Source organism: Cellulomonas xiejunii, assembly GCF_024508315.1.
Taxonomy (GTDB): Bacteria; Actinomycetota; Actinomycetes; order Actinomycetales; family Cellulomonadaceae; genus Cellulomonas; species Cellulomonas xiejunii.
In genome coordinates this window covers 3,656,892-3,713,116 of the sequence record NZ_CP101987.1, presented here as the reverse complement: position 1 = coordinate 3,713,116, position 56,225 = coordinate 3,656,892, and the positions used below count along the sequence as shown (strand labels likewise).

The window sequence follows — 56,225 nt, the reverse complement described above, 5'->3', positions numbered from 1 at the left end:
GCACGGTGCTCCTCCTCGGCGGCGCGCGCCGCGGCGACCTCCGCGAGGTCGGCGGCCCGGAGCCGGGCGGTGCGCACGAGGGTGCCGAACGCGATGCCGAACAGCGCGAGCACGACCACGGGCAGGGCGGTGATGACCCACGAGGGCGGCAGCACGTCCGCGAGGATCCAGGGCAGCCGGAACCGCGAGACCGCGTCGACCTCGCCGGGTGCGCCGCCCGCGGCGAGGGACCCGACGAGCCCCACGCGCGGCGCGAGCCGTGCGGCGACGAGCACCGGCGCCAGGACGGCCAGGGCCACGAGCCACGTCGTGCGGGGCGGGCGGGCGGCCGCGACGGCGAACAGCGCGGCCGCGAGCGCCAGCTCGTACCCGTTGGTCGCGCCGGCGACGACGAGCGTCGCGATCGCGAGCGCCGCCAGGACGGCCGCGACCAGCTCCGGCCAGCGGTGCCGCGCGAGCAGCACGCCCGCGCCCACCAGGGTGAGCAGCGCCGACCCGTAGGCCATGGTGTCGGTCTGCTGCTGGCCGACGTACCGGCTGAGCGTGTACATCGACTCGGCGCCGACCGCCATCATGGCGCCCCACGCGACGAACGCGGCGACGAGCACCATGGACGCCAGCGCCCGCCACCACGTCCGTGCCGAGGCGCTGGTCATCGCCCGCAGCCGGGCCCGGACGCGCCCGACGGGGCGCGGCGAGCGATCGTCCGCGGCGGCCGTGGCCGACCCGCGAGGGCCGAGCCCTGCGGCCCGGCCCTCGGGGGGCGTCGCGTCAGTCACCTGCGCATCCTCCCAGGTCACGGCTCAGGCGTCCCGACGGCGCAGCAGCACGGCCGCGACGACGACCGCGGCGACGGCCCAGGCGACAAGCACGCCGTAGCCCTCCCAGGGGCCCAGCGCCGTGCTCTGCGAGCCCGAGATCACGGAGCCGGTGACGTCGTTGGTGATGAGCCGACCACCCGCGGCCGACGGCAGGAGCGACGCGAGGTCCTGGACGGGCTTCCACGGGATGTAGGAGATCGTGGGCTCGATGACGAAGACGAGGCCCAGGACCGTCGCGATGCCGGCCGCGGAGCTGCGCAGGACCGCGCCGATCCCGTACGCGAGGGCCGCCATGGCGGCTAGGTACAGCGGCACGCCCAGCATGATCCGCAGGTGCTCGGGGTCGGTGAGGTCGACCGTCATCTGCAGCTTCTCGAACCACGGCACGACGGACGCCCACCCGGCGAGGGACCCGACGAGGCCCGTGGCGAGCACGAGCCCGACGACGACGACGAGCTTGGCGAGCAGCACCGGCACGCGGGCCGGTGCGGCCGCGAGGGTCGAGCGGATCTGCCCCGTGCGGTACTCGGCGGTGATGACGACGACCGCGAGCCCGGACAGCACCAGCTGCGCGAGCGTGAGCCCGGAGATCGCGTACACGGGCCCGACGAACCAGTCGTCCGGGGCGTCCTCCGCGATGCCGGAGACGCTCGAGGCGCGCATGGCTCCCATCAGGGGGAAGAACGCGACGGCGAGCAGGGCCGTCCACCACGTCGAGCGCAGCGAGCGGATCTTGACCCACTCGGACGCGACGAGGCGGCCGAAGGTCACGGGCTGCACGACGGTGCGGGGCCGCGTGCGGCTGGCGGGCAGGGACGTGGAGGGCGTGGCGGTGGTCATCGGTGGGCTCCTGCGACGGGGCGGGTGGTGGCGTCGGCGGCCGTCGAGCGGTACTCGACGGAGTCGCCGGTGAGCTGCAGGTACGCGTCCTCGAGGGAGGCCTGCACGGGGGCGAGCTCGTGGAGGACGATCCCGGCGCTCGCGGCGAGCGCGGCGACCTCCGGGGCAGTGGTGCCGGTGACGTCGAGGACGTCCGGGCCGGTGGACGCGAGCTCGATGCCGGGCTGCGTGGCGAGCAGCGCGGCGAGGCGGCGGACGTCGGGCGTGCGGACGCGCACGGCGGGCTTGCCGGCCAGCGCGACGACGTCGGCGACGGGGGCGTCCGCGACGATCCGACCCCGCCCGATGACGATGAGGTGGTCGGCCGTGAGCGCCATCTCCGACATCAGGTGCGACGACAGGAAGACGGTGCGTCCCTCGGTGGCCAGGCCGCGCAGCAGCGTGCGCACCCACAGGACGCCCTCGGGGTCCAGCCCGTTGACCGGCTCGTCGAGGATCAGCGTCTGCGGGTCGCCCAGCAGCGCCGCGGCGATGCCCAGGCGCTGCCCCATGCCGAGCGAGAAGCGTCCGGCGCGCTGGCGGGCGACCGACGTGAGGCCCGTGAGCTCCATGACCTCCTCGACGCGGCGCTTGCCGATGCCGTGCGTCGTGGCCTGCGCCAGCAGGTGCTCGCGCGCCGACCGCCCGCCGTGCACGGCCTTGGCGTCGAGCAGCATGCCCACCTCGCCGAGCGGCGCGCGGTGCTGCGCGTAGGGCTTGCCGTTGACGGTGACGCTGCCGGCGCTGGGCCGGTCGAGCCCGACGACCATGCGCATCGTCGTCGACTTGCCGGCGCCGTTGGGGCCCAGGAAGCCCGTGACCTTGCCCGGCTGGACCGTGAAGTCCATGTGGTCGACGACCGTCTTGTCGCCGTACCGCTTGGTCAGACCGTTGGCCTCGATCATGCGTCCTCCTCGTTCGGGTGTGACTCGAACGTACGGAGGGACCGGGTGCCACCGGGACGCCCGTGAGACGCATCTGTGCAGGCCGGTGGCATACGCCGCAGGGATGACCCCCGTCCCCCTCTGGCTCACGAGCCAGAGGATTCGGGGCCTGCGAACACCGGATCACTCGGTGTCGCGAGGCAGTGGAAGGTGGGTGTGGGACTGCCGGATTCCTCGGTCGCGTGGGGCAGAGGGGTTCCGCGCGACAGGGGGAGTGCGGTGTGTGACGCTCGTGGGCACCAACGAGAGGGAGGTCTCCGATGTCGGTCCCCGACGACAGCACCACCCCGACGCCCGACGACACCGCGGTTCCCACGCCCGACGACACAGCCGTCCCGACACCGGACGGGGTCCCCGACCCCGTCACGAGCACGGCGCCTCAGGCGGAGCCCGCACCGGACGAGGACCAGGACGCGACCCGGCAGCCCGCTGACCAGGGGACGATCCTGCCCGTCCCCGGCAACCGAGCCAGCACCGGGGTCGCCTGACGACTCCGGCCTGGACGACTCCGGCCTGACGGCACCGGCTCGCAGCTCCGGCTCGACGGCTCGGGCTCGACGGCTCGGGCTCGACGGTGGCGCCCGCCTGGGCGCCACCGTCGTCGGTGTCAGGCGCGGCGCCGCAGGGCGATCGCAGCGCCCGCGAGCGAGGCGGCGGCCCACACGAGCAGCACGACGAGCGAGCGGGTCGGCATCGCGAACGTGTGCTGCGCGAGTCCTGCGCGCACGAGCTGGGCCATCGGCTCGATCGGCAGCCACTCGTGGGCGGTCTGCAGCCACGCGGGCATGCGCTCGGCGGGGTAGGACACGGGGGAGAACAGCAGGACGATGAAGACGAGGGCCTGCGTGAGCAGCATCGCGAGCTGCGGTGGCAGGACCGTCGCCATCGCGTAGCCGACGGCCGAGGCCGTGAGCGAGACGAGCACGGTCGCGGGCAGGAACCACGGCGCGATCGACAGGTCGACGTCGAACCGCAGCACCCCCGCGAGCACGCCGAGGGCCATGCCGGGCAGAGCGATGAGCGTCCACACCAGCAAGTCGGACAGCAGGAACGCGATGCGCGGCACGGGCAGGGTCCGCATCCAGTCGAGGGACCCCTCGATGCGCGACTGCCCGACCATCTGCGGCACCATCACGAGCCCGACGGTGATGAGCGTGATGGTCGGCGCGCCCGTGGCCAGGAACAGCGCGGTGACGGGGTCGGGGTCGCCGACGAGCAGCCCGTAGCCGACGACGGTGGCGACGGCCATGAAGACCTGGACGACGACCATGAGCGGCAGGTACTGCGACTGCCGACGCAGCTGCCACTGCGCGAGCAGCAGGGTCTGCCGCAGGCCGTCGGTGCGCGTCGGCGCGGGTGCGGTGAGCGTCGTCATGCTGCCGGGACCTCCTCGGTGACGTCGACGGGCTCGCCGACGAGCTGCACGTACACGTCCTCGAGGGACGCGGGGGTCAGCGCGTAGCGCTCGAGCCGTCCGGCCTCGACCTCGTCCTGCGCCCAGCGCACGACGTCGGCGGCCGCGTCGGACGGGACGCTCGCTGTCGCGCGCAGGTGGCCGGAGGCGGCGTCACGGGCGGCGGCGTGCCAGCGCACGGGCACGCCGGGCACGGTGTCGACCTCGAGGGTGAGGGTGCCGCGCAGGCGCGCGGTGAGGCCGCTCGGGGTGTCGGCGGCCAGGACGACACCGCGGTCGAGGATCGCGAGGTGGTCGACGACGCGCTCCGCCTCGCGGACGTTGTGCGTGACGAGCAGGACGCCGTGACCGGCGTCGGCCAGGCCGCGGATCTGCTGCCAGAGCAGCCGGCGCCGCACCGGGTCGACGTCGTTGGTGGGCTCGTCGAGGACGACCAGCCGCCCGGGGACCACCGTGGTCATGGCGAACGCGGTGAGCCGCGCGACGCCGCCCGACACCTTCTCGGCCGGGGTGTCGGCCCAGGCGCCGAGGTCGAGGGCGTCGAGCAGGTCCGTGGCGCGGCGGCGCACGTCGGCGGGCGACGCGCCGCGGATCCGGCCGACGAGCTCGATGGCGCGCCGTGGCGTCAGGCCGCTGATCGGCACGTTGGCCTGCGCCTGGATGGAGACGAGGCGACGCGCGTGCTCGGGGTGGGCCACCGCGTCGAGGCCGGTGACGGTGATGGTGCCCTCGTCCGGCCGCACGAGCCCGACGACCTGGTGCACGAGCGTCGTCTTGCCCGCGCCGTTGTGGCCGAGCAGCCCCACCACCTGACCGGCGGACACGTCCAGGTCGATGCCGTCGTTCGCCTGCACACCGCGGCGCCCGCGGTACCGCTTGCGCAGCCCGCGGACCGTCAGCACGTCTTGCCCGGTCATCTCGTCCTCCAGTCAGATACCGATCGGTACATGCTGAACAGTACGCAGATATACCCGTCGGTATCAACCCTTCGGTATGGGCTCCGCGTATCGTGAGGGGATGGCCGACGACCGTGACCGCATCAGCGCCGCGAGCCGCGCCCTCGCCGACGCGGCAGCGCAGCTCACGCGTGCCCTCGGCACGCAGGCGGAACGTCTGCTGCCGGAGGTGACCGACGCCGTCGCCGAGGGGCTGCGCGAGGCCGCCCGGGAGCTGGCGGACGCCACCGGGTCGATCGCCGACGACGCCCGCACGCGGGAGCAGCGCCGGCGGCGCAAGGTCGACCGCACGCGGGCCGACCTGCTCGACGCCGCGGCGCGCGTGTTCGCGGCCCGCGGCTTCGAGGGCGCGTCCGTCGACGATGTCGCCGCCGAGGCCGGGTACACCAAGGGCGCGGTCTACGCGCACTTCGGGTCCAAGCGCGAGCTCTTCCTCGCCGTCGCCCGGGCCCGCCTCGGTGAGGAGGGTGACCCGTCGCAGCACACGGTGCCCGGCGTCGGCCCCGCCGGCGTCGACGTCGGCGCCCTCACCGACGCGCTCGCGCTGTCCTCCGACGACCCGCGCCTGCTGCTCGCCGTCGAGCTGCTCGCGTACGCATTGCGCCACCCCGAGGACGCCGACGAGCTCGGCGGGTTCTACGCGCGCGCCTTCGACGCGCTCGTCGAGCACGTCGCCGACCTGCGCCGTGCCCGCGACGCCCGCGAGGGACGCGAGTCGGCCCCCGGCACCACGCAGGACGACCGCGACACGACGCTCGGTGTCGTCGCGCTGCTGAACGTCGCCCCGCTCGGGGCCCGGCTCCTGGGGCCGGAGCACATCACGCCCGCGGCGGGAGCCCGTGTGATCGCGCGCCTGCTCGCCTGACGACGGGCAGTGGTCGGCCGCTCGCGGGCACCGGTCGCCCGGCGCGCGGGCGCAGGCGCGTCGTGCCACCATCGAGCCTACCGATGACAGGGAGGCCACCGATGTCCGTCCCCGACGACACCGTCACCCCGACCCCCGACGAGGTCCCGGACCCCGTCACCGCGACCGCGCCGCACGCCCCGCCCGCACCGGAGGACGCGGTCGGCGACGACCAGGAGGACGCCTCCGGCGCCGCGGACCGCAAGGGCGAGCTGCCCGGGGTCCCCGCACGGCCCTTCAACGGCGAGATCTGACCGTCCGGCACGGGGCAGGACCTTCCGCGCTGGCCCCACGGCCCGACGCACGCCACCATCGGCTCGTCGACACGGGCAGGGGGCTCCGATGGGACGGTTCGTCCAGTGGCAGGCGGCGCGTCTGCGGCGCCACTACGCAGGCGGACGCGGTGACGCGTTCGCGCGTCGGGCCGCGCGCCTCTACGCCGCGCTGCACGGCACGTGGCTCACGCCGCGTCGCTGGGTGACGCTCGAGGTCCCCGGACGACGTACCGGCAACATCGCGCGGTTCCCGCTCGGCATGGCCGACGTGGACGGGCGCTGGTACCTGGTGTCGATGCTCGGCGAGTGCGCGTGGGTGTGGAACGTGCGCGCCGCCGGCGGTCGCGCGGTGCTGCGTCACGGCCGGGCGCGGGAGGTCCTGCTGGTCGAGGTTCCGGTCGAGGAGCGCGCCCCCGTCATCCGCCGGATCGTCCAGGTGGCGCCGGGCACCCGCCCGCACGTGCGGGTCGACTGGCGCGAGCCCGTCGAGGCCTTCGAGGCCGTCTCCGGGGACCACCCCGTCTTCCGGGTGGAGCCGGCGGGCGCGTCGTAGGGGACGAGGCGCGGGACGCGGGCGACCCGCGGCACGCCGGAACGCGAGGGCCCTGCGGGCGCGGGAGAAGCTCGGGACGCGGGCGACGCGGCCTGCGGACGCGCGGGACACGGGCGGTGCGCAGGGCGCGGGTGTGGCCCGTTGTGCCCTGGCGGACCGGGCCGCGGTGGGCGACGATGCGCAGCGGTGCGACGACGACGCCGCCCGGCACCGCGGTCGCCATCGACCGCTCCCAGCGGCACCCAGGAGAGCCCGTGACCACCTCGGACGTCCCCCGCGACCCGGACGCTCCCACCCCGGCCGACGCCGCCGGGCAAACCGCGACCGACCCGGCGCAACGCCTCGACGCCCTGCCCGTCACGCGCCGCCACGTCCGGCTGCTCGTCGGGTCGGGGGTCGGGTGGACGTTCGACGCGATGGACGTCGGGCTCATCTCGTTCGTCATCGCGCAGCTCGCGGTCGTGTGGGGCACCGACGCGACGACCCTCGGGTGGGTCGCGTCGGCCGGGTTCGCGGGCATGGCGGTCGGTGCCGCGGTCGGCGGGCTGCTCGCCGACCGGATCGGGCGCCGGCAGGTGTTCGCCCTGACGCTGCTGATCTACGGCGTCGCGACGGGCGCGTCGGCGCTCGCCGGCGGGGTGGCCGTGCTGATGGTGCTGCGGTTCGTCGTGGGGCTCGGGCTCGGGGCCGAGCTGCCCGTCGCCTCGACGCTGGTCAGCGAGTTCGCGCCGCCGCGCATCCGCGGCCGGGCCGTCGTGGTGCTCGAGTCCTTCTGGGCCGTGGGGTGGATCCTCGCCGCCCTCATCGGCTACCTCGTCGTGCCCTCCGGCGACGACGGCTGGCGGTGGGCGCTCGCCCTGGGCGCGCTGCCCGCGATCTACTCCGTCGTGGTGCGCCGCGGGCTCCCGGAGTCCGTGCGCTTCCTGCAGGCGCGCGGCAGGCACGCCGAGGCGGAGCAGGTCGTCGCGGACCTCGAGGCGTCGCCGGCCGTGGGGCACCGGGGGATGACGGGCGCGCAGGTGCGCGACGCGTCGGCAGCGTCGTCGGCCGTCGACCGGTCCGGGGCCGACGGGCCGGGAATCGACGGGTCGGGAATCGACGGGTCGGCCGCCGACGGAGAGGGGCGCGACGGGACTGCCGCCGACGCGTCCCGGGTCGACGGGTCCGCGGTCGACGGGCTGGCGCCGCGGCTCGCGGCGCTCTGGGTGCCGTCGCTACGCCGCCGCACGACCGCGCTGTGGGTCGTCTGGTTCGCCGTGAACTTCTCCTACTACGGCGCGTTCATCTGGCTGCCGTCGCTGCTCGCGGCGGACGGGCACACGCTCGTGCGGTCGTTCGGGTACACGCTGATCATCACCCTCGGCCAGCTGCCCGGGTACGCCGCGGCGGCCGTCCTCGTCGAGAGGTGGGGGCGGCGACAGACGCTCGCAGCCTTCCTCGTCGGGTCCGCCGTCGCAGCCGGGGCGTTCGCCGCCGCGTCGGGCGACGCGCAGATCATCGGCGCAGGGCTGCTGCTGTCGTTCTTCAACCTCGGCGCGTGGGGCGCGTTGTACGCGGTGACCCCGGAGCTGTACCCGACCCGCGTACGGACCACCGGCGCCGGGTGGGCTGCCGGCGTCGGGCGCACCGCCTCGATCCTGGCGCCGCTCGCCGTGCCGCAGCTGCGCGAGGTGGGTGGCACCGGTCTGCTGTTCACGGTCTTCGCCGCGGTCTTCGTCGTCGCGGCACTGGGCGCGCTCGCCCTGCCGGACCACACGGGCGAGTCCCTGACCTGACGCACGCCCGCCTCCCGTCGAGCGCGGCACATCGCACGCGAGCGCGGCACATCCCACGCGAGCGCGGCACATCGCACGCGAGCGCGGCACCAACGAGTGCCGCGCTCGGCGGTTGAGTGCCGCGCTCGGCGGTGGGGTGCCACGCTCGGCGGTTGAGTGCCGCGCCCGGCGGTTGAGTGCCGCGCTCGGCGGTTGAGTGTCGCGCTCGGCGGTGGGTTGCCGCGCTCGGCGGGTGGTGCGGGTCAGGCCTTCTTCTGCTTGTCCAGCTGGTCCTTCGCGGCGTCGACGACCTTGTCGATCGTCGCGTCCGTACCCGTGTCCGTGCGCGCCTTGATCGCGTCGGCCGCCTTGTCGAGTGCGTCCTTGGCCTGCTCCTCGCGGCCGTCGAGCGCGCCCTTCGCCTTCTTCACGAGGTCGTCGAGACCCATGGGTCCTCCATCCGTGTCGCGGAGCCGAGGGTCGGCGCCCCGGCCATTCTGCGCTCCTGGCACCCGCCCGCCGCGCCCCGACGGTCTGTGTCACGGCGTCACGGCGTCGCGGCGACGTGCTGCCCGTCGACCGGCCACCTGTGGATGACGCCTGCGCGTGCCCGACGCCGGTCCCTACGCTCGGCACCGCTGCGCGATCCGGTGGTTTCGTCCTGGTCTGACCCACCGCGACCGCGCGTACCGCCGACCCCGGAAGGACCCGATGTCCCCGACGCTGCCCGTCCCCGATGGTCCCGCCGTGACGGAACCTGCCTCGGCTGCCGGGCCGGCGGCCTCACCGCCCGTCACCCCGCGCATCGTCTTCGGGTCACCGGTGAGCGAGGCGCTCGAGGAGATCCGACGCCGGCCCTGGCTCCTGCTGCCCGTGGCCCTCACCTTCGTGCTGACCGCGCTGGGGTCGGCAGCCGTGACCCTGGTGCACGCGTGGTCGGTGCCGACGATGCTGCACGAGAGCGGCTTCGTCTTCACGGCGGAGGCGCCCGCGGCGGACGTCACCGCGGTGGTCGGCGCCGTCCTGAGCTCCGTGGCGGGCGTGGCGTTGCAGGCGGTCGTCGTCCTGCTCGCCGGTGCCCAGGTGCTGGACGTGCGGGCCGGCGCTGCGGCGACGCTGAGAGAGGTCGGCCGCAGGTGGGCGCTGGTGCTCGCGTCGCTCGTCGGGCTGCTGCTGGCCGGCGTGGTGCCGTACGTGCTGCTGTACACCCTGGCGCTCGTCGTCGGAGGGCTCGCGGCCAGCCTCATGACCCTGCTCCTCACGGCGTTCCTGGTGGCGGGTGCCGTCGCCGTGGCACAGCTCTTCGTCTGCGCGCTGCTGCACGGGTTCGGGCTGCGTGCGGCCCGGCGCCGAGTCGCCGACCTGCGCCGCTGGCCGGTGGCGAGGGAGGAGCTGCGACGGGCGCCGATGCTGGTGCTGGGTGTCGTCGTGCTCGCCGTCGGGATCATGGTCGTGCTCCAGCGCATCGCGCGGGCCGAGGCGTGGCGGATCGACTCCGCGTGGGCACGGGGTGCGCCGGAGCCGCGGCTGTGGGTGGAGGTGGTGCTGCAGGGCGCGCAGGCGGTGGCCGGCTCCCTGGTGCTCACGGTGTCGGTCGTCGCCCTGACGTGGCTGCACGTGCGCGCCACCTCCGCCGCCGAGCGCCTGGGGGAGGAGCCGCTCGCCTGGGTCGGCGTGCGGCGTGCCATGCGACCGGTCGCTGTCGAGGAACCGGCCGCCGGGCACGCGCGCCCCGCACGACGCACCGCCCTGACGGGGTGGACCGCGGTCGTCGGGACGTGGCTGCTGGTGCCCCTGGTCGCCTGGGGCCCCGCCGCTCTGAACCCGACACCTGCGCTCGCGCCCTCGACCGAGACCTTGACGGACGTGGCCGCACCGACGGTCGTCGGCGGGCCGGACGGTGCCAGGATCGTGCCGGGCTGGTCCGCCGGCCCCCTGATCGCCTGGTCCGACGACGGCCTCGTGCGTCACGCGTTCTCGGTCGCGATCTGCGGCCCGCGCGGATCGTGCGTGGTCGACCAGCGCGACGAGGGCGCATTCTCCTCCGTCGCGGTCGCTGTGGACCCCGGCACGTCCGCGATGGTGGTCCTCGCAGCGGTGGGGACGACCGACGAGCACCCGGTCCGCTACGAGGTCGTCAGGTGCGAGACCGACTGCACCGACCCGGCGCGCCGGGCGTCTGCCCAGCTGGGGCCCTGGGTGCCCGAGGAGTGGTGGTGGTCCAGCGACCCCCGGCCGATGCACGCCGTGGCCGCCCGTGACGGCGCGTTCGCTGCGGTGTACCCCGTGATGGGGGCAGACACGACGTCGCTCGTAGCGGCCGTGTGCTGGACGGCGTCGTGCACCGACCCGGCGCCGCTCGCACTCGGGCCGGTATGGGGCGACGACATCGTGCACGCGGGGTTCGCTGCGGACGGCGTCCTGTGGGTGGCGCGTCTCGAGGACGGGATCCTGCGTCTGGCTCGGGCCGAGCCCGGTGCGACCCAGGTGACCGACGTGCAGGTGCTCGTGCTCGGGGAGGACCGCGACGCACTCACGTACCGCACGGACGAGATGCGGTACGGACCGCTCCTGGACCTCGCGGTGCCGGACGACGGCCGTCCTGTCGTGCTCTACCGCGCGCCCGAGGACGGAGGGCTGCGGGTGCTGGCGTGCGCCGACGACCGGTGCGTGGGCACCACCACGTCGACCGTGCCCGGGGGCCTGCACGACGACGCGGAGATCGCCGTCGACAGCACCGGACGTCCGCTGGTGGCCACCGTGAGCGCCGGTGTGCAGCTGCACGCGTGTGACGACCACGCGTGCACGACGATGCGCACCGGCCTCATGACGGGTCAGCGTCCGGCGTCACCCTGGGACGACGGGCGGGTCGGCCCGTTCTTCGCGGTCGACGGCGACGCTCGGCCGTACGTCGTCGTGAACCAGCGCGACGACAGCATGCTCGTGCGCTGCGACGAGCCGCGGTGTGGCCTGTGACGTCGGGACCGCCGCGTCAGGACACGCTGTGGTCAGTCGCCGCGCTCCACGTCGCCGATCCGCTCGTCCGGCTCGTCGCCGCCTGGGGTGACCTGGTCGACGCTCGTGCCGTCCGGCTGCTGGAGCGAGTGAGGGTCGCCGGTCGGGTCCTGCTCGTGCGTCGGGTCCTGCTCGTGCGTCGGGTCCTGCTCGTGCGTCAGGTCCTGCTCGTGCGTCGGGTCCTGCTCGTGCGCGGGCTCGGTCTCGTCCGTCGCGGGCGGCCCGGGCAGGTCCTCCCCGTCGCCCTCGACCTCCGCGCGGAGCTCCTCGCTGTGGGCCGCGACCTCCTCGCGCTGCTGCGCGATCGCCTCGCGGATGCGGTCGGCCTGCGTCGCGAGCTGCTCGCGCACGTGCGCGACGCTCGCGTCCACGGCGGCCCGCGCCTCCGCGTCGATCTGCTCGAACTCCCGCGCGAGCGCCTGCTCCTCGACGCGCAGCGCCGTGCGCACCCGCTCGAACTCCTCGTCCACGCCCATGGTTCCTCCGAGTCCCGTGCGTACCTCTACCGTGCATGCCTCTGCCGCGCGCCGACCTGCTCGCGCACCGCCCGGGCCCGACGTTACGGCCCCGCGGGCGGCTCCACGACCGAGCGGGTGGTCAGGCCGACGAACGCGCCCAGCCGCTCGAGCGACTCCGGCCGGCGTGGCAGGGTCCGCGTCAGGTGCGCCGAGCGGACCACGAACGCCGCCCACTGCCCGCGGGACACCGCGACATTGAGCCGGTTGCGGTCGAGCAGGAAGTCCAGGCCCCGGGGGACCTGGTCGGGGGACGACGCCGCCGTGGTCACGAGCACCACGGGCGCCTCCTGACCCTGGAACCGGTCGACCGTCCCCACGCGCGTGCCGGTGAACCCGGCGGCGTCGAGAGCCCGGCGCACGGTCCACACCTGGGCGTTGTACGCGGCGACGACCAGCACGTCCTCGGGCGTCAGCGGACGCTCGGCCGGTGCGGCGTGCGGGTCGCGCCAGGTGCGTCCGACGAGGTCCCTGACGAACCGCACGACCACCTCGGCCTCCTCGGGGGACGACACGGCGTTGCCGTGGTGGTCGACGAGCACGCCGTGGACCCCGGGCGGCACACCGTCCAGCGAGCGTGCCGCCGCGCGGGGCGCCGAGACCAGGCGGTCCTCGTAGGCGAGCGTCGAGACCGCGCCGCACAGCGCGGGGTGCATGCGGTGGCTCACGGGCAGGAAGTAGCCGAGGTCCGCGGGCAGGGTGTCGTGCCCGTCGGTCAGCCACCCCAGCGCGCTGCGGTCGACCGGCTCGGGGTGCGTGCCCTGGCTGACCTGCGGCAGCTGCTGCGGGTCGCCCAGGAGCAGCAGGTTGCGGGCCGAGCCCGCCACGGCGAACGTGTTCGCGAGCGCGAACTGCCCTGCCTCGTCGACGACCAGCAGGTCGAGCGGCGCGGACGGCAGCCGCTTGGCGTTGACCAGGTCCCACGCCGTGCCGCCCAGCACCGCGCCCGTGCCCGACGACCCGCCGGGGTGCGCAGCCCAGAACGCCCCGAACCCCGCGTCGGGGACCCACGTCCACGGCGCGGCAGGGTCGGCGGAGCGGCCGTCGGACGAGCCCGGAGCCTTCTTCGCGATCATCTCGGACGGCACGCCCGCGCTCGCGACGCCACGCAGCATGTTCTCGACCACGGCGTGCGACTGCGCGACGACGCCGACCCGCCAGCCGCGCGCCACGAGCGCCGCGATCACCCGCGCACCCGTGTAGGTCTTGCCCGTCCCGGGCGGCCCCTGGACCGCGAGGTAGGAGTCGTCGAGGTCGAGCACCGCGCGTGTGAGCACGTCCACGAGGTCGTCGCCCGTCGGCAGCGGCCGGCCCGAGCGGGTACGCGGCGGGCGGCGCAGGGCCAGGTCGAGTACGGCGGCGCGCGGCAGCACGACGTCGGGCGCGTCCGTCGACGCCGCGTCTCGTGACACCCCGTCCCTCGACCCACCGTCTCGTGACACCCCGTCCCGCGACACCCCGTCCCGCGACACCGCATCGAGCACTCGCTCCGCGAGCCCGCGGATCGCGGTGCGCAGGGGACCGGTGGCGATCGGCCCGGCGGGTGCGAGGGCCATCGGCACCTCGCCGAAGGACGCCGACCCCCGCGGGCGGGTCTCCTCGACCAGCAGCACGTCGCGCGGCCTGGCACCGTCGAGCTCGGCCGTCACGTCGAGCACCGTCATGCGCTCGCACCAGCCGCGCGGGCCGTCCACGGACGTCTTCACGCACTCGGGCAGGGGCGGGTCGTACAGGCCGACCGCCTGCGCCCCGGCCCGCAGGTCGCTGCCGGGCTCGAGACGCCCGGTCATGCGCAGCACCCGCCGCTCGACCTTCTTGCCGGGCGGGACGTGCCAGTCCGTCACGACCTCGACCGCGCCCGGCCGGTCGACGAGCAGCACGTTGCGCCGCTCGGTCCAGTCCGAGGGGTGCGCGGCGAGCCGGTCGAAGTGGCCCCACCAGTACGGCTTGTCCTCGCGCTGGTGGTAGCGCAGTGCCGCGCCCACGAGCGCGACGGCCTGCCGCGCTGGGGTCCGCACGACGCCCTCACCGGGTCCCGGCCCGGCGATCGCGAGCAGCTCGTCCTCGAGCGGGTCGGGTGCACCGAGCTCGGCTGCCCGGGCCTCGGCCTCGGGGTCGAGCACGACGGGCCGGGAGGGCGACACGCCGACCTCGGCGAGCCGCGCGAGCAGCCAGTCGCGCAGCCCTCGCGTGGAGTCGCAGTCGTAGTGGTTGTAGACCTCGATGGCCTTGATGCGCTCGTTCCAGTCGTCGAGCCGGCCGGCGTCGCGGGCCGCGACGGCCTCGGCGTACTCGACGATCGAGTCGGCGGCGTTCGTCACGCCGTCGCCGCGGCCGGTGGCCATGTACAGCGGCTCGAGCTTCTTCAGCGAGTACGACCGCTGCCCGGTGCGCACGCCCGCCTTGACCGCGGCGTACAGGTCGACGAGCAGACCCTCGCGCAGCAGCGCGTCGACCTGCGTCTCGCCCTCGCCGTGCCGCCCGGCGAGCCGCCGCAGCGTCGACTTCTCGTACGCGGCGTAGTGGTAGACGTGCATGGCGGGGAACCGCTCGCGGCGCTCGGCGAGGTAGGCGAGGAAGTCGCGCAGGGCGACGCGCTCGGCGGCGCGGTCGTGCGCCCAGAACGCGACGAACGGCGCCTCGGCGTCGGGCGACGGCGGGTTCTCGACCACGCCGAACAGGTACTCCAGCCCCCAGGCGTCGGGCTCACCGGCCAGCGCGGCGTCGTACCACAGGGGGTCGCCCTCGAAGTCGAAGAAGATGTCCCCGGGGTCGGCCGGCGGCAGCAGCTCGGCGATCCGCTCGGGGTGCGTCACGGCCCACGGGACGTCCGTCGGGTGCGTGGGGTCGGGGTTGCGGGCCTCCTGCTCGACCTGCAGCCGTGCCTGGAGCCGGGCCTTCTCGACGACTGCGGGGCTCAGGCCCTCGACCTCGAGACCGTCGGGTGCGGCCGCGAGCGCGTCGATCGTCGTGATGCCGGCGGCCACGAGTGCCGCCCGCTGCCGCTCGTAGACGCCGGCGACGAGTGTGACGTCACGCCGCGCCTCGAGCTCGGCCGTGCACACCGAGCAGCGGCCGCACGCCGACCACCGCTCGTCGCCCCAGGTGACCGGGCCGTCCTGCGCGCGGTGCGTGTCGAGCACGTGCTGCAGCCGTGCGCGCCGGTCCAGGTACACGGGGACGAGGTCGGCCACGGCGTGCCGCGTGACCACGCCGTCACCCAGGACGAGCTGCACCTCCCGGGCCACCGGCAGCCCGGCGCGATCGAGCTGGTCCGCGTACGCGGCCACCTGCAGCAGCGCCGTCGGCTGGGCGTTGCGCGCGAGCTTGGCGTCACGGACGGACCACGTGCCGTCGTCCTCGCGCACCACGAAGTCGGCACGCCCCACGAAGCGTCCGTCGAAGAACGCGGCCTGGTGCACGACCTGCGCCGACGCGAGCCGGTCGAGCGTGGCCGCGTGCGCGGCCTCGAGGTGCGCACGTGACGCGGGGTCCCGCGTCCCCGGCACCTGCGCGAGGCCGCCGTGCGCGCCCGGCTGCCAGACCCCGTAGCGCGCGACCATCGCGCGCAGCACGCGCTGCTCGTGCTCGTCACCGAGGTGCGACACGCGCGCGAGGACGACGTCGGCGTCCGGCTCCACCGCGGGGCCCCGTCCGAGTCGCGCGTCGAGCGCGCGCAGGACCGCGTGCTCGCACTGTGCCGCGGACGTCAGGTCGCTCGCGGAGTAGGTCAGGGTGCCGTCGTCGAGCAGGATCACACCGGCAGGTTACGGCGGCCCACCGACACCCCTGACGAGCCGCGACCAGCGGCGCGTCCTCTGCCGGGGCGAGCCGTCCTCGAGATGCGGGTGGGCGCCCGGTGACGGACCGTGGACGCCGGGCGGCGCCCCCGCCACCCGCGGGAGGCCCCCGCCGACCGCACACCCAGCACGAGGAGGACGGACATGACCCGCACGGTCTCCGAGCTCATGACGCCCCACCCGACGGTCGTCGAGGTCACCGACACGCTGCGCTCCGTCGCGCAGACGATGGCGGCGCAGGACCTCGGCTCGCTCGTCGTCGCCAAGGACGGCACGGTCGTCGGCATCGTCACCGACCGCGACCTGGTCGTGCGAGGCCTCGCCGAGGGCATCGGCCTCGACGCCCCCGTCGGCCAGCTGGCGACCGACGAGCTGGTGACGGTCGGGCCCGACGACGACGTCGCCGACGTCGTGCGCATCATGCGCGAGCAGGCGGTGCGCCGCGTGCCGGTCGTCGAGGGCGGTCTGGCGGTCGGCGTCCTCAGCATCGGCGACCTCGCCGCCGAGCTCGACCCGCGGTCCGCTCTGGCGGAGATCTCCGAGGCACCGGCGCAGGACTGACGTGCCCGTCCGCCCCGGCGCGGCGGGCGCCGCGCCGGGCGGGCGTCTCGGGATGCCGGGCGGGTCCTCCCCGACGACGATGGACCGATGGCAGACCAGACGACACCCCAGGACCCCACGACCCAGCACCCGAAGCCCGAGGCGCAGTCCGCCGAGCAGATCGCGCACCCGGGGCACACCGAGGACATGCAGCAGGAGCCGGACCACGGCGAGGAGTCGTACCGCGGCTCCGGGCGCCTCGACGGCCGGCGCGCGCTCGTCACGGGCGGCGACTCCGGCATCGGCCGCGCGGTCGCGATCGCGTTCGCCCGCGAGGGCGCCGACGTGGCCATCTCCTACCTGCCGGAGGAGGAGGACGACGCGCGCGAGACCCTCGCGTGGATCGAGCGGGCGGGCCGGCGCGGCCTGCTGCTGCCCGGCGACATCCGCGACGAGGAGCACGCGCGCTCGCTGCCCGGCAAGGTCGTCGATGCGTTCGGCGGTCTCGACGTCCTCGTCAACAACGCCGCCTACCAGATGGCGCAGACCGGCGGGCTGGCGGACATCACGACCGAGCAGCTCGACCGCGTCCTCAAGACCAACATCTACGCGATGTTCTGGATCACGCAGGCCGCGCTGCCGCACCTCGGGAAGGGTGCGTCGATCATCAACACCTCCTCGATCCAGGCGTTCGACCCGAGCCCGCCGCTGCTGGACTACGCGTCGACGAAGGCCGCGATCTACAACTTCTCGAAGGGCCTCGCGCAGCAGCTCGCCGAGGACGGCATCCGCGTCAACGCGGTCTGCCCCGGGCCGATCTGGACGCCGCTGATCCCCGCGACGATGAACGCCGAGAAGGTCGAGGACTTCGGCTCCGACACTCCGCTCGGCCGCGCGGGGCAGCCCGCCGAGCTCGCACCGGCGTACGTGTTCCTCGCGTCGCAGGAGTCGTCGTACGTCACCGGCGACCGCATCCTGGTCACCGGCGGGCGGTCCTGATGCGCGTCGTCGTCGTGGGCGGCCATGGCAAGGTCGCGCGGCTGCTGGCACCGTTGCTGGTCGCCCGCGGCGACGAGGTTGTGCCGCTGGTCCGGCGGCCCGAGCACGCCGACGAGCTGGCGGCGCTCGGCACGCAGCCCGTGCTGCTGGACATCGAGGAGTCCGACGAGCAGGACTTCGCGACCGCCTTCGCGGGAGCCGACGCCGTCGTGTTCGCGGCCGGCGCCGGCCCCGACGGCAACGCGGGGCGCAAGCGCAGCGTCGACCTCGAGGGGTCGCTGAAGTCGCAGGAGGGGGCGCGTCTCGCGGGGGTCCGCCGGTTCGTGCAGGTGTCCGCGATCGGGGTCGACGCGCCGATCACGGACGACATGCCGGCGGTGTGGGCCGCGTACGTCGTCGCCAAGCGCGACGCCGACGAGGCGCTGCGCGGCACGGACCTGGACTGGACGATCCTGCGCCCCGGCGGGCTGACTGACGACGAGGGCACCGGGCGCGTGACGCTGGGCGAGCACGTCGAGCGTGGCCAGGTCCCGCGCGCCGACGTCGCGGCGGTCGTCGCCGCCGTCCTGCTCGAGGACGCGACGATCGGCCGTCAGTGGGAGCTGGTCTCCGGTGACGTGCCGATCGCGGAGGCCCTCACGCGCGCCGGCGCCTGACGACCGCCGTCGCCAGGGCGGTCACCAGGGCGAGCACGGCCACACCCACCAGGACGCCGGCCCACGGTCCTGCGGGCACGTGCGCGGAGAGCCGTCGCAGGGACCCGAGGTACCAGTCGACGTCGTACTCCAGCACCCGGTCGAGCCACGGCGACCCGTCGAGCCGCCCGTCCAGCCGGTTCCGGGTGCGCACCAGCAGCAGGCCGACCATCGTCGCCGCCACCACCAGACCGGTGAGGACACCCGCGATCGCCCACCCGGACGGCGCGCCGCCGCGCGCATCGGCGTCCTCGGCCGCCGCCCGCCTCGTCGTGACCGCCCCCACCTGTCCCCCTGCCGTCGTGGCCGGGCGTGCCCGGCCGGCGGACGTGCCCCTGTGAGAGAAAGACGTCCCAGGGCGCCGGAAGGTTGTGCCCCGATCGTGTGACGTGCGTCAGTCCACGACCTGCCGGGCGCGGCGCAGCACGGCGTCGAGCATCGCGGGGGTCAGCCGCCCGGTGAAGGTGTTCTGCTGGCTCACGTGGTAGCAGCCGAGCAGCGTCAGCTCGCGCGGGGTCGTGGCGTGCCGCAGCGTGACCTCCGCGCCGTGGCCGAACACCGGCCGCGGCCGCGGCACCACCCAGCCCTGCTCGACCAACGTCGTCAGCAGCGCCTGCCACCCGAACCCGCCGAGCACCACGGCGACGCGCGGCTCGACGAGCTCGAGCTCGCGCGCCAGCCACGGGCCGCACGTGCGGCGCTCCGCGGGCGTCGGCGCGTTGGCCGGGGGAGCGCACCGCACCGGGGCCGTCACGCGTACGTCGTGCAGCGTCAGGCCGTCGTCCGCGGACGTCGACGTGGGCTGAGACGCCATGCCGACGCGGTGCATCGCCGCGAACAGGAAGTCCCCGGACCGGTCACCCGTGAACATGCGTCCGGTGCGGTTCGCGCCGTGCGCCGCGGGCGCCAGGCCCACGACGACGACGCGCGCGTCCGGGTCGCCGAACCCCGGGACGGGGGCGGCCCAGTACGCCTGCCCGCGGTACCGCGCCGGCGGGTCCGCCGCCGTGGCCTCGCGCCACGCGACGAGGCGGGGGCATGCGCGGCAGGTCGTGGACACGGCGGCGAGAGCGGCGAGATCCGGCGCGGCGGCGGCCGCGCGCACCACGTCCGCGGGCGACGTGGGGACGTCGGGGGGCGGCGGCGCGTCGACGGCCACCGGGTCCACGACGTGCCCGCTCAGAACCGCGACGCGTCGCCCGCGCCCTCGCGGACGACCTCCGGCGCACCGGACGTCCAGTCGACGACCGTGGTCGGCTCGCTGCCGCGGTCACCGGCGTCGACGACCGCGTCGAGCACGTCGTCGAGCTCCTCCTTGATCTGCCAGCCCTCGGTCATCGGCCAGTCGTGCCCCGGCATCAGCAGGGACGACGAGAGCAGCGGCTCGCCCAGCTCCCGCAGGATCGCCAGGGCCACCGGGTCGTCCGGGATGCGCACGCCGACCGACCGCTTCTTGGCGTGCGCGAGGCGCCGCGGCACCTCCGGCGTCGCGAGCAGGATGAACGTGTACGGGCCGGGCGTCGCCGACTTGATCGCACGGAACGCGCTGTTGTCCAGGTGCACCAGCTGCCCCAGCTGCGCGAAGTCGGAGCACACCAGCGTGAAGTGGTGCCGGTCGTCGAGGTGGCGGATGCGGCGGATCCGGTCCGCGCCGTCGTGGTTGCCCAGGCGGGTGCCCAGCGCGTACATGGAGTCCGTCGGGTAGGCGATGACGGCGTCGTCGCGCAGCATCGCGACGACCTGCGAGATCGCGCGAGGCTGCGGGTCCGTCGGGTGGACGTCGAAGTACCGGGCCATGCGACCAGCGTAGGCCGGGCTCAACCGCCGGTCCCGAGCACCGCGGCGAGCAGCGGGCGGGCCAGGTCCGTGAGCAGCGCCGGGTGCGCGGCGTACGCGAGGCCCGCGCCGAGGGCGACGGCGCCGAGGACGCGTGCGGTGCGCTGGAGCGCGAGCATGGGGAGGACCTCCGGTCGGCGGGCCGCCGGCGCGGCCCCGTCGGGACCAGCCTGGCGGTCCGGCTGGTCCCGACGGATCCGGGGCGAGCCCCGGTTCGTCCCGGGATGCACGCCCCCCGGCTCCCAGGGTCGGGCGTGCGGGTGCGGCGCAGAACCCCCGACCAAGGCCATTGACCAGGCCTTTCGTCACCCAGGGGCACCCTGAGTGGTGAGCCGCCCGCGTTCAGGGTCACCTCCGGGCGCGCCCGGATGTCGCCCCCGTCGTCAGCGCGGGACGATCGTCTCGTGACCCTCAACGACAGCACCCGCTCCGGCGGGCCCATCGCCACCGCTCGCGGCCTCGTCCGCACGTACGGTTCCGGCCCCACGGCCGTGCACGCCCTCGCGGGCGTCGACCTCGACATCGAGCGTGGGCGGCTCACCGCCACCATGGGCCCGTCGGGGTCCGGCAAGTCGACGCTGATGCACTGCCTGGCCGGGCTCGACCGCCCGACCGCGGGCACCGTCGTGGTCGACGGCGAGGAGGTGTCCGCGATGTCGGAGCGCCAGCTGACCCGGCTGCGACGCGACCGCATCGGCTTCGTCTTCCAGGCGTTCAACCTGGTCCCGACGCTCACCGCGCTCGAGAACATCACCCTGCCCTTCGACATCGCGCGCCGACCCGTCGACCGCGCCCACCTCGACGCCGTCGTGCAGGCCGTGGGCCTCGCCGACCGCCTGAACCACAAGCCGGGCGAGCTGTCCGGCGGGCAGCAGCAGCGCGTGGCCTGCGCCCGGGCACTGGTCACGCGCCCGGCCGTGGTGTTCGCCGACGAGCCGACGGGCAACCTCGACTCGGCGTCCGCGCACGAGGTCCTGTCGTTCCTGCGGCACAGCGTCGACGAGCTCGGGCAGTCCGTCGTCATGGTGACGCACGACCCGAGCGCCGCGTCGTACGCCGACCGCGTCCTGTTCCTCGCGGACGGCCGCATCGTCGACGAGCTCGCCGACCCGACGGCCGACGCCGTGCTCGAGCGGCTCGGTGCGCTGACGCGCCGCGCGCAGGCTGCCGCTGCCGAGGCAGCCGCTGCACCTGCCGAGGTCCGCTGATGCTGCGGGTCACGCTGCGCAGCGTGCGCGCGCACGCGGTGCGGTTCGCCCTGTCCGTGCTGGCGGTGGCGCTCGGTGTCGCGTTCATCGCCGGCACGTTCGCGCTGCGCACCATGCTGTCCGACACGTTCCACGGCATCGTCGACGCGCAGGCGCCCGCGGACGCCTACGTGCAGGGCGACTCGGTGCTGCCCGGCGGCGACACCGGCGGCGGCCTGTCGCTGGGCGGGCAGCGCACGCCCGTGCCGCTCGCCCTCGCCGACGAGGTGGGGGCAGTCGAGGGCGTGGACGCGGCGCTGCCCGACCTCGCCGGCCTGATCGTCCTCGTCGGTGCCGACGGCACCGCGGTGCAGTCCACGCAGGCGCCGTCGTACGGCCTCGCGTTCGACGAGCGCGACCCCGGGCTGGACCTGGTCGAGGGCCGTGCGCCGCAGGCCGCGGACGAGGTGGCCGTCGAGTCGGTGTCCCTCGCGTCGGCCGGGCTGGACGTGGGCGACCGCACGAAGGTCGTGGTGGCCGGCGAGGTGCGCGACGTGACCGTGGTCGGCAAGGTCGACGCGGGCGGGCCGCTCGCGGGCGCGACGCTCGTGTACCTGCCCGTCGACGTGGCCCGGACCGCGTACGCCGCCGAGGGGACCACGCCGCGCATCTCCGTCTACGCCTCGGACGACGCCGACGAGCAGACCGTCGTCGACCGCGTCACCGCCGCGCTGGACGACGCGGGCATCACCGGGGCCGAGGCCGTCACGGGCGACTCCCTGCGCGCCGAGCTGCGCGCGGACATCGACACGACGCTCGGGTTCGTCACGTCGTTCCTGCTGATCTTCGCGGTGGTCTCGCTGTTCGTCGGTGGGTTCCTCATCTCCAACACCTTCGCGATGGCCGTGCGGCAGCGGGTGCGCGAGTTCGCGCTGCTGCGGGCCGTCGGGGCGTCGCCCGCGCAGGTGTTCGGTGTCGTCGTGGGGCAGGCCGCCGTCGTGGGCCTCGTCGGGTCCGGGCTGGGTGTGGTCGGCGGGCTCGGGCTCGTGAGCATGCTGCGCGTGGTGTTCGAGGCGATGGGCATGGACCTCGTCGGTGACATCCCGCTGGAGACCACGGGCGTGTTGACGTGCCTGGCGCTCGGCACGGCCGTGTCGGCCGTCGCGGCGGCCGTCCCCGCGCGTCGCGCTGCGCTCGTCGCGCCCGTCGAGGCGATGCGTGGCGAGGTCACGGTGCCCGAGCGGTCGCTGCGCGTGCGCGGGCTCATCGGTGCGGCGCTCGTCGCGCTGGGTGCCGCCGGCGTGCTGTTCGCCGCACTGCGACCCGACTCCAGCGGCGCCGAGCCGGCGCTCGGGGCCGGTGCCGCAGCCGTCCTCGTCGGCGTGCTCGTCGCGTCGCCGTCGCTGGCCCGTTCCGTCCTGCGGGTGCTGGCCGTGCCGTTCGTGCACGCGCTGCCGCCCCTGGGCCGCCTCGCGCAGGGCAACGTCGTGCGCAACCCCCGACGGACCGCGTCGACGGCCGGGGCGCTGATCATCGGCATGGCCCTCGTCGGTGCCGTGTCCGTGATCGCCGCCACCGGGCAGGCCTCGCTCGTGCGCGTGGTCGAGAGCTCGACGGACGCGGACCTGGTGCTGCGCTCGGCGACGTCCGCGATCCCCGACGGTGCGTTCGCGGACGTCAGCGCGCTGCCGGAGGTCGGCCGTGCCGAGTCGCTGGCCTTCACGTACGGCGGCGTGTCCCCGGAGCCGGGCGCGACCCCGGGTCCGTCCGACGGTGCGTCCGTCCTGGGTCTGCGCCCGGGCGTGCTCGGCGACGCGCTCGTCGTCGAGGTGCTCGAGGGGGACGTCGACGACCTCGACGACACCCACGCCGTGGTCAACCAGGCCGTGGCCGGGGAGGGCTGGGCGGTCGGTGACGAGCTGACCGTCAGCACGGCTGCGGGCGAGCGCACGCTCGAGGTGGCGGCGGTCGTCGACACGCGGCTCACCTCGGGGTCGGTGTTCGTCACGAAGGACGTGCTCGACGAGCTCGCGCCGGGACCGGCGCAGACCAGCGACACCGTGTTCATCGACGCGGCCCCCGGCGTGGGTGCCGACGAGCTGCGCGCCGCGGTGACGACCGCCGTCTCGCCGTACGTCGTGGTGTCGGTGCAGGACCGCGACCAGTTCGTCGACCAGATGGCCGCGCAGGTCGACCAGCTCCTGGTGATCCTGTACGCGCTGCTGGGTCTGTCCCTGGTCATCGCGGTGCTGGGCATCGTCAACACGCTCGCGCTGTCGGTGATCGAGCGCACCCAGGAGATCGGGCTGCTGCGGGCCGTGGGCCTGGGGAGGCTGCAGCTCGCGGGCGTGATCACCGTCGAGTCCGTCCTGACGGCGGTCTTCGGGACGCTCGTCGGCCTGGCCGTCGGGGTGGGGTTGGCGTCGGTGCTGCCGCGCGTCTACGCGGAGGAGGGCTTGGACCGGCTCGTCGTCCCGTGGGGCGGGCTGGCGCTGATGGTCGTGCTCGCGCTCGTCGTCGGCGTGCTGGCCGCGGTGTGGCCGGGCGGGCGCGCGGCACGCATGCGGGTCCTGGACGCGATCGCGACGCCCGACTGACCCGCCCGCCCACCGGCCGCACCCCGAGCGCGGTACTCCCGGCCCGAGCGCGGTACTCGTTTCACCCGCGCTCGGCGGGTGAGTGCCGCGCTCGGTGGGTGGGGGTCAGGCCTTGTGGGGGGCGACGCCGTGGTGGGCGGCTGCCGGGAAGCGGCGGTGGGAGTCGGCGAGCTTGGCGCGTGCCGCGGCGCCGAGGTCGACGCCCAGGACGTCGGCGAGCCTGACCAGGTAGACGAGCACGTCGGCCATCTCCTCGGCAGCGCGGGCGCGCCGTTCCGGTGCGGAGAACCGCTCGGCGGCTTCGGCGGCCGGCACCCACTGGAACAGCTCGGCGAGCTCCCCGACCTCGCCGACCAGCGCGAGGACCAGGGACTTGGGGTCGTGGAACTGCTCCCAGTCCCGCTCCTGCGAGAACTCCCGCACCGCCGCCGTCAGCTCCGCGATCTCCGCCATGCCGCCCATCATCCGCCCCCCGTCCCGCGCGCGGTACCCGACGGTCAGGTGCCGCGCGCGGGGGAGGGGTGACGGGGGGCGGGTGGTGGTCAGGCGGGGGCGAGGTGCTCCGGGCAGGGGGCGTAGTGGTCCGGCAGGACGGTCAGGCCGCCGCGGCCGCCGGTGAGCGAGCGCAGGTCCAGGACGTAGCGGCGCAGCTCGGCCTCCGGGACGGTCGCCTCGACGACGACCTCCCCACCGTCGAGCGACACGGTGTCGGTGATACGCCCGCGCCGGGCGGACAGGTCGCTCATGACGTCGCCCTGCGCGGTCGTCGGCACGGTGATCTGGACGCGGCACACCGGCTCGAGGACGACGGTCCCGGCTGCGGCGAGCGCCTCCTTGAGGCCGACGGCGGCGGCGGTGCGGAACGCCATGTCCGAGGAGTCCACGGAGTGCGACTTGCCGTCGTACACCTCGACGCGCACGTCGACGACCGGGTACCCGTGCGGGCCGCCCGCGGCCATCGCCTCCCGCACGCCCCGCTCGACGGCCGGAAGGTAGGACCGCGGGATCGCGCCCCCGACGACCGAGTCGACGAACTCGAACCCCGCGCCCGCGGGCAGCGGTGAGACCCGCAGCTGCACGACCGCGTACTGCCCGTGGCCGCCCGACTGCTTCTTGACCTTGCCCTCCGCCTCGACGGTCCGCGCGATCGTCTCGCGGTACCCGACGGGAACGGGCGAGGTGGTCACGTGGACGCCGAACACGCGCGCGAGGCGTTCCAGCGCCACCGCCAGGTGCGTGTCGCCCAGACCGCGCAGCACCGTGCGGTCGCCCGCGCGCTCGATCGTGAGCGTCGGGTCCTCGGCGACGAGCCGGGCGAGGGCGGCGGACAGCCGGTCGTCGTCGGACTGCGTGACGGGGTCGAGCACGAGTGCGTACACGCCCGGCCGCTCGGGCAGGGGCGGCGCCGTCATCGACGTGCCCGGGGTGCCCTTGGCCGCCAGCAGCGAGCCCGCCGGTGTGCCCGTGAGCTTGGCGACGGCCGCGACCTGCCCGGCGACGACGACGTCCACGGGCAGGTGCTCCTTGCCGCGCAGCCGGAACAGCGCGGGGACCCGCTCCTCGGCGCGGGTCGTGGTGTTGACGAGCCGGTCGCCGGCGCGCACGGTGCCGGACAGCACCCGGAACAGCGTGACCTGCCCGACGAAGGGGTCGGCCGTGGTGCGGAACGCGTGCAGCAACGTCGGACCGGCCGGGTCGGGGGCGACCTCGACGGTGACGTCGCCCGCGCGCACGCTCCGCGTCCGGCTCTCGGGTGCGGGGCACAGCTCGCACAGCAGGTCGGCCAGGCGGTCGACCCCGACGCCGGTCGTCCCCGACGCGACGAGCACGGGCACCGCCTCGCCGGCGCAGACCTCGTGCGCGAGGGTCCGCCCGAGGTCCGCGACCGACGGCACGTCCCCGGACAGGTACCGCTCCAGCTGCTCGTCGTCGTGCGCGACGATGTCCTCGGTCACCTCGTCGTGCAGTCGGTGCTCCTCGGCGATGAGTTCCGGCGGCACGGGTGCGGCGTGGTGGCTTCCGTCGGGGTCGTAGCCGTGGCCCTCCTCCGACAGGACGTCGGCGACGCCGGTGAACGCGGCCTCGTCGCCGAACGGCAGCTCGAGCGGGACGATGACGTCACCGAACGCGTCGCGCAGCTCGGACAGGACCCGGTGGAAGTCGGCCCGCGTCCTGTCCTCCTTGGTCACGACGACGACCCGGGGGACGCCCGCCTCGCCGGCGGCCCGCCACGCGAGGTGCGTCCCGGCCTGGACGCCGTCGACGGCGCTGACGACGACCACCGCGAGGTCGGCGGCGCTCAGCGCGGCGTCGACCGCTCCGGCGAAGTCGAGGAACCCGGGGGTGTCGAGCAGCGTGACGTCGTACGTCTCGCCGTCGCCGGCGCGCCATCGCAACGGTGCGACGCCGAGCCCGAGGGAGATGCCGCGGGCGATCTCCTCCGGCTCGTGGTCGCTGACCGTGGTCCCGTCCTCGACCCGCCCGGCCCGGGGGATCGCCCCGGCTCGCAGCAGCAGGGCCTCGGTGAGGGTGGTCTTGCCGGATCCCGACGCGCCGAGCAGCGCGACGGTGCGGACTCTGGATGGAGCTGCCTGGTCCATGGAGACCCTCCCACGCTGGAGTTGATCTTCTGGTCAGCGTAGGACGAGGCGCACCGCGACGACAGGACAAGGGTCCCTGGTGGCCGGGCGCGGCGCGGTGCTGTGGCCGTGCTGCGCGCCGGGGACGACGACGGGCCGGGCCCCCTCGTGGTGCGGGAGGGGGTCCGGCCCGTGCGTCAGCCGTGGATCAGGTGGGGCGCGTCAGCTCGCGGCGAGGATGTCGACGACGAACACCAGCGTGGAGCCGGGCGGGATGCCGGGCTTCTCCTCGTCGCCGTAGCCCTTGTCGGGCGGGACGACGAGCATGACCTGGCTGCCGACCTTCTGACCGACGAGGCCCTCGTTCCAGCCGGCGATGACGCCGGCCTGGCCGACGTTCGCGACGGGGAACGGCGTGCCGCTCTCCCACGAGGAGTCGAACTGCGAGCCGTCCCAGAGCCACCCGGTGTAGTGCACGAGGGCGGTCTGGCCGGCGGCGACCTCGGGGCCGGTGCCCTCGATGAGCGGCTGCACGGTCAGGGTCGTGGGCGCGTCACCCGTGGCCGGGGTGAGCGAGGGTGCGCCGTTCTCGGCGAGGGTCACCGTGGGCAGGCCCTCGGCCGGGGCGACCGCGGTGCCGTCGGCGCGGCCGGGGCGCTTGGCCACGACCTCGGCGACCGCGACGCTCGCGGTGTCCTCACCGGACGGGAACGCGTACACGAAGCGCGTGCCCACCTTGCCGCCGACGAGGATGTCGGTCAGCACGGCGGACAGGCCCGCTGCGCTCACGACGACCTGCTCGGGTGCGCCGTTCTGCCACGACGACAGCTCCGTGGAGCCGTCCTGGCCGTTGATCCACACGGAGTGCAGGTCGACGATGTCGCCGTCGGCGATCACCTCGCCCGTGCCCTCGTCGAGCAGGCGGGCGACCGCCGCCGACACCGTGAACGGGGTGCTGGGCAGGGTGGCCGTGGGCTCGGCGCCGGGGGCGCCCTCGACGGTCACGGCCTCCAGCGCCGCGATGTCCTCGGCGGTCGGCGTGGGTGCGCCACCGGGGGTGGCGGACGCCTCGGCGGCCGGCGTGGTCGGGTCGTCGCTCGCGTCGTCGCCCGAGCAGGCGGCGAGGGCGAGGCTGAGCGCCAGCGCTGCTGCGGCGGCGCGCAGCGCGGTGCGGGGGGCAGGACGTCGCACGACAAGGTCCTCCGGATCGTGGGAGACCGCCCTGGAACGGTGGACGGACTGTGGCACGGTACGCGACGTTCCTGAGGGTTCGCTGGGACGGCCGCGGGCCGAAACGCTTCAGCAGACGGCCCGCGGCGCTACGTCACAGCAGGCGACGCGACCCGGGCTGCACGACGCGCAGCCAGCGGAAGCCGTACCCGTCGAGCTCGATGTCGACCCGGCCCTTGGCGTCCGGCGTGTTCTGCTCGTCGGCCAGCAGGTCGACGAGCCGCCAGTCCTCGTCGGTGTCCGGCAGGTGCAGCGGCACGCGCACGGCCTCGGAGCCCAGGTTGTGCAGCGCCACCATCGACGCGTCCTGCCAGGTCGAGCGGTGCGCGAGGACGCCGGGGTGCGGCTGGTCGAGGATCTCGACGCGGGTCGTCCACCCCAGCTCCGGGCACTCGCGGTACCGGCGCGCGAGCTGCTGCACGAAGTTCAGCAGCGAGTCCGGGTCGCGGCGCTGGTCGGACACGTTGACGTGCGCGGGGGAGTACGCGCCCTCCGTCACTGGCCCGGCCAGGCGCGAGGGCGCCGCAGCCGAGAACCCGCCGTTCTTGCCCGACGTCCACTGCATCGGCGTGCGGACGGCGAGCCGGCCCTCGGCGGCGAGGTTCTCGCCCATGCCGATCTCCTCGCCGTAGAACAGCACGGGCGTGCCCGGCAGGCTGAACAGCAGCGAGTAGACCATCCGCACGCGGCGCGGGTCGCCGTCGAGCATCGGGGGCAGGCGGCGGCGCAGGCCGCGGTCGAAGAGCTGGTGCTCCGGCTCCGGGCCGAACGCCTCGAAGACCTCCCGCCGCTCGTCGTCGGTGAGCTTGTCGAGCGTGAGCTCGTCGTGGTTGCGCACGAACGTCGCCCACTGCGCGTCCGACGGGATCTCCGGGCGGGACTCCAGCGTGGCGGCGATCGGGCGCGCGTCCTGCCGGGCCAGGGCCAGGTACATCTGCTGCATGAGCACGAAGTCGAACTGCAGGTTCAGCTCCTTGCCCTCGTCCTCCCCGTCGCCGGAGTGGTCCCCGAAGAACTGGCGCTGCTGGTCGTACGGCAGGTTGACCTCGCCCATGAGGATCGAGTCGCCCGTGCGCCGCGACAGGAACGCGCGCAGCTGCTGCAGGAACTCGTGCGGGTGGTCGATGTCGTCGCCCTCGGTCTTCGCCGTGTCGGCGAGGAAGAACGGCACGGCGTCCACGCGGAAGCCGTCCAGGCCCATCTGCGCCCAGTAGCCCACGGTCTTCGCGATCGCGTCGCGGACCTTCGGGTTCGCGGTGTTGAGGTCCGGCTGGTGCTTGTAGAACCGGTGCCGGTACCAGGCCTCCGCCTGCTCGTCGTACGTCCAGATGCCGTCTTCCTTGTCGGGGAAGACGACCTCCTTCGACGTGTCCGGCGGCGGATCCTCGCGCCACACGTACCAGTCGCGGTACGGGCTGTCCTTCGAGCGGCGCGCGGACTTGAACCACGGGTGCCGGTCCGACGTGTGGTTGACGACGAGGTCGGCGATGACGCGGATGCCGCGGTCGTTGGCTGTGCGGATCAGCTCGACGAGGTCGCCCGCGTCACCGAGGCGCGGGTCGACGCCGAGGTAGTCCGTGATGTCGTAGCCGTCGTCGCGGTCGGCCGTCGGGTAGAAGGGCATGAGCCACAGGCACGTCACGCCGAGCTCGGCGAGGTGGTCGATGCGCTGGACGAGCCCGGGCAGGTCGCCGATGCCGTCGTCGTTCCAGTCCATGTAGGTCTCGACGTCGAGGCAGTAGATGACGGCGGACTTCCACCACAGGTCACCGGTGTCGCGGATCCTCACGCGTGGGCCTCCTTCAGGGCGGGGAGCACGTGCTCGGCCGCCATGTCGATGAACGCCTCCAGTGACGACGACGGCTGCGTGGCCGTGTCGGCGGCGTCGGGGTGCTTGTCGTCGGACGGGACGACGTCGGTCGCGATCTGGTGCAGGTAGACGGCGTCGAAGCCGATCTCCGCGAGCTCGACGAGCCGGTCGGCGAGGCGCTGCGGGTCGTGCTCGACGAGCACCGAGCCGCGCAGCAGGTCGTCGCTGACCTTGTCGGCGATCTGGTCGAACGCCTCGGGGGTGTCCAGGTCCCACGCGACGGGCGGGCCGATCGCGTTGCCGGCCCACTGCTCGCGCGCGAGGCGCAGCGCGTCGGCGTCGGTGGTGGCGAAGGAGACGTGGACCTGCAGCGCGATCTCGCCGCGGCCGCCCGCGTCGCGGTACGCGTCGACGACCTGGCGCAGCTTGTCCTGCGGCTGGTTGACCGTGACGAGGCCGTCCGCCCAGCGGGCGTGGTTGCGGGCCGTCGCGACGGACACCGCCGGGCCGATGAGCAGCGGCTTGACGTCCGGGAGCGTCCACAGCTTGGCGCGGTCGACCTTGACGAGGCCGTCGTGCGTGACCTCCTCGCCGTCGAGGAGCGCACGGATGATCTCCACGCACTCGACCAGCCGGGCGTCACGCACCGGCTTGGGCAGCCACCCGTCGCCGGTGATGTGCTCGTTCATGTTCTCGCCCGAGCCGAGCGCGACCCAGAACCGGCCCGGGTACATCGCGGCCAGCGTCGCCGCCGCCTGCGCGATGATCGCCGGGTGGTACCGCTGGCCCGGCGCGTTCACCACGCCGAACGGCAGGCTGGTCGTCGCCAGGGCCGACCCCAGCCACGTCCAGGCGAACCCGGAGTGCCCCTGCGTCGACTGCCACGGTGCCCAGTGGTCCGAGCACATCGCGGCGTCGAAGCCGCGCTGCTCCGCCAGCTGGGTCGCCGCGAGCAACGCGGACGGGTGGACCTGCTCGTGTGAGTTGTGGAATCCGACGCGCACCATGGGCCACCTTCCTACCGGCTGGACGCTTGTCCCGCTCGGTGAAGAGGTGGGAGCGCGGCTGCCCGAGGGGTGGAGATCCCTTGACGTCGAGTCATGGACGGTCGCCGGCAACCTCGTCGAGGTCGTGGACCCGACAGGGCGATCGAGCAGGGCGACCTACGACGACGCCGGGCTGCCGCTCACCGTCACCGACGCGTCCGGCAGCACGACGACTTTCGCGTACGCCGACGGTGACCTCACGTCCGTCACGGACGCTGCCGGGCGCACCTCGAGGGTGTTCGTCGACGCCGCCGGTCGGCGGGTGGGGCCAGCACACCGCTCGGTGCGTCTCGCATCACCGAGCGGGTCTGACGTTCCATCGTGCGCGGTACTACGACGCGGGGTTGGGGCGGTTCATCTCGGAGGACCCGATCGGGTTCGCCGGTAGGTCGAACCTGTACGCGTACGGGGCGAATGCTCCGACGGTGTTCACGGACCCGACGGGGCACAACCCGATGCTGATCGGGTGTGTCGCGGGGGCGGCGTTCGACGGTGGGGCGGCGTACATCGTGGAGCGGCTGTCGGGGCGGAAGGTCAACTGGGGGACCGTCGGCGGCGCGGCGGCACTCGGGTGTGCTCTCGGAGCGCTCGGCGGGTGGGCTTTCAAGGGTGCCGCAGGAGCGGCGCGGACCTCCGGTTCCACTGATACGGTGACGGTCTTTCGAGTCGAGGGTCCCGGAAATGGTCGCATCGGTTTGATGGTGGAGGAAGCGTGTCTATCCACGGTGACAAGATGCGGTTCCTCAACTTTGGCGACGAGCTTCGCGCAAAGGAATTTCTCGCCAAACGGCTAGAGCAAGGGTTTACGCACACAGCGATCAAGAGGTTTGGCGTAACGCGCGAATACTACGAAGGACTGCTGGCGCGTGCCGTGCCAGAGAATCAGGCCCGCGGTTCTGCGGTCATAAACGTTGACGCATCAAGGACCGGCTCGTCTTTCGGTCTTCGAGCATCAGAGTTCTCCGATCTCGTGTGCGCGATCATCCCAGGGAGCGGGCGATGCTGAGTGCTGAGGAAGAGATTCGCAGGCTGGAGGGCGACCTGAGCGGCAGCCCGACACCCGAAATGCTGTTCAACGTCGCGTTCACGGCTAGCGATCCAACTGGCGTCCTTGAGCGCGTCCGTGATGCGATCCTTTCGATCGTGCACCTGTCGACCTCGGAGATCGAGGAGGAGGCTTCCCGTCCGAAGCGCCTCCCGTCGTGGCTCGTTGTGAGCTTTGCGCCGGAGCAGACTGAGGAAGAGGTCGCGAACTGGCTGGCATGGTGGCGGAGTCTGGGCAACGACGCGCGCGCTGGCGCAGAAGAGGCGAAAGGATGGACGTTACCCGACTGGCTGTACTGGATGACGCCCGGAGAGCGGGCGTGGGCCTGGTGGGACGCCGCTCTGACGTCGCCGACATCGGCGACGATTACTGTCGAGGCAGATGGTTGGCCGACGCCGATAGGCGCGCTCCGCTGGCTTATCAAAGCGGCTGGAGCGGAGGTCGTTTCCAACCCATAGTCCGCCGAGGAGGGGCCAAGTGAGCCAGTCGGTCGAGATCGCAGTACCGAACAGTCTTATCCTCCTCATGGATCCCGACACCGGCGAGATGCCAACCTCGCTCGGGAGGCGTTCTGTTGCTGCCTCTTCAACCTGTGTCGCGATCGGCACGCTCAACGAGTTCGACGGGAAGACCACGGTCCATCTCGATGAACCGTCCGAACTGCCGCGCCGTGAGAACCTCATGCTTCGTTGGGAGGGGACTGTTGGCACATCAGGGCGAATGGGGCTCGTCAACGTCTACAATGAGATCCTTCTCGAAATGCCAGCGAATGAGGCCGCAACAGTAGCTGTCTGGACGAATGATGCGGATGAGCCTGACGAGATTTGGGTGTTGGTATCGTGACGCGCCCGTGTCTGGTGCTGGAGTAGTGGCGCCGCTGGACGTGGCCAGGTTTAGGGCAGGTCAGGACATCCGACTGCTCTCCTGTCGGACGGGCTGCCCAACAGGACGCTTTGCTCAGGATCTCGCGGATGAGCTTGGCGTGAGGGTCATGGCTCCAACTACCGATATCGGCGCGAGTGCGAGTGGAAAGACGCTGACGTTCTTTGACGGGGGTGAGCAGCTGTGGTTCGACCCCCGCTCATTCTGATCGGGTACTGGGCGACCGAACCTGCGGATGGCTGGCCCAGCCCGGCGAGCTTCGTAGACACTTCTTGGGACACGGACGAGCGAGAAGTGGTTGCCGAGTACCTGAGGCGTGGGTTTGTTTCTCGCGCCTACATGGGATACTCACTCTGCCGTTTATGCGGGCGAGACAACGGCTGTCTTGAACTCAGTGATGGCATCTATGTTTGGCCCGATGGCCTCGCGCATTACGTATCGGAACACGCAGTTCGCTTGCTCCCTGTATTCGTCGAACATGTCTTGTCGATGATTGACATGCTGGAGACTTCTTCGCGCGATCAGTCCTGGTGGCGGCAGATCGCTCGCTGAGGAGTGGGTGCGCTGGGGCGTCTGGTGTCGGTGGACGTCGCTGGTCGCGGGGTGCCCGGGGGGTCGGCTTCGGGCTTCGTGGACGTGGGGGCCAATCCGGCGGTCGAGCTCGATGGTCAGGGGCAGGCCGTCGCGGGGTTGTTGTCCGGGGGGATGGATCAGTGGTTCGCCCGGACGCATGCCGGTGGGACGGACGCGGTGCTGACGGATCTGCTGGGTTCGCCGGTGGGTCTGGGTGGTGCGGACGGGTCGGTGTCGGCGCAGTGGTCGTTCGACCCGTTCGGGGTGGCCTCGGTCAGCGGTGATGCCCGTGGTGCGGATCTGGGGTTCACGGGCCGTCAGTTCGATGGTGCGGGTCTGACGTTCCATCGTGCGCGGTACCCGGATGCGCATTCGGAGCCCTCAGCGGATGGGCAATTGGCCGAGCCGCCGGCACGGCACGTGTCGGAGACGGGACGCTCGCGCAACATCTGCGCGGCTACGCTCTTGACGACACCGGCGCCGTCGGCGCCTGGTCGACATCAGCAAGAATCAAGAGCGCGGGGCTTCCCAAGCGCGGTTCTATACGCTACGTGCCGCCGACCAATCACCGAGCGGGTACGCCGTTGCCGCGAGGCCCATCCAACGGATATATTGACCGCTTCCAAAACGAGTGGGTAAAGGGCCCTTCGCGAACGTCGGGAGAGCCCTTCGAATGGGATGTCCAGCTATCCGATCGCGGCCGGACTATGATCGGCCGGCTCTCACGCGATCGATCCCACGTCAACGTGAGTCTCGGTGGATGGGTGACGCACTGATGAAAAATGACGATCCAAAGATCTTTGATGTCGTAAAAATCGTGGACACAGAGGAGTCTCGCTCCCTGGGTCTGAAGGGAACGGAGGCCGTTATCCTCGGAATCTCCGAGGATGAGGCCACAAAGGAAAAGTGGTTTGCTTTACGATTGGGGCCAGACCTGCCTACGGTGATGATCTCGTCATCAAGTGTGGAGAGGACCGGCCGTTCGGTTTCTCGGGACTCGATCTATCCGGGGAATACGATCCGCGTCTCGCGGACGGGCGAGGTCCTCCGTGACACCCAAGACGGTCGGTGACAACGCTGGTGGCAGGGTCGCCGTGTCTCTCGCGTCATGAGCTGGGTCGTCCGGCCCGGGCGCGGAGCGAGACCGCGCCGCGCGCGGGTGCTTTGAGCGCATGCGCGGGATCGACGTCCATCTTGGAGACCGACCGGCCACGCCGCCTCCGAGCGAACGTCGTCAGGCAGGGACAGCGCTCGTGATCGTCTGACGTCGTTCTGCCACGGCAGTGCCTGATGGTCAGCCCGGTCCGCGGACGTCCCGCGCCAGCACCCCCGCCTGCAGCCGCGTCCGCACGCCCAGCTTGGCGAGCACGTGGCTGACGTGCGACTTCACCGTCGTCTCCGACACCACGAGCCGGACCGCGATGTCGGCGTTGGACAGCCCGTCGCCCAACGCGTCGAGGACGTCGCGCTCGCGCGCGGTCAGGCTCGCGAGTCGGTCGTCGGCCGGGGCGGGCGCAGCGGCGGGGACGTGAAACGCGACCGCGTCGAGCAGGCGGCGCGTGACCTCGGGCGCGAGGACGCCCTCGCCGGCGGCCACCCGGCACACGGCGTCGACGAGCTCGTGCGCGCCGACGGTCTTGAGCAGGAACCCGGCGGCCCCCGCCCGCACCATGCCGAGCACGTACTCGTCGAGGTCGAACGTCGTCAGCGCCACGACCTCGGCCAGCCGCTCACCGACGATCGCGGCCGTCGCGGCGATGCCGTCCGTCCCCGGCATCCGCACGTCCATGAGCACGACGTCGGGGCGCAGCGCGCGCGCCTGCCGCACGGCGACGTCACCGTCAGCGGCCTCCCCGACGACCTCGACCCGACCCGACTGCTCGAGCATGATCCGCAGCCCGGCGCGGATCGCCGCGTGGTCGTCGGCCAGCAGCACCCGGACCGGGGTGGTGGCGGCGGTGGTCCCGTTCGGCTCCGTCAACGTGTCTCGTCTCCTGGTCGCAGGGGGAGGCGGGCGTGCACACGCCACGTCGCCCCGGTGGGTGCCGCCGTCAGGGTCCCGCCCAGGGCGGTCGCGCGCTCGCGCATCGTTCCCAGGCCCGTGGACGACGTCAGCGCGGGGTCGACGGGGGCGGCGTCCGTGCGCAGCCCGTTCTCGACGACGACGTCGAGGGTGTCCCCGTCGGCGGTGAACCGGACCGAGGCGCGCCCCGAGCCGTGCTTGTGCGCGTTGGTCGCCGCCTCCTGCAGGATGCGGAACGCCGCGTGGTCCACCGCGGCGGACAGCCCGGCGGGCACGTCCCCGACGACGTCCACGTCGAGGTCGGTGACCCGCGCGAGACCCGCCGGGGCCGTCGTCGCATCGGCGTCCGCACCCTCGCGCAGCACCAGGATCATCGACCGCATCTCGCCCAGCGCGTCGAGCGACCCGGCGCGTGCGGCGGCCAGAGCCGCGCGGTCCCGCGACTCGTCGGGCGGGGCGGCGAGCGCGGCCTCGGCGTGGATGGCGACGGCCGACAGGTGCCCCGCGACGACGTCGTGCAGGTCACGGGCCATGCGGGCGCGCTCGTCCTGCACCGCCCGGTCCCGGTCGAGCGCGGCGATGCGGGCGACGTCGTCGGCGTGGGCGCGCGCCAGGTCGGCCCGCGCCCGCTCGGCGTCGGCGCGGCGGGACTGCTCGGCCGCCAGCAGCTCGGAGCGGCGCACGTCCGAGCCCCACCACCACGGCGGCAGCAGCAGCGACCCGGCGACGAGCGTGAGCTGGGCGACGTCCCGCGCCGAGAGCCCGGCGACGACCGTGGTGACGAGGACCGCGAGCACGAGAGTCACCAGCACCCCGAGCACGACCGCCCGGGCGCGCGGTGCCGCGGCCCGCGCGACCGTGAACAGCGCGTCGAACAGCACGAGGTACATGCCCAGGCTGCCGCCGAGCACCACGTCCGCGGCCACCAGCAGCGTGACGACCACGAGGACCAGCACCGGCCGCCGCCGCTTGAGCAGCAGCGCGGTCGTCCCGAGCAACAGGATGCCCACCTGCCACGGCCGCGTGCCGCCCGGCACGTCGACGTACGGCTCGTCCGCGCCGATCATCCGCAGGTCGAGCGCGAGCAGCACCAATCCCACGACGAGCAGCGCCACCGAGTACGCGCGGTCCGCCGCCGGCCCGCGCGGCGGCGTGCGCACCCACCGCGCGAGGGCGGCGAGGCGTGTGGTCATGGACCCATCCCAGCACGTCCGTGACCTGCGGCTCTCGTCCGGACGGAGGAGACGGTGCGCGCGGGTCGGTCCGTCCGCCGGACGCGCGCGCACCTGTGCACGCGGCACCGTCAGGGCATGGAGATCATCGAGTGGGTCCGTGACCACCCCGTCGCCGCGCTGGTGATCGCGTGCGAGGTCGCGTTCTGGGTGTTCCTCGCGGCGGCCGTCGTCGCGCGCTACGTCTTCCGCCGCCGTCGGCTGTCCACCGTCCTGCTGCTGTGCGAGCCGCTCATCGAGGTCGTGCTGCTGGTCGCGACCGTCACGGACCTGCTGCGCGGCGCCGAGGCGACGTGGACGCACGGCCTGGCGGCCCTATACCTGGGCTTCACCGTCGGCTTCGGCCGGTACACCGTGCACAAGGTGGACGGGTGGGTCGCCTGGCGGTTCTTCGACGGGCCCCGCCCGCCGCGCGTGCCGTCGGGTGGTCGCGCCAAGGTCGTGCACGAGTGGCGGCTGTGGCTGCGGGTGCTCCTCGCGTGGGTCGTCGCGGTCGCCGTGCTCGGCGTGCTGCTGCTCATCGCCGACGACCCCGCGCAGCGCGAGATCCTGCTCGGCTGGGCTGGACGGGCGACGCTCGTCATGGGCATCTGGTTCGTCGCCGGGCCCGTGTGGCAGGTGTTCGCGGACGCGGCGGACGGCGACGACGACGAGGTTCCGGCGGACGCGGGCCAGGTCACGGACCGCACGTCCTGAGGGTCACACGGCGTCGGCCCAGGCCTCCGCGGACGTCGTCACCGGGTCGCCCGTGCGGGCCGACTCCTCGATTGCCAGGCCGAGCAGGTGGTCCTGGCAGCCGTCGGCCAGCGGGTACGGCGGCGGCGCGTCGCCGCGCAGCCACGCGCCGGTGTCGTCGAGCAGGTGTGCGACTGCCAGGTCGTCGTCGGCCAGCCGCGCACCGGCGAAGGGGTTGCGGTACAGCACGCGCCCGTCCACCGACAGGTGCTCGAGGTCGAAGCCGTCCAGGTTCTGCTCGATGCCGGCCTGCCGCCGCACGATCGACGACGTCAGCACCGTCCGCTCGTCGACCCACCGCGTGACCGCGTCGTCGACGATCTCGCCGTGCGACCCGCGCACCACGACCCGGTTGGTGCGCAGCGGGTTGTACCACTGGTTGTCCGTGAAGTCGTAGAGGATCGTGCGGCCGTCACCCAGGTCGAGCGTCGCGAGGATCGAGCGCACCGGCTCCGGTGACGTCGCGCCCGTCCACCCGTCGCGCCCCACCGGCTCCAGCAGCGGCGCCGTGAACGCCTGCGCGCGCACCGTCACCGGCCCGCGTCCGACGCCCAGCAGGTACCGGCCCAGACCGACCGCGTGGTACAGGTGCGTCGAGGAGATCTGGACGCTCGTCGGCTCGCCGATCGTCCCCGCCGCGACGACCGCACGCCGGGCCCGGTGCGCGGGCATCGACGGCGAGTGCTCCGCGACCTGCACGAGCCCGGTCGCGCCCACGTCGGACCACAGGGCGCGCAGCCCGGCGACGTCGGGTGCCGGCGGCGTCTCGGCGAGCACCGGGACGGCCGCGTCCACGACCTCCCGCACCACGTCCGGGGTGACGGGCCACGGCGTCGCGACCACGACGACCTCCGGCCGGTCGGGCGCGGCACCCGCACCCGGCAGCGCGCCGGTGACCAGCTCCTCGACCGTGCGCACCGTCGGCACACCCCAGTGCGCCTCGACCCACGCCCCGCGCTCGGCCGTGCGCGTCACGACGCCCACGCACCGGAACCGGTCCGGCATCAGCCGTGCGACCCGCACGAAGAACTCGGCGCGCCACCCGGACCCCACGACCCCGAAGCGGGTCGGCTGCTGCTGCACCACACGGACCTCCTCGTCGGCGTCGACCCTAGCCGCGCCGCGCGCCGCACCGGTGGCTCAACGCGGCGGCTCCTGCGGCCTGAGGATCCCCAGCTCGTGCGCCCGGCGCAGCGCGGCCTCGCGGTCGTGCACGCCCAGCTTCGCGTAGATGCTCAGCACCTGCTTGCGCACGGTGTTGACGGACACCGTCAGCGCCTCGGCGACGTCCCGGGTCGTGTCGTGCTCGTCGAGCATCGTCAGGACCGTCCGCTCGCGCGGGGTCAGCGGGACCAGCGGGGCAGGGTCCGGGATGACGCGACCCGTGGCGGTCAGCCGGGCCAGCTCGTCGTCGTCGAACCGCAGGCCGGACAGCTCGCAGAGCGTGTCGCGGACCTCCGGTGGCAGGTGGGCGAAGCTCCGCAGGGCACCCTGCTCGTCGGCGAGGCGGCGCGCCGTGCGGAACGCCCGGGTGGCGAGCGCCGGCTGCCGCACCTCGTGAGCCGCCCAGGCCTCGAGCACCAGCAGGTCGGTGCGGTCCGCCAGGTTGACCCGGCGGCGGCGGCCACCCACCACCGCGGCACGCAGCGCCGCGTGCGGGTCACCGGTCAGCAGGTGCCAGCGGGCGCGCGGGACGTCGCTCCAGGAGCCCACGACGTCGGACTCGGCCAGGAGGTCCGCGACACGGTGGTACTCCCCGAGCGCGAGCAGCAGCTCCGCGCGCATCCGCAGGACGTCCTTGCGCACCGTGTCGGCGTGCTCCAGCCAGGCGTGCCGGGTCCGCTCGATCTGCTCGAGCTGGGCCAGCCCGCCCTCGGCGTCGCCGTACAGCACGGCCCGGCGCACCCGCGCACGCATGACGAAGGGCCAGGTCACGTCGGGTGCCCGCACGTCCACGTCGAGCCGGGACAGCGCGGTGTCAGCGGCGGCGAGGTCGAGCCGGCCGGTCGCGACCAAGGCCTCCGCCACGTCGGCGGCGCTGTCGCGCACGATCTCCTCCCACTCCGGGTCGAGCGTCTCCGCGTGCCGCACGAGCCACCGCTGCGCATCGACGAGCATCCCGTCGACGGAGTGCACGAGCGCGACGTGCCCGGCCGCGGACGCCCGCACGTCGGGCGCGCGGTACGGGTCCGCGAGCTCGTACGCGCGCACGGGCATCTCGAGGGCGGCGCCCAGGTCGCCCTCGAGCAGCGCCGTGCGGCCCGCCTGCACGAGGAACCACCAGTACGACCGCCCGACCGTGCCGCCGCGGACACCCGCCCGGGCGGCCGCGACCTCCGTGTCCCGCACGATGGTCATCGACCGCCGCAGGTCGCCCTGCGCGCGCGCCGCCACCAGCGCGGCCGCGGCACCCGTCCACCGGCCCGCGGCGGTCCGGCTGCGCCAGGCGCCGTCGAGCGCGAGCCTGCCGAGCTGCGTCATGAGCCCCAGGACCAGCTCGCGCGCGTCGGACGGCTCCTCGCGGTTGCGGCGCGCCGTCGCGCGCGCCATCGCGAGCACGGTGGAGGTGCTGGCGACCTCGTCGGGGATGGCCGCGTACACGGCGTCGACGCCCGGGCCGCCGGTGGCGACCAGGTACGTGCCGAAGTCCAGCCAGCACGTCTCCAGCAGCGTCCAGTCACGGGCCCGGGCGGCGTGCTCGACGGCACGTCGCGGGTCCGGGGGGTGGGCACGCAGCGCGGCACGGCACAGGGTGCGGTGCACCGTGACCGCGAGCTCGGGGTCACGCCGCTCGAGCTCCCGGCGCAGGACCTCCTGGAGCAGCGCCGGCGTGCGCCAACGGGTGGGGACGGTCGCGGCCCCGACCTCGCGGAGGCGCACCAGCACACCGACGGCCTCCAGCCGGAGGAGCACGTCGACGGGGACGTCCCCGGGCGCCTCGATGCCGGCGACGCCGAGCACCACGCGCACCGTCTCGGGCGTCGGGTCACCGGCGGTGGCAACGAGCATCGCGATCCGCAGGAGGTCCGCGTCGCCGACGGACGGCAGGGTCACGTCCCGCGCGAAGGCGTAGGCGGACGCGGTCGCGAGCTGGTCGTCGTCGGGCCGGGTGTCGTCGAGGACCACGCGCGCGAGCCCCGCCCAGCCGCCGACGAGCGTCATCAGGTACTCCAGGCGTGCGTCGTCGACCTCGTGGCCCCAGGACGCGGCAGCGGCGCGCAGCTCCTCGGCAGTGAACGTCAGGTCGCGCGCGTTGAGGGCCACCAGGGGCAGCGGGCGCCCGACGGCCGTGAGCACGGGGTGCTGCGGGCCGCTCGGGAGCAGCGGGTACCGGGGGCCGGTGACGAGCACCACGCGCAGCGCGGGTGACGACGCGACCAGCTCGGCCAGGGTCGTCACCGCGTCCGGGTCGTCCAGCTCGTCCGCGTCGTCCAGCACGAGGAGCACGGGCGCGGCGACCGCGTCGATCGCCGCCGCCAGCGACCGGGGCGACGCCCCGTCGACGACCTCGACGCCGTGCGCTCGCAGCCCCGCCGTGAGGGCGTCACGCACGACCACCCACGGGTCGTCGTCCCACGGTCGGGCCGTCCACGCGACCAGGTGACCAGCGGCGCGCTGGGCGTCGGCCCACTGCGAGACCAGCGTGGTGCGTCCGTAGCCGCTCGCGGCGCGCACGACCGCCACCCTCTCGATGCGGTCCAGACGCGCCAGCAGGCGTGGGCGTACCACGGCGCTCGCGGACGTCCGCGGGTGCGTCTGCGCCGACGCCCCCACCGCCCCCGTGCTGCGCGCAGGACCCCCCGGCGCCGGCACCTCGGTCGTCATCCACGTCATTATCAGGGGATTGGTGTCGTCGTGCTCACCTGTCCAGGGTGAAGCCGCGCGGTTCGGTGCGCCGGAACGCGTGGTTGCGGGCCGCGGCACTCCCGCACGGGCCGTCCTCGCAACCCGCGCGGGCCCGCTAGCGTGCCGCTGCACCCCGTCACGACGTCCCTGGAGTCCGATGTCCCAGCCCTCTGCCGCACCCGGCGGCCCGGACGGGCGCCGGCGTCCCTCGCCGGCGGCGCTGCGCCGCTGGCGCCGCAACCTGGCCGACGAGCGTGCCGAGGCCGCCGTCTACCGGGACCTCGCGTCGCGTCGTACGGGTGAGGAGCGCGAGATCCTGCTCGCGCTCGCCGAGGCGGAGCGCCGCCACGAGGCGCACTGGCTCGACCTGCTCGGCGACGACGTCGGGCGCCCGGTGCGCGGCGACTGGCGCACACGGGTGCTCGGGTGGCTGGCGCGCCGGTTCGGCTCCGTGTGGGTGTACGCGCTCGCGCAGCGGGCCGAGGCGCGGTCGGTGTACGCGCAGGACGCCGAGGCGACCCCGCGCATGGCCGCCGACGAGCAGATCCACGAGGAGGTGGTCCGCGGCCTGGCGATGCGCGGGCGCCAGCAGATCTCGGGCACGTTCCGCGCCGCGGTCTTCGGGGCGAACGACGGGCTGGTCTCCAACCTGGCGCTCGTCCTGGGGATCGGCGCGAGCGGCGTCGCGACCGGGACCGTGCTGCTCACGGGCCTGGCCGGCCTGCTCGCCGGTGCGTTGTCCATGGCCGCCGGGGAGTACGTGTCCGTGCGCTCGCAGCGCGAGCTGCTCGAGGCGTCCCGGCCCGACGCCGATGCGGCCACGGCGCTCGCGCACCTCGACGTCGCCGCCAACGAGCTCGCGCTCGTCTACCGCGCGCGGGGCATGAGCGCGGCCGACGCGCACGCCCGCGCCGACGTCGTCCTCGCGTCGCTCGCGCAGTACGAGGCGCAGCAGGCGGTCGACGCGTCGCTCCTGCGCACGACCACCGCGCTGCCCCCCGGGGACGCCGACGAGGACGGCCCGGCCGCCGGGGCCCCGCCCGCGCCGCCCGCGCCCGAGCGTGACGAGCACGAGTCCGTGGGCACCGCATGGGGTGCGGCGATGGCGAGCTTCTGCTTCTTCGCGTCCGGCGCCCTGATCCCCGTCGTGCCGTACCTGCTCGGGGCGTCGGGCACGGCTGCCGTCGCGTGGTCCGCCGGCCTGGTGGGCGTCGCGCTGCTCGGCACGGGGTCCGTCGTGGGGCTGCTGTCCGGGGCGTCGCCGGTGCGGCGGGCGCTGCGGCAGCTCGCCATCGGGTACGGCGCCGCGGCCGTCACGTACCTCCTGGGCCTCGCCTTCGGGGCGTCGACCCTCTGACGTCTTCCGGATGCCGGATCCGCCGGCTCGGGTGAGGCTCGGAGGGTGACGCGATTCGGGTACACCCTCATGACCGAGCAGTCCGGCCCGCGCGAGCTCGTCGGGTACGCGCAGCAGGCGGACCGGCTGGGCTTCGACTTCGCCGTGTCGTCGGACCACTTCTTCCCGTGGCTCGAGGAGCAGGGCCACTCGCCGTACGCGTGGAGCGTGCTCGGGGCCGTCGCACAGGCCACGGAGCACCTCCAGCTCATGACGTACGTGACGTGCCCGACCATCCGGTACCACCCGGCGGTCGTCGCGCAGAAGGCCGCGACCATGGGGCTGCTGTCGCAGAACCGCTTCATGCTCGGGGTCGGTGCGGGCGAGAACCTCAACGAGCACGTCGTCGGTGAGCGCTGGCCCGCGGTGGGAGAGCGGCACGACATGCTCGAGGAGGCGCTGGAGATCATCCACCAGCTGCTCACGGGGGACCGGGTCACCTACGACGGCGCGCACTTCCGCGTCGACTCGGCGCGGCTGTGGGACGTGCCGGAGGTGCCCGTGCCGATCGGGGTCGCGGTGTCCGGTGCGCAGTCGGTGTCGCGCTTCTCCGCGCTCGCGGACCACCTGATCGCCGTCGAGCCGGACGCGGACCTGGTGCGGCGCTGGGACGAGGCGCGCGAAGGTCTGGAGCCGACGATCAAGGTGATCGGGCCGTCGCGCAAGATCGGCCAGATCCCCATCTCCTGGGGGCCGGACCGCGACGAGGCCGTCGCCCGGGCCCACGAGCAGTTCCGGTGGTTCGGCGGCGGCTGGAAGGTCAACGCCGACCTGCCCACCACCGAGTCGTTCGCCGCCGCGAGCCAGTTCGTCCGGCCCGAGGACGTCGCGGAGTCGATCCCGTGCGGCCCGGACCTCGACGCGATCGTCCAGGCCGTGAGCGCGTACTGGGAGGCCGGGTTCACGGACGTCGCGGTCGTGCAGGTGGGCGACGCGCTGCAGCAGCGCTTCCTCGACGAGGCCGCCGGGCCGCTGCTGGAGCGGCTGCGGGCGGCGGCGCCGAGCGACTGAGCGGCGCAGGAGTACCGGCAGGACGGACGACGACACGAGGAGGAGCGAGCATGGCTGTGACTGCCTTCCAGGACCTCGACCTCGCCGACCGCGACCGCGAGTGGGACGGCGCGGCGGCCGAACGACGTGTGCGGAAGTGGGCCGACGCGCAGGACGAGCCCAACGAGCGGTACCGCGACGCGCACGTCTGGTACGACGCGGAGAAGAAGGACAACTTCACGGCGTACAAGCTGCTGATCGCGGACGTGGTGGACGGTGACCTCGTCGCGGTGCCGCGCGGGGTGTTCGCCGCCGCCGCCGTCATGCAGGGCTCGCGCGGGGGCGTCGACCTGCCCGACAAGGACCGTGCCCGCGTGCGCAGCCACCTCGCCAAGTACTACGCGAAGCTCGACGAGACGCCGCCCTGGGAGGACTGACCCGGCCAGGCGCACCGCCTCCGCGACACCTTCACGCACCCACCGCACGACGAGCCAGCGCGGTGGGCTCGCGCGCCCTAGCGTCACGTCCGTGACCAGCAGCGCACGCCCCGGACCACGTCATGCACGCGTGCCCGTCACCGCCGCCCGGGGTCCCGCGATCGTCCTGACCGTCGCGCTGACGACGTTCGTGTCCACCGCGGGGGCCGTCTACCTCGACCTGCGCGGCCAGATGGACGTGAGCAGCGCCGAGGAGCTGGTGATCTCCGCGCCCTCGCCCGTCGCCACGGCCCACGCGCCCGACGACCCCTTCGCGGGCGCGGCCATGAACATCCTCGTCATGGGCACCGACCTGCGTGACGAGGAGAACGCGGCGCTCGCGGGGGACGCCGACGGCATGCGCTCGGACTCGACGATGCTCGTGCACGTGTCGGGTGACCGGACGTGGGCCGAGGTCGTGTCGATCCCGCGCGACTCGCTTGTCCAGGTCCCCGAGTGCCTGCTGCCCGACGGTGGCAGGTCGCGGCCGCGGTTGACCATGTTCAACGAGGCGTTCTCGATCGGTGCAGGCGCGCAGCAGAGCATGGACCACGCGGTCGCGTGCACGATCGGCACGGTCCAGGCGCTGACGAACGTGCCGGTGACCCACCACCTGGTGGCGCGGATGACGGGCGTGATCGACGTCGTCGAGGCGCTCGACGGCGTGCGCATGTGCCTGCCGGAGCCCGTCGACGAGGACCCGAGGTACGGGAACCTGCACCTGGCGGCCGGCGACCAGCGCCTGGACGGACGCCAGGCCATCGGCTTCCTGCGGGTGCGCAAGGGCACGGGCATGGGCCTGGAGATGGGCAGCGACCTGACGCGCATCACGCGGCAGCAGGCGTTCGTGCAGGCGGCGGTCAACGAGCTGCTCGGCAAGGACGTGCTCGGCGACGCGGACGAGCTGTACGGCGTGGCGCGGGCCGTCCTCGGGGCGCTGCGGGCCGACGGGCAGCTCGCCGACCCGGTGCGGCTCGCAGCCTTCGGGTACTCGCTGCGCGGCCTGGACCGTTCCCGGGTCGTCTTCACGGACGTGCCCGTGGTGACGGCGTCGAGCGACGTCAACCGCGTGGAGTGGACGTCCGCGGCGGACGAGATCTGGCAGCGGCTCGCGACCGACACCCCGCCCGAGGCCCTCGTGGCCGCCACGCCGCCGCCCGACGCCGCGGCGGGCGGGGACGGGTCCGAGCCGGGCGGGTCACCGGACGGTGCGACGGGCGGCGGTGGGACCGGCGGCGACACGGGCGGCGCGACCGGTGGTGCGACGGGCGGGGGCGCGGGTGACGGCGGGTCCGGCGACGTCCCGACGGCGCCCGGCGACGAGGCCGGTGCGGGGTCCGGTCCCCTCGGCGACGAGCTGCTCCCCGGGGTGTGCGCGGCCTGAGGTGGGACGGGTCTTGCGGATTCAGGTAAGCCTCACCTTATGCTGGGGCTGTGACCGAGGCCCCTGTGACCGTCGACACCGCGACGACAGTCGAGACGACCGCTCCAGCGGCGTCCCCGTTCCGCATGTTCCACGTGCGCGTCGCCGCGCTGCAGCGGCTGTGTCCCAGCCTCCTGCGCGTCACCTTCACGGGCGACGACCTGGACCGCTTCGCGGACAACGGGTTCGACCAGCGCATCAAGTTCTTCCTGCCCGTCGTCGGCTCGCCGTACGCGGACCTCATCGACATGGAGCGCACGGGCGACTGGTACGGCTCGTGGCGCGCGCTGCCCGACGACCGTCGCCACCCCATGCGCACCTACACCGCGCGCGGTGTGCGCCCGCACCCGCGTGAGCTGGACGTCGACATCGTCCTGCACGGCGACACCGGCCCGGCGTCCCGCTGGGCGTCGACCGCGCAGGTCGGTGACGAGCTGGTCGTCATGGGACCGAACGCCGACCACGTCGGCCCGCACGGCGGCGTCGACTTCGTGCCGCCCGCCCGCACCGACCGTCTCCTGATCGCCGGTGACGAGACCGCGCTGCCCGCCATCGCCGGCATCGTCGAGCGTCTGCCGCGTGACGCGCGCGGCGAGGTCCTCATCGAGATGCCGTGGTCCGACGACCGCCTGGACCTCGGCGCCCCCGAGGGCGTGCACGTGCACTGGCTCGGTCGCGACGGCCGCGCCCACGGCGAGCTGCTGGTCCCCGGCGTCCAGGCCGCGGCCGCGCGCCTGCTGCCCGGCCAGGCGCCCGCGCCCGACGCCGAGCTCGAGGACGTCGACATCGACGCCGGCATGCTGTGGGAGGTGCCGATCGACTACACGACCGGCGCGCCGCTGGCTGCCGAGGCGCACCTGTACGCGTGGCTCGCAGGCGAGGCCGGTGTCATCAAGACGCTGCGCCGCCACCTGGTCGGCGAGTGCGGCGTCGACCGCAAGGCCGTCGCGTTCATGGGGTACTGGCGGCAGGGGCGCTGCGAGGCGAACTGAGCCGCGCGCCTGACAGCGCCCCTTCGATCACGGTACGGCCGGGGTATTTGTCGGCTTGGTCGCTTGCGCTACGGTGTCCGACCGTTGGCCGCTACGGGAGGCCCTGCTACGTGCGCCGCGGACTGACGGACTCTGGCACCCGAGGAGCACACCCGATGAACGCTGCCGCCCCACCACCCCCATCGGTGGCCGAAGCTCACGACCGTGCACGTCGACGAGGTTTCGTCGCCTCGAGCGACAGCGTGGTGGGGCCTCTTCTCGCCGTCCTGGCCGGTGCCGTGCCCGACGGCGGTCGCGTGCTCGAGATCGGGACCGGCTGCGGTGCCGGCGCCGCCTGGCTCGCGCACGGTGTCGCGGGTCGGGACGTGCAGATCATCTCCGTCGAGCAGGACGCCGACCTCGCCCGCGAGTCCTCCGCCGCTGTGCCGGACGCGGTCGAGGTCCTCGCGGCCGACATCGGGGAAGCGCTCCCGGGACTGGGCTCCTTCGATCTCGTGTTCGCGGATGCGGAGGGCGGGAAGTGGACGGGCTTCGCCCAGACGCGTGACGCCGTTCGACCGGGCGGCGTGCTCGTGCTCGACGACATGGACGTCTCCCGGTACACGAGCGACGAGCACCGCCGCACGGTCGCGCGCGTCCTTGACGACATCCGGCAGGATCAGCGTTTCCTGGTCGCCGAGCTGGCCGCGGGCAGCGGCATCGTGCTCGCGACGCGCCTGCGCTCCACCGAGGCGGTGTAGAGCGCGCACGCGCCCCTGATCGTGCAGGTCCCGTTCCAGCAGGAACGGGGCGTCGTCACGCCTCCGCCGCACCGAACCACGGCGCCCGGCGCAGGACGTCGACGTCGTGCGCGAGCGCGCCAGGATCGGTGCTCGTGAGGAGGGCGGCGGCGCCGAGCCGGACGTCCGCGCCGGTGTTGCCGTCGCGTCCCACCCGGAACACGTGCACCTCGACGTCGCTCCCGAGGTCCCGGACGACCTCGGGGACGCCGCCCCAGCGCTGACCCGGCATCACCGGTAGCCACAGCCAGCCGGCGTGGTGCCCGGCCGTGCAGGCCGGTTCCGGGACGGGCAGTCCCGCCTGGAGCCGCAGGTGCGCGACCTCCAGCTGGATGCCGGCGTGCACGTGTGCGAGCTCGGAGACGGCGGCGCCGGGAGCACGCGCGGCGGTCTCCAGGACGACGAGCCGCCCGTCGGGCGTCGTCGCGAACTCCGTGTGGACGACGAAGTCGCCGTCGGACCCGAGGGCGGCCACGACGCGCTCGTTCAGCTCGTGCGCGGCCACGGCCTGCGGGCTGTCGGCCGGCAGCGTCCACCCGCCGAGCACCCGGCCGCGCTCGAACCCGAGCAGGGGTCCCAGGTAGCGCCCGGCCTGCACGGGGCGGACGTCACCCTGGCGCACGAGCGCGTTGACGTGGCCGAGGTCCCCGTCCACGAACTCGTCGACCTGCCACCCCGCCTCGCCGTCGTGCCGGGCCAGCCACCCGAGGACGGCGTCGACGTCGGTCAGCACCTCGACGCCTCGCGAGTTCGCCTCGCGACGCGGCTTCACCACCGCGGGGAGCCCGACGCTCGCGACGACGTGGTCCGCGACGGCGCGGGACGACGTGACGGCCGGCTCGAAGGTCAGGTGCCGGGGGACCGGGACGCCTGCCGCCTCGAGCCCACGCTTCATGAGGACCTTGTCGCGGTACCCGTCGAGGTGCGCGGGGTGCCGTGCGGGCAGGCCCGTCGCCGCCCGCAGCCGTGCGCACTCGACGAGGCAGTACTCGTCGTTGCTGACGACCTCGGCGCCGGGCGCGGACCGCACGATCGACTCCCACTCGTCCCGCCCGGCGTGCACGACCTGCTCCACCGCCGTGTCGACGTCCTCGCGGAGCACGGTCGCGGGGTCGGCGTCGGTCAGGACGACGACCTCGAACCGGTCGGGCGGGAACGCCTGCGCCGGGTCCGTCGTGAGCGGCTGGAGCGAGTGCAGCACGAAGACGCGCGGGCGTCCGTTCAACGACCCGGCCGAGGGGTCAGCCACCGCTGCCCGCGTCGCGGTCGTGTCACGGCCGAGCGTGGTGGTGGTCACCGTCATGGCGGTTGCCTGGGCCTCACGGTCGGGGTTGGGATGCGACAGGACTCTAGGTGCAGGAAGCGACGAACGGGATCGATCGGTCACTCCCGTCCCGGTCGGAGCGAGGGTGACGGTACGACGCGGACGCACCGGGGTCCCTGGGGTTCCTCGGCCGACGGCACGTGCGGGTCGTCGAGTCTCACCGCCTCCGGGGGCGGGCGCCTGCGCCGGCCCCGGCGCGCGAGACCCCGGACGACGCTGCGCCACGTGGTGCCGTCTGCGGAGACCCCTGGAGGAGAGCGCGCGCGAGGGCGTGGCTGCGCCGCAGGCGGTCGTTCCACTCGGTCCCCGGTGCGGTCTGGACCGACCAGAACGTGTGCCGCAGGATGCTGAGCGCCAGGGCCGCCGCCATCTGAGCCTGCTCCGCGATCTCTGCCGCGGTCAGGTCGCCGCGCCGCCGCAGCCGCCGGGCGACCACGTCCGCCTGCCACGGCGCCACCTCGGCGCGTCGGGCCTCGCGGGTCCTGAGCCGCGCGTCGCCGTCGACCAGCTCGAACCTGCGGCGGAACAGAGCAAGGTCGCCCACGGCGTCGCGGGCGCCCACGGTCAGGAGCGTCAGCAGGTCGCCGAGCAAAGGCCCGTCAGCCTCGACGAACGCCTCGACCGCCTCGGGCGACGGCACCGGCGGTCGCCCGAGGATCGCGGCGTCCTTGCTGCCGAAGTAGGTGAAGAAGGTGCTCTGCGCGATCCCGGCGGCGGCGCAGATCTGGCCGACGGTGACGGAGTCGTAGCCGTGCTGCAGGCACAGGTCGACGGCGGTCCGCTCGACCCGCGCCCGGGCCGCGGCCCGCTTGCGTTCCCGCAGCCCGAGCGGTTCGTCGCCCCGGTCAGGGAGCATCGTCGCCGACCAGCCGGGACACGACCGCCTGGGCGTCGGCGTCGATCGTCGCCTGGTCCACCGCGTCGGTGACCGGCACCCGTGAGGCGACCTCCTCGACCAGCAGGCTCGCCTGGCCGCTGTCGAGCCACTCGGCCTGCAGACCCGCCAGCGCCGCGTCGACGAGAGCCGAGAAGTCCGCGCTCGCCTCGAACCGGGTGACGAGGGTGTTCCCGCTCATGCCTCCCCGGGCCCTCCCGCCGCCCTGTGCGCCCGGCCGGGCCGAGCCGTCGCCGCCACCGGGCCCGCCGGTGGTGCCCGGCATCGACATGCCGCCCAGAGCCAGGTTGAGGTCCCACGCGACGACGCTGATCAGCCCGGTGCCCAGGTCGAGGTACAGGTAGGCGTTCCGGCCGGGACCCGAGATCGTGTCCATGTTCTTGAGCACGTCCTGGGTGGCCAGGTAGGTCGCGAACGACTCGACGTCGACCCACTGGTCCAGCTCCTGGGCGAACTCCTCGTCGGACGCACCGTCGAGCCACTCCAGGAACGACACGATCGGCTGCAGGTCCTGGCTTCCCCGGAGGTTGACCTGCGTGAAGTCGTCGGCGTACGCGGTCTGGTCATCGCCCTGGTAGGTGAAGGAGCTCGTGGACAGCACCTTGTAGAGCACTCCGTCGCCCTCGAGCCCGGCCGCGTACTGCGGGTCGGGGTTCTGCACGACCAGGCGTGTCGTCGTCGGGCGGTCGTTCACCGCGTAGGTCGTGAACGCGTAGTCCTGCGTCGGCTGGCCGGACTGCTTCGTCAGCTCCAGCGCGACCGCCTCGTTCAGCGACGACGCGGCTGCGGCGCTCGCGGGACGGATCGCCAGCTCGGTCATGCCCTGGTAGGCGCGCCCGGGCCGGTTCTCGTCGAAGCTGACGAGCAACGGCAGGTCCTCCGGCTCCTGGGTGCTCAACGAGACCCCCGGGCCGGCGAAGCCGCCGGCCGGACCTCCGCCCCCACCGCCCGGCAGCTGCGGCATCTGACCGCCACCGCCCGGCAGCTGCGGCATCTGACCGCCACCGCCCGGCAGCTGCGGCATCTGACCGCCACCGCCCGGCCGCTGTGGCATCTGACCGCCGCCCCCCGGCATCTGACCGCCGCCCATGCCTCCGAGGCCACCCGGGGCGCGCTCGCCCTGGGTCGCAGACCCCTCACGGCCGTCGACCAGCGACGAGAGGGTCGAGTTGCCTTTCAGACGAACCGCTGCGGACTCGATCGTGGTGCCGTCGATCGTGATGTCGGCGGCCATCCACTCCTTCTCACCCTCGGTGAAGTAGGCGTCGAGCATCCGGTCGTAGTCGTCCTGGGAGTAGGACAACGCGATCTCGTGGTGGACGGTGTTGTCGAAGAGGTCGACCGTGCCCGCGACGTCCTCGGTGACGCGTTCCTCGTCGGGGACGGCGGCCGTGCTCGTGGAGTAGGGCCGGATCGTCACGTCACCGAAGACCGTGAGGGCGACGGCGATGCCTGCCAACCCTGCTGCCAGCGGCTTCCAGTGCTGACGCAGCGGCACGGGGAGACGCCTGCGGAGGTCTGCGCGACTCATGCTGCCGCCTCCTCACATGTCCGACTGGTCGTACCCGGTCAGGACGGTGACCTTCTGCCCGGAGTTGATCTCGCTCAGCGCGCCGATGATCTCCGTGGTCGTGACCCCCGGCTTGAGACGCACCGAGTAGAAGAGCTCGGTGAGGGCGCCTCCCCGCACGGTCTCCACGCTCACCAGCTCGAACTCCAGGGTCGTGCGGACGAGCACGTCGGCGACGTCCTGCTGGTACCGCGCCTCGGGAGGTACCTGGACCTTGACCACCTGGCGCTGGATGTCGAGCTTGAACCAGTCGAAGCGCTGCATGAGGAAGACGACCAGCAGGATGAAGGCCGTCGCCACCGCGGCCAGCAGGTAGAAGCGTGTGCCCACCGCCATCCCGATCGCCATCACGAGGAAGATGAACCCGACGTCGCGGGTCTCCTTGATCGCGTTGCGGAAACGGATCACCGAGAGCGCGCCGACCAGCGCGAACGCACGCGCGATGTTCGACCCGACGACCAGCATGATGACGGCGACGACCATGCCGATGACGACGAGGGTCTGGACGTAGGACTGGCTGTAGGAGATGTTGCGGTGCGTCCGCTGATAGACCCAGCCGATGGCGGCGGACAGGACGAACGAGAGCGCCAGCGTCGCCGCGACGTCGAAGACGGAGAAGGTACCGCTCAGGTCGGTGAGGTTCATCGGGTGGGTGCGCCTTGTCGGGTCGGGGCGTCGTCGACGCCGGTCGGGGTGGGCGGGCGTGCAGGTGTGGAGTGGAGCCGGCCGGGTGCCTGGTCCGGGGCGGGGCGCAGGATCTCGTCGACCTCGTCGGCGACGTGCATGAGGGAGCGGGGCGCGAGACCGAAGGCCTGCACGCTCTGGCAGTACTTGGAGATCCGGACCAGGTCCAGACTCATCCGGGCTGCCGTGTCCGTGACCCACGCCGGGACGCGCTCGTTGGCCTTCACCTCCAGGATCGACAGCCCGGGGGGCAGCGTGAGGCGGTTCAGGCTCTCCGAGGACAGGTGGAAGTCGCGGTCCCGGCCGCGCAGCCGGTGGTCGAGCGTGATGCGCAGGCCCAGGTCGGCTTCCCGTCCCACCCATGCCTCCCGGTGGTAGCCCGTCGTCACGGTCGGGCGCAGGTCGAGCTCACCGACGAGGGTGGCCACCTCGTCCAGGAAGGCGCGTTCACGGCTGCTGACGTCGCCGACCGGCGCATACCCCTGCGGGGAGCACAGCCGCAGGGCGGCGCGGTAGGGCAGGCGCACCCGCCGCTTCTGGGTGACCCGGTTGACGCGCTGCTTGATCTCGACGAACACCATCGAGTCCGCGGTCAGGTCGTCCGCCGTGCCGTAGTGCCGGACCCGCAGCTTGCGCCGGAACCTCAGCCCCTCGATCTTCTCCCAGTAGAACCTCAGGCCCGGGGTGTCGTAGTAGAGGCTCGTGATCGGGTAGCCGGTCGCGCCGGAGTAGGCGTCCTCGTCCATGTACCGACCCAGCTCCGCCCGCAGGTCGTCGGCCTGGGTCTGCGGCACGAGGTACTTGATCTCGAACCGGTTGAACGCGTGCAGGCGGCTGGCGGTGTCGGTGCGGGCGGCGCTGGCGACGGTCGCGACCGGACCGTCGTCCGTCGCGTCCGGCCCGGCACCGGGGGTCTCGGCTGCGCGTCGGTACAGGCGTCGCACGGGCGCGGTCCTCTCGTGGGTCCGGCCGGCGGTGAACGGTGACGCGCCGGCGGATGAACATCGGGAGTCCGCAGCATGTGGGTCGACCCTTTGAGGTTCCTGAGAACGCGGAGACGGACCGGCATCCACTCCAGCAAGGGGTCGATGCCGGTCCGTCGTGTCGCCTGCGGCGACGGCGGGAGCCGCTCGTGAGGACAGCGCGGTCCCAGAGGGTCAGCGGCCCTGTGGCTCTAGTGCCCGACGAGCACCGGGCCCCCCACCTCGACCTCCGCAGGCTTGCGGACGAACAGCGTGAGCACGACGGCGACGCTGGCGATGACCGCCCCGACCACGAACGCGCGATGGACGCCCACCGCCATCGCCTCGGCCGGGTCGGCGCCCGTGGCTGCCGCACCGGCGGCCCCGACGGACATGAGCGTGACGAACAGCGCGGTGCCGGCGGCGCCGGCGACCTGCTGCAGGGTGCTGGTGATCGCGCTGCCGTGGGAGTACAGGGCGCGCGGCAGCGACCCGAGCGCCGAGGTCAGCAGCGGCGTGAAGACGAAGCCGAGCCCCAGGTTGAGGGTCATGTGCACGGCCACGATCCACCAGATCTGCGTGTCCATGCCGAACGTCGTCATGCCCCACAGCGCGGCCGCGGCGACGACCATGCCGGGCAGGACCAGCGGCCGCGGCCCGTAGCGGTCGAAGAGGGAGCCGACCACGGGCGCGATGACGCCCATGAGGACGCCGCCCGGCAGCATCATCAGGCCGACGGTCAGGGTGTCGAGCGCGAGCGCCTGCTGCAGGTACAGCGGCAGCAGGATGAGCGAGCCGAACAGCGCCGACATGACGACGACGACGAGCGCGACGGCGAGGCTGAAGGCCCGCGAGGTGAAGGTGCGCAGGTCGAGGAAGGCGGCGTCCGTGCGCTGCAGCGTCAGCTGACGCCGCACGAACACGCCGAGCGCGACGACGCCGACCGCGACCGGGATCCCGGGCGCCACGGGTGCGTGCCCCGAGGTCGACTCCCCGACGAGGCTGAGGCCGTAGATGAGTCCGCCGAACCCGGCCGCGGCGAGCAGCGCGGAGAGCGGGTCGAACGTCGCCGGCGACGTCTCGGTGACGTTGCGCACCCACACGGCGCCGAGCGCGATGGCGAGCAGCGCGATGGGCAGCACGAGCCAGAACATCCAGCGCCAGTCGAGCGCGGACAGGATCGCGCCGGCCACCGTCGGGCCGATCGCCGGGGCGACGGCGATGACGATGGAGATGACGCCCATCATCCGGCCGCGGTGGCTGGCCGGGACGACGTTGAGCACCGTGGTGAACAGCAGGGGCAGCATGATCGCGGTGCCGGACGCCTGGACGACGCGTCCGGCGAGCAGCACCTCGAAGCCCGGGGCGAGCGCGGCCACCAGGGTCCCGGTGGCGAACAGCGACATCGCCGTGAAGAACAGTCCCCGCAGCGGGAACCGGGCCAGCAGGTAGCCGGTGCACGGGATGACGATCGACATGGTCAGCAGGAAGCCGGTGGTCAGCCACTGCGCGGTCGCGGCGGTGACGTCGAGGTCGACCATGAGCCGGGGCAGGGCGACGCCCATGATCGTCTCGTTGAGGATGACGACGAACGCGGAGGCCACGAGCAGCGCGATCACGGGGCGGGCGCCGGGTGCGGTCGTCCCGTGCGGGGTTGCGGGCGGGACGGGCCGGAGGTCGTGCTCGAGCGTCATGAGGTCTCTCTGTCAGCGGGTGGGGGCGCGGACGGCGTTCCTGGGAACCGCGGACGTCCGGCCGACGAGTGTATGGCAGTGACTGCCACATCCGCCCGCGCGGGTGGGAGGATGGGCGGATGCCCGACGCGGACGACCGGCAGCACGACGGCGACGCCGGCGTGCTCGACGCCGACTGTGGCCTGCGCGAGCACCGCCGTCGCGAGACCCGTCGCGCCATCGCCGACGCCGCGCTCGACCTCTTCGAGCGTCACGGGGTCCACGCCACCGCCGTCGAGGCCATCGCGGAGGCCGCCGGCATCGCCCCACGCACCTTCTACCGCCACGCGGGGACGAAGGAGAACGCGTTGTTCGTCGACGACGACTCGATGGAGCGGCTCGTGGAGAGCGTGCGTGCCGTCGGCCAGCGGGGGTCGACGGTCGTCCGCGCGATCGAGCAGGCCTACCTGGCGCACATCGACGCCTTCGACGCCGAGCCGCCCGAGAGCCACGCCCGCGTGCTGCGGGTGCGTCGGCTCGTCCTCCATGACCCGGACCTGCTCGCCTGTGTCCTCGCCCGCGACGCCGAGCAGGTGCAGGACCTCACCACGATCGTGCTGCACGCCGGCGACCATCCGGACGAGCTGCGGGCCCGCACGGTCGTCACCGCCATCGGCACCGCCGTGCGCCTGGCGTACGACGAGTGGGCGCGCCGCGCCGAGCGCGGCGAGACGGTTCCGGTCCGCTCGCTCTACGAGCAGGTGCGGTCCGGGCTGGTCGACCACTTCACGCGGGGCGGTGCGGGCTAGGACGTCCCGTCAGCCGCGTGCCGGGTGCTGCGTCCAGAGCCCGAACGAGACGCCCGTCGGGTCCAGGAACGTCCCGAACCACCGGTCGTCCCCACCGAGCTCGGTCCGCGTGCGCTCCACCCGGCCACCGAGCGCGGCCACGCGCGCGAGCGTCGCCTCGAGGTCGTCGACGCCCAGGTAGACCCGCGTCCCGGCCCGGGGCGGCCCGTCGGACGACGCGCCCCGCTGGAGACCGCCCACGCCCCGCCCGTCCTGCTGCACGATCCAGTAGTCGGCCCCGAGCTCGGTGTCCGCGAAGGCGGGGGCGAACGTCCACCCGGACAGCGCCGCGTGGAACCGCTGGAAGAGCTCGGGCTCCGCGGTCACGACCTCCCACCACACGATCCCGGCCACGGGGCGACGGTACCGACGGGGCGTCCCGCCCGCGACGGGGCGCGGACACGCCCGAGCCCGGACGGCACGAGGGCCGCCCGGGCTCGGGCGTGGGGCGGTGAGGCGTCAGGGGACGATGTGCCCCGCTGCGCGGAACAGGTCGTACCACTGCGCCCGCGTGAGCGGCAGGTCCGACCCCAGCGCCGCCCCGGCGACCCGCTCCGGGGTCGTCGTGCCGAGGACGACCTGCATCCGCGCGGGGTGGCGCGTGATCCAGGCGGTCGCGATGGCGATCGGCGGGACGTCGTACTGCGCGGCGAGCCGGTCGATCACGGCGTTGAGCTCGGGGTACTCGGGGGAGCCGAGGAACGTGCCCGTGAAGAACCCGGCCTGGAACGGCGACCAGGCCTGCACGGTGATGTCGTTCAGGCGGCAGTAGTCGAGCAGCCCGCCGCCGTCCCGCGTGACGGACTGGTCCTCGGCCACCATGTTCCCGGCGACGCCCTGGGCGACCAGCGCGGCGTGCGTGATCGACAGCTGCACCTGGTTGGCGACGAGCGGCTGGCGCACCGACCGCTGGAGCAGCTCGATCTGCCGCGGCGTGTGGTTGGAGACGCCGAACGCCCGCACCTTGCCCGCGGCCTCGAGCTCGTCGAACGCCCGCGCCACCTCGTCCGGCTCGACGAGCGCGTCCGGGCGGTGCAGCAGCAGGACGTCCACGTGGTCGGTCCGCAGGGCCTGCAGCGAGGCCTCGACCGACGCCGTGATGTGCTCGTACGAGAAGTCGAAGTACGGCCCCTCGCGCACGATCCCGCACTTGGTCTGGATCGTGATCTCGTCGCGCTGCGAGGGCGTGAGCGCCATGGCGTCGGCGAACCGGCGCTCGCACTCGTGCATCTCGCGGCCGTACACGTCGGCGTGGTCGACGAAGTCGATGCCCGCGTCGCGGGCGGTGCGCACGAGCTCACAGATCTCGTCGTCCGACTTCTCGGCGATCCGCATGAGCCCGAGCACGACGTTGGGGGCGACGATGTCGGTCCCCGGCAGGGTGAGAGTCTTCATGCTGCATCCTGCACCCTCCGTCGCGATCCAGGGCGATGGGCGCCGCAGGGTTGCCGTCAGCGTCCCAGCACGGCCCCGCCGTTCACGCTCAGCACCTGCCCCGTGATCCAGCCCGCGTCCTCGGACGCGAGGT

55 protein-coding genes (2 of these 55 cut by a window edge) are annotated in these 56,225 nt (G+C 73.7%); 25 read left to right on the top strand and 30 right to left on the bottom strand.

Translation table 11 applies throughout. The features are described 5' to 3' along the window. The 3 genes in view from NP048_RS17065 to NP048_RS17055 are tightly spaced (at most 24 nt apart) and all read right to left on the bottom strand, a layout consistent with a single transcriptional unit that may run on beyond the window. Positions 1-779, bottom strand: partial view of a sensor histidine kinase gene (locus NP048_RS17065; protein WP_227575237.1) — the 5' end (the start) only. It extends 811 nt beyond the left edge of the window; only the first 779 of its 1,590 coding nucleotides appear in the window; the start codon lies at positions 777-779; its stop codon lies off the left edge, out of view. Between the two features lie 24 nt (positions 780-803). Next, complete coding sequence (locus NP048_RS17060; protein WP_227575238.1) at positions 804-1,661, bottom strand: ABC transporter permease; 858 nt, start codon at positions 1,659-1,661, stop codon at positions 804-806. After that, positions 1,658-2,605, bottom strand: a complete 948-nt coding sequence (locus tag NP048_RS17055; protein ID WP_227575239.1) for an ABC transporter ATP-binding protein — start codon at positions 2,603-2,605, stop codon at positions 1,658-1,660. The genes NP048_RS17060 and NP048_RS17055 overlap by 4 nt, the downstream gene beginning before the upstream one ends. Positions 2,606-2,904: 299 nt before the next feature. On the opposite strand from NP048_RS17055, the gene NP048_RS17050 reads away from it, so the two are divergent. Beyond that, on the top strand, positions 2,905-3,132 hold the full coding sequence (locus NP048_RS17050; protein ID WP_227575240.1) for a hypothetical protein: 228 nt from the start codon (positions 2,905-2,907) through the stop codon (positions 3,130-3,132). Positions 3,133-3,251: 119 nt separating this feature from the next. Here the strand turns inward: NP048_RS17050 and NP048_RS17045 are convergent, their stop codons facing one another. After that, positions 3,252-4,019, bottom strand: a complete 768-nt coding sequence (locus tag NP048_RS17045; RefSeq protein WP_227575241.1) for an ABC transporter permease — start codon at positions 4,017-4,019, stop codon at positions 3,252-3,254. Then, a complete protein-coding gene (locus NP048_RS17040; protein WP_227575242.1) occupies positions 4,016-4,975 on the bottom strand; it encodes an ABC transporter ATP-binding protein in 960 nt (319 codons plus the stop codon). Before NP048_RS17040 ends, NP048_RS17045 begins: the two co-directional genes overlap by 4 nt. A 100-nt stretch (positions 4,976-5,075) precedes the next feature. On the opposite strand from NP048_RS17040, the gene NP048_RS17035 reads away from it, so the two are divergent. The 4 genes from NP048_RS17035 (at position 5,076) to NP048_RS17020 (ending at position 8,521) form a co-directional block, all read left to right on the top strand. Then, complete coding sequence (locus tag NP048_RS17035) at positions 5,076-5,879, top strand: TetR/AcrR family transcriptional regulator (protein WP_227575243.1); 804 nt, start codon at positions 5,076-5,078, stop codon at positions 5,877-5,879. A gap of 101 nt (positions 5,880-5,980) precedes the next feature. Further along, on the top strand, positions 5,981-6,172 hold the full coding sequence (locus NP048_RS17030; RefSeq protein ID WP_227575244.1) for a hypothetical protein: 192 nt from the start codon (positions 5,981-5,983) through the stop codon (positions 6,170-6,172). Positions 6,173-6,260: 88 nt separating this feature from the next. Further along, a complete protein-coding gene (locus NP048_RS17025) occupies positions 6,261-6,746 on the top strand; it encodes a nitroreductase/quinone reductase family protein (protein ID WP_227575245.1) in 486 nt (161 codons plus the stop codon). 254 nt (positions 6,747-7,000) lie between these two features. After that, on the top strand, positions 7,001-8,521 hold the full coding sequence (locus NP048_RS17020; protein WP_372456761.1) for an MFS transporter: 1,521 nt from the start codon (positions 7,001-7,003) through the stop codon (positions 8,519-8,521). Between the two features lie 242 nt (positions 8,522-8,763). Here NP048_RS17020 and NP048_RS17015 read toward each other — a convergent pair whose 3' ends face one another. Beyond that, positions 8,764-8,949: an antitoxin gene (locus NP048_RS17015; RefSeq protein WP_227575246.1), complete on the bottom strand. Its 186-nt coding sequence runs from the start codon at positions 8,947-8,949 to the stop codon at positions 8,764-8,766. Between the two features lie 298 nt (positions 8,950-9,247). Here NP048_RS17015 and NP048_RS17010 point away from each other — a divergent pair, with 298 nt between their 5' ends. Beyond that, positions 9,248-11,476 (top strand): hypothetical protein, encoded by a 2,229-nt coding sequence (locus NP048_RS17010; protein ID WP_227575247.1) that lies wholly within the window; start codon positions 9,248-9,250, stop codon positions 11,474-11,476. Between the two features lie 32 nt (positions 11,477-11,508). Here the strand turns inward: NP048_RS17010 and NP048_RS17005 are convergent, their stop codons facing one another. Then, the gene (locus NP048_RS17005; RefSeq protein ID WP_256769336.1) at positions 11,509-11,985 is read right to left on the bottom strand and encodes a prolipoprotein diacylglyceryl transferase; all 477 of its coding nucleotides are present in this window, start codon (positions 11,983-11,985) and stop codon (positions 11,509-11,511) included. Between the two features lie 89 nt (positions 11,986-12,074). Further along, positions 12,075-15,788, bottom strand: a complete 3,714-nt coding sequence (locus tag NP048_RS17000) for a TM0106 family RecB-like putative nuclease (protein WP_227575249.1) — start codon at positions 15,786-15,788, stop codon at positions 12,075-12,077. 186 nt (positions 15,789-15,974) lie between these two features. On the opposite strand from NP048_RS17000, the gene NP048_RS16995 reads away from it, so the two are divergent. From NP048_RS16995 to NP048_RS16985, 3 genes are all read left to right on the top strand, one after another. Then, positions 15,975-16,391, top strand: coding sequence for a CBS domain-containing protein (locus NP048_RS16995; protein WP_227575250.1), 417 nt, complete (start codon positions 15,975-15,977; stop codon positions 16,389-16,391). 87 nt (positions 16,392-16,478) lie between these two features. Further along, positions 16,479-17,369: an SDR family oxidoreductase gene (locus NP048_RS16990; protein WP_284439708.1), complete on the top strand. Its 891-nt coding sequence runs from the start codon at positions 16,479-16,481 to the stop codon at positions 17,367-17,369. After that, positions 17,369-18,025, top strand: coding sequence for an NAD(P)H-binding protein (locus NP048_RS16985; RefSeq protein ID WP_227575251.1), 657 nt, complete (start codon positions 17,369-17,371; stop codon positions 18,023-18,025). The genes NP048_RS16990 and NP048_RS16985 overlap by 1 nt, the downstream gene beginning before the upstream one ends. Here NP048_RS16985 and NP048_RS16980 read toward each other — a convergent pair. From NP048_RS16980 to NP048_RS16965, 4 genes are all read right to left on the bottom strand, one after another. Beyond that, positions 18,006-18,350, bottom strand: coding sequence for a hypothetical protein (locus NP048_RS16980; protein ID WP_227575252.1), 345 nt, complete (start codon positions 18,348-18,350; stop codon positions 18,006-18,008). The genes NP048_RS16985 and NP048_RS16980 overlap by 20 nt on opposite strands. A 108-nt stretch (positions 18,351-18,458) precedes the next feature. Then, positions 18,459-19,232 (bottom strand): uracil-DNA glycosylase, encoded by a 774-nt coding sequence (locus NP048_RS16975; RefSeq protein WP_372456762.1) that lies wholly within the window; start codon positions 19,230-19,232, stop codon positions 18,459-18,461. A gap of 11 nt (positions 19,233-19,243) precedes the next feature. Beyond that, on the bottom strand, positions 19,244-19,861 hold the full coding sequence (locus NP048_RS16970) for an L-threonylcarbamoyladenylate synthase (protein ID WP_227575253.1): 618 nt from the start codon (positions 19,859-19,861) through the stop codon (positions 19,244-19,246). A gap of 20 nt (positions 19,862-19,881) precedes the next feature. Further along, on the bottom strand, positions 19,882-20,019 hold the full coding sequence (locus tag NP048_RS16965; RefSeq protein ID WP_227575254.1) for a hypothetical protein: 138 nt from the start codon (positions 20,017-20,019) through the stop codon (positions 19,882-19,884). 285 nt (positions 20,020-20,304) lie between these two features. Here NP048_RS16965 and NP048_RS16960 point away from each other — a divergent pair, with 285 nt between their 5' ends. Further along, positions 20,305-21,108, top strand: a complete 804-nt coding sequence (locus tag NP048_RS16960; RefSeq protein WP_227575255.1) for an ABC transporter ATP-binding protein — start codon at positions 20,305-20,307, stop codon at positions 21,106-21,108. After that, entirely contained in the window at positions 21,108-23,684 is a 2,577-nt protein-coding gene (locus NP048_RS16955) for an ABC transporter permease (RefSeq protein WP_227575256.1), read from the top strand. Before NP048_RS16960 ends, NP048_RS16955 begins: the two co-directional genes overlap by 1 nt. A gap of 105 nt (positions 23,685-23,789) precedes the next feature. On the opposite strand, the gene NP048_RS16950 is transcribed toward NP048_RS16955, so the two are convergent. The 5 genes from NP048_RS16950 to NP048_RS16930 form a co-directional block, all read right to left on the bottom strand. After that, entirely contained in the window at positions 23,790-24,137 is a 348-nt protein-coding gene (locus NP048_RS16950; protein ID WP_227575257.1) for a nucleotide pyrophosphohydrolase, read from the bottom strand. An 89-nt stretch (positions 24,138-24,226) separates the two neighbouring features. Then, entirely contained in the window at positions 24,227-26,284 is a 2,058-nt protein-coding gene (locus tag NP048_RS16945) for an elongation factor G (protein WP_227575258.1), read from the bottom strand. Between the two features lie 201 nt (positions 26,285-26,485). Further along, positions 26,486-27,454, bottom strand: a complete 969-nt coding sequence (locus NP048_RS16940; protein ID WP_227575259.1) for an FKBP-type peptidyl-prolyl cis-trans isomerase — start codon at positions 27,452-27,454, stop codon at positions 26,486-26,488. A gap of 133 nt (positions 27,455-27,587) precedes the next feature. Then, positions 27,588-29,282: an alpha-amylase family protein gene (locus NP048_RS16935; protein WP_227575260.1), complete on the bottom strand. Its 1,695-nt coding sequence runs from the start codon at positions 29,280-29,282 to the stop codon at positions 27,588-27,590. Then, positions 29,279-30,310: a TIGR03885 family FMN-dependent LLM class oxidoreductase gene (locus NP048_RS16930; RefSeq protein WP_227575261.1), complete on the bottom strand. Its 1,032-nt coding sequence runs from the start codon at positions 30,308-30,310 to the stop codon at positions 29,279-29,281. The genes NP048_RS16935 and NP048_RS16930 overlap by 4 nt, the downstream gene beginning before the upstream one ends. Between NP048_RS16930 and NP048_RS19420 the strand changes: the two genes are divergently transcribed. From NP048_RS19420 to NP048_RS16915, 6 genes are all read left to right on the top strand, one after another. Then, on the top strand, positions 30,283-31,143 hold the full coding sequence (locus NP048_RS19420) for an RHS repeat-associated core domain-containing protein (protein ID WP_431355884.1): 861 nt from the start codon (positions 30,283-30,285) through the stop codon (positions 31,141-31,143). The genes NP048_RS16930 and NP048_RS19420 overlap by 28 nt on opposite strands. A 205-nt stretch (positions 31,144-31,348) precedes the next feature. Continuing rightward, on the top strand, positions 31,349-31,852 hold the full coding sequence (locus NP048_RS16925) for a hypothetical protein (protein WP_227575262.1): 504 nt from the start codon (positions 31,349-31,351) through the stop codon (positions 31,850-31,852). Positions 31,853-31,871: 19 nt separating this feature from the next. Beyond that, positions 31,872-32,237, top strand: coding sequence for a hypothetical protein (locus NP048_RS16920; protein WP_227575263.1), 366 nt, complete (start codon positions 31,872-31,874; stop codon positions 32,235-32,237). Then, positions 32,194-32,484 carry a DUF8616 domain-containing protein gene (locus NP048_RS19440; protein WP_489146100.1) on the top strand — a complete coding sequence of 97 codons (291 nt, stop codon included), beginning with the start codon at positions 32,194-32,196 and terminating at the stop codon, positions 32,482-32,484. The genes NP048_RS16920 and NP048_RS19440 overlap by 44 nt, the downstream gene beginning before the upstream one ends. A 916-nt stretch (positions 32,485-33,400) precedes the next feature. Next, on the top strand, positions 33,401-33,625 hold the full coding sequence (locus tag NP048_RS19415) for a polymorphic toxin type 17 domain-containing protein (RefSeq protein WP_372456763.1): 225 nt from the start codon (positions 33,401-33,403) through the stop codon (positions 33,623-33,625). Continuing rightward, positions 33,610-33,921: a hypothetical protein gene (locus NP048_RS16915; RefSeq protein WP_227575264.1), complete on the top strand. Its 312-nt coding sequence runs from the start codon at positions 33,610-33,612 to the stop codon at positions 33,919-33,921. The genes NP048_RS19415 and NP048_RS16915 overlap by 16 nt, the downstream gene beginning before the upstream one ends. Before the next feature lie 222 nt (positions 33,922-34,143). Here the strand turns inward: NP048_RS16915 and NP048_RS16910 are convergent, their stop codons facing one another. Together NP048_RS16910 and NP048_RS16905 are read right to left on the bottom strand one after the other, a co-directional pair. Then, a complete protein-coding gene (locus NP048_RS16910; RefSeq protein WP_372456786.1) occupies positions 34,144-34,737 on the bottom strand; it encodes a LuxR C-terminal-related transcriptional regulator in 594 nt (197 codons plus the stop codon). A gap of 89 nt (positions 34,738-34,826) precedes the next feature. Next, entirely contained in the window at positions 34,827-36,065 is a 1,239-nt protein-coding gene (locus NP048_RS16905) for a sensor histidine kinase (RefSeq protein WP_227575266.1), read from the bottom strand. 117 nt (positions 36,066-36,182) lie between these two features. Here NP048_RS16905 and NP048_RS16900 point away from each other — a divergent pair, with 117 nt between their 5' ends. Beyond that, the gene (locus NP048_RS16900; RefSeq protein WP_227575267.1) at positions 36,183-36,800 is read left to right on the top strand and encodes a hypothetical protein; all 618 of its coding nucleotides are present in this window, start codon (positions 36,183-36,185) and stop codon (positions 36,798-36,800) included. Between the two features lie 3 nt (positions 36,801-36,803). Here the strand turns inward: NP048_RS16900 and NP048_RS16895 are convergent, their stop codons facing one another. Beyond that, positions 36,804-37,925 (bottom strand): Gfo/Idh/MocA family protein, encoded by a 1,122-nt coding sequence (locus NP048_RS16895; RefSeq protein ID WP_227575268.1) that lies wholly within the window; start codon positions 37,923-37,925, stop codon positions 36,804-36,806. Between the two features lie 54 nt (positions 37,926-37,979). Next, positions 37,980-40,664: a LuxR C-terminal-related transcriptional regulator gene (locus NP048_RS16890; RefSeq protein WP_227575269.1), complete on the bottom strand. Its 2,685-nt coding sequence runs from the start codon at positions 40,662-40,664 to the stop codon at positions 37,980-37,982. 178 nt (positions 40,665-40,842) lie between these two features. Here NP048_RS16890 and NP048_RS16885 point away from each other — a divergent pair, with 178 nt between their 5' ends. The 6 genes from NP048_RS16885 to NP048_RS16860 all read left to right on the top strand — a co-directional run bounded on the left by NP048_RS16885 (position 40,843) and on the right by NP048_RS16860 (position 46,702). Beyond that, positions 40,843-42,042, top strand: coding sequence for a VIT1/CCC1 transporter family protein (locus tag NP048_RS16885; protein ID WP_227575270.1), 1,200 nt, complete (start codon positions 40,843-40,845; stop codon positions 42,040-42,042). A gap of 45 nt (positions 42,043-42,087) precedes the next feature. After that, positions 42,088-43,092 (top strand): TIGR03557 family F420-dependent LLM class oxidoreductase, encoded by a 1,005-nt coding sequence (locus NP048_RS16880; RefSeq protein ID WP_227575271.1) that lies wholly within the window; start codon positions 42,088-42,090, stop codon positions 43,090-43,092. 50 nt (positions 43,093-43,142) lie between these two features. Beyond that, complete coding sequence (locus NP048_RS16875) at positions 43,143-43,508, top strand: hypothetical protein (RefSeq protein WP_227575272.1); 366 nt, start codon at positions 43,143-43,145, stop codon at positions 43,506-43,508. A gap of 91 nt (positions 43,509-43,599) precedes the next feature. Next, a complete protein-coding gene (locus NP048_RS16870; RefSeq protein WP_227575273.1) occupies positions 43,600-44,931 on the top strand; it encodes an LCP family protein in 1,332 nt (443 codons plus the stop codon). A gap of 125 nt (positions 44,932-45,056) precedes the next feature. After that, the gene (locus NP048_RS16865) at positions 45,057-45,962 is read left to right on the top strand and encodes a siderophore-interacting protein (RefSeq protein ID WP_227575971.1); all 906 of its coding nucleotides are present in this window, start codon (positions 45,057-45,059) and stop codon (positions 45,960-45,962) included. Between the two features lie 155 nt (positions 45,963-46,117). Further along, positions 46,118-46,702: an O-methyltransferase gene (locus tag NP048_RS16860; RefSeq protein ID WP_227575274.1), complete on the top strand. Its 585-nt coding sequence runs from the start codon at positions 46,118-46,120 to the stop codon at positions 46,700-46,702. 55 nt (positions 46,703-46,757) lie between these two features. On the opposite strand, the gene NP048_RS16855 is transcribed toward NP048_RS16860, so the two are convergent. From NP048_RS16855 to NP048_RS16830, 6 genes are all read right to left on the bottom strand, one after another. Continuing rightward, positions 46,758-48,044 carry an ATP-grasp domain-containing protein gene (locus tag NP048_RS16855; RefSeq protein ID WP_227575275.1) on the bottom strand — a complete coding sequence of 429 codons (1,287 nt, stop codon included), beginning with the start codon at positions 48,042-48,044 and terminating at the stop codon, positions 46,758-46,760. Positions 48,045-48,222: 178 nt separating this feature from the next. Beyond that, entirely contained in the window at positions 48,223-48,921 is a 699-nt protein-coding gene (locus tag NP048_RS16850; protein WP_227575276.1) for a TetR/AcrR family transcriptional regulator, read from the bottom strand. Beyond that, positions 48,911-50,491, bottom strand: coding sequence for a CotH kinase family protein (locus NP048_RS16845; RefSeq protein ID WP_227575277.1), 1,581 nt, complete (start codon positions 50,489-50,491; stop codon positions 48,911-48,913). Before NP048_RS16845 ends, NP048_RS16850 begins: the two co-directional genes overlap by 11 nt. Positions 50,492-50,503: 12 nt before the next feature. After that, positions 50,504-51,175 (bottom strand): DUF4956 domain-containing protein, encoded by a 672-nt coding sequence (locus NP048_RS16840; protein ID WP_227575278.1) that lies wholly within the window; start codon positions 51,173-51,175, stop codon positions 50,504-50,506. Beyond that, entirely contained in the window at positions 51,172-52,158 is a 987-nt protein-coding gene (locus NP048_RS16835; RefSeq protein ID WP_227575279.1) for a polyphosphate polymerase domain-containing protein, read from the bottom strand. Before NP048_RS16835 ends, NP048_RS16840 begins: the two co-directional genes overlap by 4 nt. A 230-nt stretch (positions 52,159-52,388) precedes the next feature. Beyond that, positions 52,389-53,870, bottom strand: a complete 1,482-nt coding sequence (locus NP048_RS16830) for an MDR family MFS transporter (protein ID WP_227575280.1) — start codon at positions 53,868-53,870, stop codon at positions 52,389-52,391. Between the two features lie 119 nt (positions 53,871-53,989). On the opposite strand from NP048_RS16830, the gene NP048_RS16825 reads away from it, so the two are divergent. Beyond that, positions 53,990-54,658: a TetR/AcrR family transcriptional regulator gene (locus tag NP048_RS16825; RefSeq protein ID WP_227575281.1), complete on the top strand. Its 669-nt coding sequence runs from the start codon at positions 53,990-53,992 to the stop codon at positions 54,656-54,658. Between the two features lie 9 nt (positions 54,659-54,667). Here the strand turns inward: NP048_RS16825 and NP048_RS16820 are convergent, their stop codons facing one another. From NP048_RS16820 to NP048_RS16810, 3 genes are all read right to left on the bottom strand, one after another. Next, positions 54,668-55,051 carry a VOC family protein gene (locus tag NP048_RS16820; RefSeq protein ID WP_227575282.1) on the bottom strand — a complete coding sequence of 128 codons (384 nt, stop codon included), beginning with the start codon at positions 55,049-55,051 and terminating at the stop codon, positions 54,668-54,670. Between the two features lie 105 nt (positions 55,052-55,156). Then, positions 55,157-56,092, bottom strand: a complete 936-nt coding sequence (locus tag NP048_RS16815) for an aldo/keto reductase (protein ID WP_227575283.1) — start codon at positions 56,090-56,092, stop codon at positions 55,157-55,159. Positions 56,093-56,148: 56 nt separating this feature from the next. Further along, positions 56,149-56,225, bottom strand: the end of a protein-coding gene (locus tag NP048_RS16810) for an SDR family NAD(P)-dependent oxidoreductase (protein WP_227575284.1). It continues 691 nt past the right edge of the window; 77 of the gene's 768 nt are visible here — the last part of the coding sequence; its start codon lies beyond the right edge, outside the window — the gene reads right to left on this strand; its stop codon occupies positions 56,149-56,151.

Excerpts from the sequence above, each read along its gene's own strand:
- NP048_RS16955 (WP_227575256.1), top strand. The coding sequence starts at position 21,108 with ATGCTGCGGGTCACGCTGCGCAGCGTGCGCGCGCACGCGGTGCGGTTC.
- NP048_RS16815 (WP_227575283.1), bottom strand. The coding sequence starts at position 56,092 with ATGAAGACTCTCACCCTGCCGGGGACCGACATCGTCGCCCCCAACGTC.
- NP048_RS16825 (WP_227575281.1), top strand. The coding sequence starts at position 53,990 with ATGCCCGACGCGGACGACCGGCAGCACGACGGCGACGCCGGCGTGCTC.
- NP048_RS16845 (WP_227575277.1), bottom strand. The coding sequence starts at position 50,491 with ATGAGTCGCGCAGACCTCCGCAGGCGTCTCCCCGTGCCGCTGCGTCAG.
- NP048_RS17045 (WP_227575241.1), bottom strand. The coding sequence starts at position 4,019 with ATGACGACGCTCACCGCACCCGCGCCGACGCGCACCGACGGCCTGCGG.
- NP048_RS16865 (WP_227575971.1), top strand. The coding sequence starts at position 45,057 with ATGTTCCACGTGCGCGTCGCCGCGCTGCAGCGGCTGTGTCCCAGCCTC.
- NP048_RS19440 (WP_489146100.1), top strand. The coding sequence starts at position 32,194 with ATGATGCGGATGAGCCTGACGAGATTTGGGTGTTGGTATCGTGACGCG.
- NP048_RS16925 (WP_227575262.1), top strand. The coding sequence starts at position 31,349 with ATGCTGAGTGCTGAGGAAGAGATTCGCAGGCTGGAGGGCGACCTGAGC.
- NP048_RS17050 (WP_227575240.1), top strand. The coding sequence starts at position 2,905 with ATGTCGGTCCCCGACGACAGCACCACCCCGACGCCCGACGACACCGCG.
- NP048_RS17060 (WP_227575238.1), bottom strand. The coding sequence starts at position 1,661 with ATGACCACCGCCACGCCCTCCACGTCCCTGCCCGCCAGCCGCACGCGG.
- NP048_RS16890 (WP_227575269.1), bottom strand. The coding sequence starts at position 40,664 with ATGACGACCGAGGTGCCGGCGCCGGGGGGTCCTGCGCGCAGCACGGGG.
- NP048_RS17030 (WP_227575244.1), top strand. The coding sequence starts at position 5,981 with ATGTCCGTCCCCGACGACACCGTCACCCCGACCCCCGACGAGGTCCCG.
- NP048_RS16900 (WP_227575267.1), top strand. The coding sequence starts at position 36,183 with ATGGAGATCATCGAGTGGGTCCGTGACCACCCCGTCGCCGCGCTGGTG.
- NP048_RS16850 (WP_227575276.1), bottom strand. The coding sequence starts at position 48,921 with ATGCTCCCTGACCGGGGCGACGAACCGCTCGGGCTGCGGGAACGCAAG.
- NP048_RS16930 (WP_227575261.1), bottom strand. The coding sequence starts at position 30,310 with ATGGTGCGCGTCGGATTCCACAACTCACACGAGCAGGTCCACCCGTCC.
- NP048_RS16875 (WP_227575272.1), top strand. The coding sequence starts at position 43,143 with ATGGCTGTGACTGCCTTCCAGGACCTCGACCTCGCCGACCGCGACCGC.
- NP048_RS16995 (WP_227575250.1), top strand. The coding sequence starts at position 15,975 with ATGACCCGCACGGTCTCCGAGCTCATGACGCCCCACCCGACGGTCGTC.
- NP048_RS17035 (WP_227575243.1), top strand. The coding sequence starts at position 5,076 with ATGGCCGACGACCGTGACCGCATCAGCGCCGCGAGCCGCGCCCTCGCC.
- NP048_RS16970 (WP_227575253.1), bottom strand. The coding sequence starts at position 19,861 with ATGGCCCGGTACTTCGACGTCCACCCGACGGACCCGCAGCCTCGCGCG.
- NP048_RS17015 (WP_227575246.1), bottom strand. The coding sequence starts at position 8,949 with ATGGGTCTCGACGACCTCGTGAAGAAGGCGAAGGGCGCGCTCGACGGC.
- NP048_RS16860 (WP_227575274.1), top strand. The coding sequence starts at position 46,118 with ATGAACGCTGCCGCCCCACCACCCCCATCGGTGGCCGAAGCTCACGAC.
- NP048_RS17040 (WP_227575242.1), bottom strand. The coding sequence starts at position 4,975 with ATGACCGGGCAAGACGTGCTGACGGTCCGCGGGCTGCGCAAGCGGTAC.
- NP048_RS16885 (WP_227575270.1), top strand. The coding sequence starts at position 40,843 with ATGTCCCAGCCCTCTGCCGCACCCGGCGGCCCGGACGGGCGCCGGCGT.
- NP048_RS16855 (WP_227575275.1), bottom strand. The coding sequence starts at position 48,044 with ATGACGGTGACCACCACCACGCTCGGCCGTGACACGACCGCGACGCGG.
- NP048_RS16840 (WP_227575278.1), bottom strand. The coding sequence starts at position 51,175 with ATGAACCTCACCGACCTGAGCGGTACCTTCTCCGTCTTCGACGTCGCG.
- NP048_RS16915 (WP_227575264.1), top strand. The coding sequence starts at position 33,610 with ATGGGTGACGCACTGATGAAAAATGACGATCCAAAGATCTTTGATGTC.
- NP048_RS16985 (WP_227575251.1), top strand. The coding sequence starts at position 17,369 with ATGCGCGTCGTCGTCGTGGGCGGCCATGGCAAGGTCGCGCGGCTGCTG.
- NP048_RS17055 (WP_227575239.1), bottom strand. The coding sequence starts at position 2,605 with ATGATCGAGGCCAACGGTCTGACCAAGCGGTACGGCGACAAGACGGTC.
- NP048_RS16945 (WP_227575258.1), bottom strand. The coding sequence starts at position 26,284 with ATGGACCAGGCAGCTCCATCCAGAGTCCGCACCGTCGCGCTGCTCGGC.
- NP048_RS16830 (WP_227575280.1), bottom strand. The coding sequence starts at position 53,870 with ATGACGCTCGAGCACGACCTCCGGCCCGTCCCGCCCGCAACCCCGCAC.
- NP048_RS16965 (WP_227575254.1), bottom strand. The coding sequence starts at position 20,019 with ATGCTCGCGCTCCAGCGCACCGCACGCGTCCTCGGCGCCGTCGCCCTC.
- NP048_RS17025 (WP_227575245.1), top strand. The coding sequence starts at position 6,261 with ATGGGACGGTTCGTCCAGTGGCAGGCGGCGCGTCTGCGGCGCCACTAC.
- NP048_RS16950 (WP_227575257.1), bottom strand. The coding sequence starts at position 24,137 with ATGGCGGAGATCGCGGAGCTGACGGCGGCGGTGCGGGAGTTCTCGCAG.
- NP048_RS16910 (WP_372456786.1), bottom strand. The coding sequence starts at position 34,737 with ATGCTCGAGCAGTCGGGTCGGGTCGAGGTCGTCGGGGAGGCCGCTGAC.
- NP048_RS16905 (WP_227575266.1), bottom strand. The coding sequence starts at position 36,065 with ATGACCACACGCCTCGCCGCCCTCGCGCGGTGGGTGCGCACGCCGCCG.
- NP048_RS16990 (WP_284439708.1), top strand. The coding sequence starts at position 16,479 with ATGGCAGACCAGACGACACCCCAGGACCCCACGACCCAGCACCCGAAG.